General features: G+C 52.7%; 63 protein-coding genes and 1 pseudogene (1 of these 64 only partly in view). 38 read left to right on the forward strand and 26 right to left on the reverse strand.

The genetic code is table 11. The features are described 5' to 3' along the window. The first annotated feature begins 927 nt into the window (after positions 1-927). From ACYVHB_RS20075 to ACYVHB_RS20150, 16 genes are all read left to right on the forward strand, one after another. On the forward strand, positions 928-1509 hold the full coding sequence (locus ACYVHB_RS20075; protein ID WP_461053575.1) for a DUF6597 domain-containing transcriptional factor: 582 nt from the start codon (positions 928-930) through the stop codon (positions 1507-1509). Positions 1510-1512: 3 nt separating this feature from the next. Beyond that, a complete protein-coding gene (locus tag ACYVHB_RS20080; RefSeq protein WP_461053576.1) occupies positions 1513-1743 on the forward strand; it encodes a helix-turn-helix domain-containing protein in 231 nt (76 codons plus the stop codon). Between the two features lie 83 nt (positions 1744-1826). Further along, positions 1827-2171, forward strand: coding sequence for a hypothetical protein (locus tag ACYVHB_RS20085; RefSeq protein ID WP_461053577.1), 345 nt, complete (start codon positions 1827-1829; stop codon positions 2169-2171). A 426-nt stretch (positions 2172-2597) separates the two neighbouring features. Next, positions 2598-5918 carry an ATP-binding protein gene (locus tag ACYVHB_RS20090; RefSeq protein WP_461053578.1) on the forward strand — a complete coding sequence of 1107 codons (3321 nt, stop codon included), beginning with the start codon at positions 2598-2600 and terminating at the stop codon, positions 5916-5918. Between the two features lie 167 nt (positions 5919-6085). Then, positions 6086-6823, forward strand: coding sequence for a hypothetical protein (locus ACYVHB_RS20095; RefSeq protein ID WP_461053579.1), 738 nt, complete (start codon positions 6086-6088; stop codon positions 6821-6823). A 137-nt stretch (positions 6824-6960) separates the two neighbouring features. Beyond that, the gene (locus ACYVHB_RS20100) at positions 6961-7308 is read left to right on the forward strand and encodes a hypothetical protein (protein ID WP_461053580.1); all 348 of its coding nucleotides are present in this window, start codon (positions 6961-6963) and stop codon (positions 7306-7308) included. A gap of 66 nt (positions 7309-7374) precedes the next feature. Beyond that, positions 7375-8082, forward strand: coding sequence for a hypothetical protein (locus ACYVHB_RS20105; RefSeq protein WP_461053581.1), 708 nt, complete (start codon positions 7375-7377; stop codon positions 8080-8082). A 130-nt stretch (positions 8083-8212) separates the two neighbouring features. After that, positions 8213-9508 (forward strand): hypothetical protein, encoded by a 1296-nt coding sequence (locus tag ACYVHB_RS20110; RefSeq protein ID WP_461053582.1) that lies wholly within the window; start codon positions 8213-8215, stop codon positions 9506-9508. 23 nt (positions 9509-9531) lie between these two features. Continuing rightward, positions 9532-11340 carry a T9SS type A sorting domain-containing protein gene (locus ACYVHB_RS20115; RefSeq protein ID WP_461053583.1) on the forward strand — a complete coding sequence of 603 codons (1809 nt, stop codon included), beginning with the start codon at positions 9532-9534 and terminating at the stop codon, positions 11338-11340. Between the two features lie 19 nt (positions 11341-11359). Further along, positions 11360-11920, forward strand: coding sequence for a hypothetical protein (locus tag ACYVHB_RS20120; protein ID WP_461053584.1), 561 nt, complete (start codon positions 11360-11362; stop codon positions 11918-11920). 12 nt (positions 11921-11932) lie between these two features. Beyond that, positions 11933-12349, forward strand: coding sequence for a globin family protein (locus ACYVHB_RS20125; protein WP_461053585.1), 417 nt, complete (start codon positions 11933-11935; stop codon positions 12347-12349). Between the two features lie 168 nt (positions 12350-12517). After that, positions 12518-12943: a GNAT family N-acetyltransferase gene (locus tag ACYVHB_RS20130; protein ID WP_461053895.1), complete on the forward strand. Its 426-nt coding sequence runs from the start codon at positions 12518-12520 to the stop codon at positions 12941-12943. Between the two features lie 657 nt (positions 12944-13600). Next, positions 13601-14137: an META domain-containing protein gene (locus ACYVHB_RS20135; RefSeq protein WP_461053586.1), complete on the forward strand. Its 537-nt coding sequence runs from the start codon at positions 13601-13603 to the stop codon at positions 14135-14137. A gap of 103 nt (positions 14138-14240) precedes the next feature. Beyond that, positions 14241-14819: an RNA polymerase sigma factor gene (locus ACYVHB_RS20140; RefSeq protein WP_461053587.1), complete on the forward strand. Its 579-nt coding sequence runs from the start codon at positions 14241-14243 to the stop codon at positions 14817-14819. Further along, positions 14800-16131, forward strand: a complete 1332-nt coding sequence (locus ACYVHB_RS20145; RefSeq protein ID WP_461053588.1) for a hypothetical protein — start codon at positions 14800-14802, stop codon at positions 16129-16131. Before ACYVHB_RS20140 ends, ACYVHB_RS20145 begins: the two co-directional genes overlap by 20 nt. A gap of 219 nt (positions 16132-16350) precedes the next feature. Then, complete coding sequence (locus tag ACYVHB_RS20150; RefSeq protein ID WP_461053589.1) at positions 16351-16602, forward strand: hypothetical protein; 252 nt, start codon at positions 16351-16353, stop codon at positions 16600-16602. Positions 16603-16905: 303 nt separating this feature from the next. On the opposite strand, the gene ACYVHB_RS20155 is transcribed toward ACYVHB_RS20150, so the two are convergent. Both ACYVHB_RS20155 and ACYVHB_RS20160 read right to left on the reverse strand, forming a co-directional pair. Further along, positions 16906-17568, reverse strand: a complete 663-nt coding sequence (locus ACYVHB_RS20155; RefSeq protein WP_461053590.1) for an NADPH-dependent F420 reductase — start codon at positions 17566-17568, stop codon at positions 16906-16908. Positions 17569-17845: 277 nt separating this feature from the next. Further along, positions 17846-20518 (reverse strand): TonB-dependent receptor, encoded by a 2673-nt coding sequence (locus ACYVHB_RS20160; RefSeq protein WP_461053591.1) that lies wholly within the window; start codon positions 20516-20518, stop codon positions 17846-17848. A 185-nt stretch (positions 20519-20703) separates the two neighbouring features. Here ACYVHB_RS20160 and ACYVHB_RS20165 point away from each other — a divergent pair, with 185 nt between their 5' ends. Both ACYVHB_RS20165 and ACYVHB_RS20170 read left to right on the forward strand, forming a co-directional pair. After that, positions 20704-21879, forward strand: a complete 1176-nt coding sequence (locus ACYVHB_RS20165) for a hypothetical protein (protein WP_461053592.1) — start codon at positions 20704-20706, stop codon at positions 21877-21879. Between the two features lie 334 nt (positions 21880-22213). After that, positions 22214-22567 carry a winged helix-turn-helix transcriptional regulator gene (locus ACYVHB_RS20170; protein WP_461053593.1) on the forward strand — a complete coding sequence of 118 codons (354 nt, stop codon included), beginning with the start codon at positions 22214-22216 and terminating at the stop codon, positions 22565-22567. 31 nt (positions 22568-22598) lie between these two features. On the opposite strand, the gene ACYVHB_RS20175 is transcribed toward ACYVHB_RS20170, so the two are convergent. From ACYVHB_RS20175 to ACYVHB_RS20185, 3 genes are all read right to left on the reverse strand, one after another. Beyond that, positions 22599-23177 carry a DUF6273 domain-containing protein gene (locus tag ACYVHB_RS20175; protein ID WP_461053594.1) on the reverse strand — a complete coding sequence of 193 codons (579 nt, stop codon included), beginning with the start codon at positions 23175-23177 and terminating at the stop codon, positions 22599-22601. Between the two features lie 161 nt (positions 23178-23338). Continuing rightward, positions 23339-23923 (reverse strand): pentapeptide repeat-containing protein, encoded by a 585-nt coding sequence (locus ACYVHB_RS20180; RefSeq protein WP_461053896.1) that lies wholly within the window; start codon positions 23921-23923, stop codon positions 23339-23341. Between the two features lie 176 nt (positions 23924-24099). After that, positions 24100-24306, reverse strand: coding sequence for a helix-turn-helix domain-containing protein (locus ACYVHB_RS20185; protein ID WP_461053595.1), 207 nt, complete (start codon positions 24304-24306; stop codon positions 24100-24102). A gap of 135 nt (positions 24307-24441) precedes the next feature. On the opposite strand from ACYVHB_RS20185, the gene ACYVHB_RS20190 reads away from it, so the two are divergent. Next, the gene (locus ACYVHB_RS20190; protein WP_461053596.1) at positions 24442-25176 is read left to right on the forward strand and encodes a helix-turn-helix transcriptional regulator; all 735 of its coding nucleotides are present in this window, start codon (positions 24442-24444) and stop codon (positions 25174-25176) included. Positions 25177-25181: 5 nt separating this feature from the next. On the opposite strand, the gene ACYVHB_RS20195 is transcribed toward ACYVHB_RS20190, so the two are convergent. Beyond that, complete coding sequence (locus ACYVHB_RS20195) at positions 25182-25553, reverse strand: SnoaL-like domain-containing protein (protein WP_461053597.1); 372 nt, start codon at positions 25551-25553, stop codon at positions 25182-25184. Positions 25554-25637: 84 nt separating this feature from the next. After that, positions 25638-26003 (reverse strand): VOC family protein, encoded by a 366-nt coding sequence (locus ACYVHB_RS20200; protein WP_461053598.1) that lies wholly within the window; start codon positions 26001-26003, stop codon positions 25638-25640. Positions 26004-26105: 102 nt separating this feature from the next. Between ACYVHB_RS20200 and ACYVHB_RS20205 the strand changes: the two genes are divergently transcribed. After that, complete coding sequence (locus ACYVHB_RS20205) at positions 26106-26732, forward strand: MarR family winged helix-turn-helix transcriptional regulator (protein ID WP_461053599.1); 627 nt, start codon at positions 26106-26108, stop codon at positions 26730-26732. Between the two features lie 35 nt (positions 26733-26767). Here the strand turns inward: ACYVHB_RS20205 and ACYVHB_RS20210 are convergent, their stop codons facing one another. From ACYVHB_RS20210 to ACYVHB_RS20225, 4 genes are all read right to left on the reverse strand, one after another. After that, complete coding sequence (locus ACYVHB_RS20210; protein ID WP_461053600.1) at positions 26768-27106, reverse strand: hypothetical protein; 339 nt, start codon at positions 27104-27106, stop codon at positions 26768-26770. Positions 27107-27196: 90 nt separating this feature from the next. Continuing rightward, a complete protein-coding gene (locus tag ACYVHB_RS20215; RefSeq protein ID WP_461053601.1) occupies positions 27197-27556 on the reverse strand; it encodes a DUF6463 family protein in 360 nt (119 codons plus the stop codon). A gap of 229 nt (positions 27557-27785) precedes the next feature. Then, complete coding sequence (locus ACYVHB_RS20220; protein ID WP_461053602.1) at positions 27786-28160, reverse strand: DoxX family protein; 375 nt, start codon at positions 28158-28160, stop codon at positions 27786-27788. A gap of 80 nt (positions 28161-28240) precedes the next feature. Next, a complete protein-coding gene (locus ACYVHB_RS20225; RefSeq protein ID WP_461053603.1) occupies positions 28241-28804 on the reverse strand; it encodes a Crp/Fnr family transcriptional regulator in 564 nt (187 codons plus the stop codon). Between the two features lie 149 nt (positions 28805-28953). Between ACYVHB_RS20225 and ACYVHB_RS20230 the strand changes: the two genes are divergently transcribed. The 4 genes from ACYVHB_RS20230 (at position 28954) to ACYVHB_RS20245 (ending at position 30978) form a co-directional block, all read left to right on the forward strand. Then, a complete protein-coding gene (locus ACYVHB_RS20230) occupies positions 28954-29376 on the forward strand; it encodes a DoxX family protein (protein WP_461053604.1) in 423 nt (140 codons plus the stop codon). 192 nt (positions 29377-29568) lie between these two features. Continuing rightward, positions 29569-29868, forward strand: a complete 300-nt coding sequence (locus ACYVHB_RS20235) for a RidA family protein (protein ID WP_461053897.1) — start codon at positions 29569-29571, stop codon at positions 29866-29868. Between the two features lie 114 nt (positions 29869-29982). Then, a complete protein-coding gene (locus tag ACYVHB_RS20240) occupies positions 29983-30336 on the forward strand; it encodes a VOC family protein (protein ID WP_461053605.1) in 354 nt (117 codons plus the stop codon). An 84-nt stretch (positions 30337-30420) separates the two neighbouring features. Beyond that, positions 30421-30978 (forward strand): GNAT family N-acetyltransferase, encoded by a 558-nt coding sequence (locus tag ACYVHB_RS20245; RefSeq protein WP_461053606.1) that lies wholly within the window; start codon positions 30421-30423, stop codon positions 30976-30978. A gap of 129 nt (positions 30979-31107) precedes the next feature. Here the strand turns inward: ACYVHB_RS20245 and ACYVHB_RS20250 are convergent, their stop codons facing one another. Next, positions 31108-31779 (reverse strand): FAD-dependent oxidoreductase, encoded by a 672-nt coding sequence (locus ACYVHB_RS20250; protein WP_461053607.1) that lies wholly within the window; start codon positions 31777-31779, stop codon positions 31108-31110. Positions 31780-31838: 59 nt separating this feature from the next. Between ACYVHB_RS20250 and ACYVHB_RS20255 the strand changes: the two genes are divergently transcribed. Further along, a protein-coding gene (locus ACYVHB_RS20255) for an IS3 family transposase (protein WP_461053608.1) occupies positions 31839-33034 on the forward strand; the annotation gives its coding sequence in 2 pieces (ribosomal slippage) (positions 31839-32135 and positions 32138-33034; 1194 coding nt in all). A 29-nt stretch (positions 33035-33063) separates the two neighbouring features. Here the strand turns inward: ACYVHB_RS20255 and ACYVHB_RS20260 are convergent. From ACYVHB_RS20260 to ACYVHB_RS20275, 4 genes and pseudogenes are all read right to left on the reverse strand, one after another. After that, a complete protein-coding gene (locus ACYVHB_RS20260; protein WP_461053609.1) occupies positions 33064-33213 on the reverse strand; it encodes a DUF4256 domain-containing protein in 150 nt (49 codons plus the stop codon). Further along, the gene (locus tag ACYVHB_RS20265; protein ID WP_461053610.1) at positions 33182-33604 is read right to left on the reverse strand and encodes a DoxX family protein; all 423 of its coding nucleotides are present in this window, start codon (positions 33602-33604) and stop codon (positions 33182-33184) included. The genes ACYVHB_RS20260 and ACYVHB_RS20265 overlap by 32 nt, the downstream gene beginning before the upstream one ends. A 6-nt stretch (positions 33605-33610) precedes the next feature. Next, positions 33611-34106 (reverse strand): annotated as a pseudogene (locus ACYVHB_RS20270) (SRPBCC family protein). A 6-nt stretch (positions 34107-34112) separates the two neighbouring features. After that, positions 34113-34436 carry an ArsR/SmtB family transcription factor gene (locus tag ACYVHB_RS20275; protein WP_461053611.1) on the reverse strand — a complete coding sequence of 108 codons (324 nt, stop codon included), beginning with the start codon at positions 34434-34436 and terminating at the stop codon, positions 34113-34115. 411 nt (positions 34437-34847) lie between these two features. Between ACYVHB_RS20275 and ACYVHB_RS20280 the strand changes: the two genes are divergently transcribed. The 11 genes from ACYVHB_RS20280 to ACYVHB_RS20330 all read left to right on the forward strand — a co-directional run bounded on the left by ACYVHB_RS20280 (position 34848) and on the right by ACYVHB_RS20330 (position 42910). Continuing rightward, on the forward strand, positions 34848-35189 hold the full coding sequence (locus tag ACYVHB_RS20280) for a YciI family protein (protein WP_461053612.1): 342 nt from the start codon (positions 34848-34850) through the stop codon (positions 35187-35189). Positions 35190-35278: 89 nt separating this feature from the next. Then, a complete protein-coding gene (locus ACYVHB_RS20285) occupies positions 35279-35662 on the forward strand; it encodes a VOC family protein (RefSeq protein ID WP_461053613.1) in 384 nt (127 codons plus the stop codon). A 126-nt stretch (positions 35663-35788) separates the two neighbouring features. After that, on the forward strand, positions 35789-37108 hold the full coding sequence (locus ACYVHB_RS20290; protein ID WP_461053614.1) for an RNA polymerase sigma factor: 1320 nt from the start codon (positions 35789-35791) through the stop codon (positions 37106-37108). 3 nt (positions 37109-37111) lie between these two features. Then, positions 37112-37306, forward strand: coding sequence for a YciI family protein (locus ACYVHB_RS20295; RefSeq protein ID WP_461053615.1), 195 nt, complete (start codon positions 37112-37114; stop codon positions 37304-37306). A 129-nt stretch (positions 37307-37435) separates the two neighbouring features. Beyond that, complete coding sequence (locus ACYVHB_RS20300) at positions 37436-37987, forward strand: GNAT family N-acetyltransferase (RefSeq protein WP_461053616.1); 552 nt, start codon at positions 37436-37438, stop codon at positions 37985-37987. Beyond that, entirely contained in the window at positions 37984-38376 is a 393-nt protein-coding gene (locus ACYVHB_RS20305; protein ID WP_461053617.1) for a hypothetical protein, read from the forward strand. The genes ACYVHB_RS20300 and ACYVHB_RS20305 overlap by 4 nt, the downstream gene beginning before the upstream one ends. A 462-nt stretch (positions 38377-38838) precedes the next feature. Beyond that, on the forward strand, positions 38839-39777 hold the full coding sequence (locus tag ACYVHB_RS20310) for a helix-turn-helix domain-containing protein (RefSeq protein ID WP_461053618.1): 939 nt from the start codon (positions 38839-38841) through the stop codon (positions 39775-39777). A gap of 101 nt (positions 39778-39878) precedes the next feature. Next, entirely contained in the window at positions 39879-40643 is a 765-nt protein-coding gene (locus ACYVHB_RS20315) for an SDR family NAD(P)-dependent oxidoreductase (protein WP_461053619.1), read from the forward strand. Positions 40644-40665: 22 nt separating this feature from the next. Beyond that, complete coding sequence (locus ACYVHB_RS20320) at positions 40666-41019, forward strand: hypothetical protein (protein WP_461053620.1); 354 nt, start codon at positions 40666-40668, stop codon at positions 41017-41019. A gap of 148 nt (positions 41020-41167) precedes the next feature. Further along, the gene (locus ACYVHB_RS20325; protein ID WP_461053621.1) at positions 41168-42085 is read left to right on the forward strand and encodes an NAD(P)/FAD-dependent oxidoreductase; all 918 of its coding nucleotides are present in this window, start codon (positions 41168-41170) and stop codon (positions 42083-42085) included. 159 nt (positions 42086-42244) lie between these two features. Next, positions 42245-42910 (forward strand): hypothetical protein, encoded by a 666-nt coding sequence (locus ACYVHB_RS20330; protein ID WP_461053622.1) that lies wholly within the window; start codon positions 42245-42247, stop codon positions 42908-42910. Here the strand turns inward: ACYVHB_RS20330 and ACYVHB_RS20335 are convergent. The 9 genes from ACYVHB_RS20335 to ACYVHB_RS20375 all read right to left on the reverse strand — a co-directional run bounded on the left by ACYVHB_RS20335 (position 42907) and on the right by ACYVHB_RS20375 (position 53935). Beyond that, the gene (locus ACYVHB_RS20335) at positions 42907-43248 is read right to left on the reverse strand and encodes a DHCW motif cupin fold protein (RefSeq protein WP_461053623.1); all 342 of its coding nucleotides are present in this window, start codon (positions 43246-43248) and stop codon (positions 42907-42909) included. The two genes, ACYVHB_RS20330 and ACYVHB_RS20335, sit on opposite strands and share 4 nt — an antisense overlap. A gap of 23 nt (positions 43249-43271) precedes the next feature. Continuing rightward, a complete protein-coding gene (locus ACYVHB_RS20340) occupies positions 43272-44846 on the reverse strand; it encodes a S41 family peptidase (RefSeq protein WP_461053624.1) in 1575 nt (524 codons plus the stop codon). Positions 44847-44937: 91 nt separating this feature from the next. Beyond that, entirely contained in the window at positions 44938-47295 is a 2358-nt protein-coding gene (locus tag ACYVHB_RS20345; protein ID WP_461053625.1) for an ABC transporter permease, read from the reverse strand. A 47-nt stretch (positions 47296-47342) separates the two neighbouring features. Continuing rightward, on the reverse strand, positions 47343-47744 hold the full coding sequence (locus ACYVHB_RS20350; RefSeq protein WP_461053626.1) for a hypothetical protein: 402 nt from the start codon (positions 47742-47744) through the stop codon (positions 47343-47345). Between the two features lie 196 nt (positions 47745-47940). Then, positions 47941-49257 carry a flavin-containing monooxygenase gene (locus tag ACYVHB_RS20355; RefSeq protein WP_461053627.1) on the reverse strand — a complete coding sequence of 439 codons (1317 nt, stop codon included), beginning with the start codon at positions 49255-49257 and terminating at the stop codon, positions 47941-47943. 81 nt (positions 49258-49338) lie between these two features. Beyond that, complete coding sequence (locus tag ACYVHB_RS20360; RefSeq protein ID WP_461053628.1) at positions 49339-50403, reverse strand: cellulase family glycosylhydrolase; 1065 nt, start codon at positions 50401-50403, stop codon at positions 49339-49341. Next, positions 50403-50828 carry a DUF3471 domain-containing protein gene (locus ACYVHB_RS20365; RefSeq protein WP_461053629.1) on the reverse strand — a complete coding sequence of 142 codons (426 nt, stop codon included), beginning with the start codon at positions 50826-50828 and terminating at the stop codon, positions 50403-50405. The genes ACYVHB_RS20360 and ACYVHB_RS20365 overlap by 1 nt, the downstream gene beginning before the upstream one ends. A gap of 78 nt (positions 50829-50906) precedes the next feature. Next, entirely contained in the window at positions 50907-51161 is a 255-nt protein-coding gene (locus ACYVHB_RS20370) for a hypothetical protein (RefSeq protein ID WP_461053630.1), read from the reverse strand. After that, positions 51101-53935 carry a TonB-dependent receptor gene (locus tag ACYVHB_RS20375; RefSeq protein ID WP_461053631.1) on the reverse strand — a complete coding sequence of 945 codons (2835 nt, stop codon included), beginning with the start codon at positions 53933-53935 and terminating at the stop codon, positions 51101-51103. Before ACYVHB_RS20375 ends, ACYVHB_RS20370 begins: the two co-directional genes overlap by 61 nt. 215 nt (positions 53936-54150) lie before the next feature. On the opposite strand from ACYVHB_RS20375, the gene ACYVHB_RS20380 reads away from it, so the two are divergent. Together ACYVHB_RS20380 and ACYVHB_RS20385 are read left to right on the forward strand one after the other, a co-directional pair. Further along, on the forward strand, positions 54151-54453 hold the full coding sequence (locus tag ACYVHB_RS20380) for a hypothetical protein (RefSeq protein ID WP_461053632.1): 303 nt from the start codon (positions 54151-54153) through the stop codon (positions 54451-54453). Continuing rightward, on the forward strand, positions 54453-55328 hold the full coding sequence (locus tag ACYVHB_RS20385) for an RNA polymerase sigma factor (protein ID WP_461053633.1): 876 nt from the start codon (positions 54453-54455) through the stop codon (positions 55326-55328). Before ACYVHB_RS20380 ends, ACYVHB_RS20385 begins: the two co-directional genes overlap by 1 nt. A gap of 170 nt (positions 55329-55498) precedes the next feature. Here the strand turns inward: ACYVHB_RS20385 and ACYVHB_RS20390 are convergent, their stop codons facing one another. Then, a protein-coding gene (locus tag ACYVHB_RS20390) for a LysR family transcriptional regulator (protein WP_461053634.1) crosses the window boundary here: on the reverse strand, positions 55499-56082 show its 3' portion. It continues 286 nt past the right edge of the window; 584 of the gene's 870 nt are visible here — the last part of the coding sequence; its start codon lies beyond the right edge, outside the window — the gene reads right to left on this strand; the stop codon is at positions 55499-55501.

Here is a 56082-nt window from a genome sequence, read left to right on the forward strand (position 1 = left end):
GCTAAAGAAAGCTATTCTTTGTATTTTTAAAGAGTATGGTTCAACGTACACCATCAATTTCACAAAACTCATTATGAAAAATACTCAAACTAATATCGAACTTAATTCTGCTTGATTACTTAAACTACTCCCATTGATTAAAGGGCATTTATCCACCAAGCTAAATAGGCAGTCGAAAAGGGCAGAGCTGTCATAACAAACAAATGATTATCGACAGACAGTGCTGGTCAGCTTTTTTTAGACACGAAAAAACTAAAAACGCGTTCCTAAGGCTTCTGGTATAGGTTGCGTAACCTAACCTTTATATCACAGACCTTTTTCTTGAGGTACACGTTCCCCTCCTACTTTTACCGGCTGTTTTCGTCCAGTAAAAGTTGTCTTATGAAATTTATTGAGCTCATAATCTACAATCAATGAGTGATTTGCGCCAAGATTCTCCGTCAATAAATTCGTTCAGTAAATCCTCCGATTCCGGCTGAAATAGTCCAAGATGTGGAAAGGAAATGAAGCAGGTTTTTTATTCCCTGGCTTCGACCTCGCAGTGGCGCCCCACTCCGATTCTAACCGACTGTATCGAAATAATTAGTCAATAACAAAGCCGAATCCTTTGACTTTAAACGCGGCTTTTTGCTGTAGTGTACCGACGAGAACACCTCATTAAGTAAGTGAGAACAATTTCTAATGCCCAGAACTCTAAAAAATCGGAACGAACACCAGCGATGTTAAACAACAGGCGAGGTATTTTCAGCAGCGCCTACAAAACGATGTAGAGCCATAGGCCCAACGGCTGGCTTTGAAAAAAGATTGAGCAAGAGTTAGATGGTGGCTAAACTCAATATTTCTTCGATCCGCAACCGATGAATAAAAAACGGATGACCGGTTATGAACTAACTGACTAACATTGAGGCAAAACGGCTGACCATTCTCATGTTTTACCGTAAGATCGCTCCATCCATTCACTTGTCACCCTACGTTGAATGTTACTTCGTATGGGAAAGAAGCGATGTGCTGGCAGAGCCCCTGCGCGTTGAGTCGCCCCCAAACGGCTATGCGTTAATGGTGTTTAACTACGGTGATGCGTACCGCGTTGACAATGGAAAACACAGCAGATTACTGGTTCCGCCCGCGTTTCTGGCGGGACAGGCCACACAAAGCTACGCACTGGAGTTAAGCGGAAAGATCGGCATGGTTGGGATTGTGTTCAAACCGTCGGGACTGGCTTCGCTGTTCGGGTTACCTATGTACGAGTTCACCAATGAGCGAATCAATTTAATCGACGTATTAGGAAACAGACTTCGAATCTTGCACGAGCGGGTCATACAGGCGGGGAATCCGACTACGCGCATTCAACTACTTGACCAATTCGTATATCAGCAACTGATGAAAAAGGGGAATGCGTTTGACCGGACGGATTACGTAGCCAATCTAATCATCGAGCGCAAAGGCGTTATCAACGTCAGCGAGTTAACGAACGAACTGTACGTTTGTCGGCGGCAGTTTGAACGGTAGTTTTTGCAGAAAGTCGGGGTAAGTCCCAAGTATTTTGCCCGCATTCGGCGAGTAAGTTATCTCTGCGCTCAACTCGCTAACCAACGCTGGCAGGTGGCTGACTGGCACGACCTCATCTACCAGTGTGGTTATTACGATCAATCGCATTTTATCCGCGAGTTCACGCAGTTTTTAGGCAAACGACCAACGATCTACATTAAAGACAACCACAAACTGGCCCAGTATCAGTCCTGAGCGAATGTCGCATTTGTACAATAGCACGCCCAAGGGCTCTCATAGCTTTGTCGTCGAGAATCACCTCTTTTTTACTAAAAACGATGAAGCAACGCTTAATCCTGTTGAGCCTGCTGGTGCTGACAATCACAACCAGTTACGCTCAGAAGCTCTGGACTGAGGCCGTCCGGCGCAACACGGTTGATAACCTCAAACGCACCCGCGACGAGCTGACGCGGGAAACTGAACAGCTGACCGATGCGCAGTGGCTTTCGTTGCCATTTTCGGGACACAAGTCCAGGATTTTATGGGCATTCCTAACCAAGGCTTGCACTTCGACAGTGACCACATTTTTGTTTTCTGCTTCGACCGAGCCGACCGCATTACGCACCTGGATATCGACTGGGAGCACGCCAGTTTCTGCAAACAGTTGGGCGCTTCGCAGGTAAGGTTTAAACAAACCAAAAAATAGTACCGGTTGTCGGCCGCAATGTCGATCCTTTCGAAGATGGGAAAATAAAGGCCTCCGTGGCACGGCCGGTAAGGCCAATCAAGTAAAGGTTTTGTTGGCAAGCCACTCGTTACACCAGTTATTTCAGCCTTATTCTGCACTGTTCTACTGGCCCATACGGCCTGAGAAACATTGATTGTTTTGTTGGTTCGGGTAGTGATTCTGTCACTTCGACCAAGCTACTACTGGATGGTTGTGAACCATCTCGTAAAACAGAAGTCATGCCGAGTCGTAGCATGACTCCTGCCCGTGCATACTGGACTGCCGACTTCTCCTTTCACTAAATCGCTCGCGGACTGATGCAAAACCTTGTGATATTTCTATCGGCAGAAGACACTGAACACTATGTTTTACATTGGTAACGATGGCTACACGCTTTTTGCTACTGCTTTGTTTGCTCTGTCGTACAGGAGCCACTCCGTTGCTGGCCCAGACTGGTGTTGCTCAGGAAACGGTAAACCGACACCTTGAACGGGCTGAAAAACTCACCTCCTCCCAGCCTGAACAAGCGTTGACGGCAGCTCAAACGGCCCTGACGCTGGCCCGAAAAAATCACCTGACTTTATCCGAAGGGAAAGCCTATCATCGGCTGGCCCGCATCTACGCCGAACGAAGCGACTACGCCCGTGCGCTTGAGGCAGGCAAGGTAGGCATCGCCATCTTCCATCGGTTGGGCGAGCACAAAGAGAGCTGCAAAATGTATATCGGGATGGGGATCATCAATCGGTATCTCAAATTATACCCTGCCAGTATCGAAGCCAACTTGCAGGCCGAAAAGATAGCGAAAGAGCATGCGTTTACCCCGCAGTTAGCAGCCATTTACGGCAATCTCGGCAACGTTTACTTCGACAAACTGGACAATGACCGGGCGTTACAATACCACCTAAAATCACTTCAAATCCATACGGTTCTTGAAGACAAACAGGGGATGGGCAATACGTACCATAACCTCGCCATGATCTACCGCATTCAAAAGGAGTATGACAAAGCCCTCGACTACTATAACCGATCACTGGCGATTGACCTAAAGAACGATAATCAACTCAACATCACCATTTCGTACAGCGACCTGGCCCGACTTTTTTTGGCAAAGGGTAATTACCGGGACGCCTTGAAATACGCGCAAAAGGCATTGATTATTGCCCAAAAAATTGGGGCCAAAGACCTCGAACAAGGAGCGCTGTCGCTACTGCCACTCATTCATGCTGCGTTAGGAAATCAGGAGCAGGCACTACAGTATCACCAACAGTACGGACACCTTTCGGATAGTTTGCAGTCGGCGGACCTGTCGAAGCAGATTGCGGATATGCAGGCCCGCTACCAGGGCGAACAGAAAGACCGCGAGCTGAGTTTGCAGAACCTTCGCCTGCAAGCCCAGCAAGCGTCACTAAGCCAGCAACGTACGCTGATTGCCGCACTAATCGCCTTCGTGCTTCTGACTGGGCTAATTAGCTATCTGCTTTTTAATCGGTACAAACTCGGGCAACGCAACCTGAAGCTTTCGCTGGAAAATGAACAGTACCGGCTTTCGCAAAGCCTGCAACTCCGGCAGGAGACCGACGAAAGCATTCATTATTTTTCCACATCGCTCTACGGTAAAAACACGGTAGATGAAATCCTGTGGGATGTCGCCAAAAACTGCATTGCGCGCTTAGGCTTTGTCGATTGTGTGATCTACCTGCTCAACGACGAGCAGACGGCCCTGGTCCAAAAAGCCGCCTACGGCAACAAAAATCCGGAGGCCTATTCAATTCTGAACCCGCTGGTGATTCCGCTTGGGGAGGGCATTGTGGGGAGTGTAGCCCGAACGGGTAAGCCGGAAATTGTAACGGATACCACCCAGGACCCGCGCTACGTACTGGACGACGAGCAGCGGTACGCTGAACTTGCCGTACCGCTGCTATTGCAAAATAAGGTGATTGGGGTCATTGACTCGGAACATCCCGAAAAAGGCTTTTTTAAAGAGCATCATCAGGAAGCCCTGCAAACCATTGCCGCTATTTGTAGCAGTAAAATTGCCCAGGCTATAGCCGATGAGGAGACAAAAAAGGCCAGAATCCTGCAACTTGAAGCAGAATACATCAAAAAGCTGGACCAGGTTAAGTCACAGTTTTTTGCCAACATCTCGCACGAGTTCCGCACTCCGCTTCAGTTAATCCTGGCACCGCTCCAGAAAAGGGAAGCCATCAGTCCGGAAGAAACCCACATGATGGAGCGCAACGCCAACCGACTGCTTCGGTTGGTGAACCAACTGCTCGATCTGGCCAAGGCCGAAATGGGTATGCTTACGATGAACCGCCAACGGGGCAACCTGATTAGCTTTCTCCGGCAAACCGCGCAGTACTTCCAGCCGATGGCCGCAAGCAAGCAACTCCAGTATCAGATTGACCTGCCTGATACCGAATGGGTAGCGGAGTACGACCGCGATAAGCTCGAAAAGATTGTGTACAACTTATTGTCCAACGCCATCAAGTTTACCCCGGCGGGTGGAGAAGTAATGGTACGCGCCGACGTAGAAACCGAAACCGGACTTCGGCTGGTCGTCAGCGACTCGGGTATCGGCATTCCCGAATCGCTGCAAACCCGCATCTTCGACCGTTTCTACCAGGTTGATCCCTCGCAAACGCGGACCTTCGAGGGGAGCGGTCTGGGACTGGCCCTGGCCAAAGAACTGGTCGATCTGTACGAAGGCTCGATTAACGTAGCGAGTCAGCCTGGTTTGGGCACCACCTTCGTGGTCTGGTTACCGATGAAAGCCGACGCAGTGCAGAACGCCGACGGGCTGGACGTGTTACTACCCGCCACGCTTGTCGGCCAAACTCTCGGCACCAATGTGACCACTTCCGGCCCGTTGGCGGAGGCCGAGCAGACCGAAGCAGGCGGAGAAGACAAGCCCACGCTGCTGCTGGTCGAAGACCACCCCGAACTAAACGATTACCTCCGTCAGCAACTCGCCGACCGCTTTCGGGTCGTGCAGGCCATGCGGGGCGACGAAGGGCTGCGATTGGCCCGCCGGGTGGTTCCTGACCTGATAATTTCCGATGTAATGATGCCAGTAATGGATGGTTTTTCGATGACCCGCCACCTGAAAGAAGACGACCTGACCAGTCACATTCCGGTGATCCTGCTCACGGCCAAAGACGACGTCGACTCCCGCAAAGAGGGCTTTGAAGGCGGGGCTGAACAGTACTTAGCCAAGCCGTTTGCCCTGGACGAACTGGTGGCCCGCATCAACAGTGTGCTTACCCAGCGCGATGTGTTGCGTAAAAAGTACAGTCGCGAGGTGATGCTGCAACCGACGGGCACACCCATCCGCGACCGGGAAGCCGAGTTTCTGGAGAAAACCATTCGCATCATCGACGAGCACATGGCCGATGAGCAGTTCAGCGTGGAAGCCCTTCAGCGAGAAATGGGCATGAGCCGGATGCAGCTACACCGGAAATTGAAAGCACTCACCGATCAGTCGGCCTCCGATTTTATCCGCCATATCCGACTTCAGCGGGCCGCCGACCTCTTGCAGCAACCCGGCATCCAGATCGCCGAGGCTGCTTACCTGTCGGGCTTCACGCACCTATCGTATTTCTCGAAGTGTTTCAAAGACCAATTCGGTGAGTTACCGTCTGAATTTGTGAAACAAAAGGGCATGAAAATTACAGAATACCAATTGCAACTTACTGATTATTAGTACATTAAAATTGTTCCGTAAGCTCATGTTACATCCGTGCTATTTTTTGGGAAATGCGTGTTAGCCCCGGCCGAAGAGTCGGCCATACCTTTGTTGCCGTAAGGTATTCGCCGAAACACCTGTAAGCAGTAGGCAACTCATTTTTCTCTTTTTTAACCAGTAATAGTATGCAACCCGTAAAAGCAGCGATCGTTTCTTCGCTCTTCCTGATTACCGTTTTCGGATGCGAAGAAAGCTCCATCACACTTCAGGAGCCAACAGCCCGGACCGACCGTGGCTTCACTAACCCTCCTGGGGGAGGTGATTCCTTTCCGGAAGGTAATCCCTCTGACAAAGCCCCCAGTCCGGGTGGGTTACCCTACCCAACGATCACCAAGCAGACGTTCATTCCTGACTACGATCTGTGGGCCCAAACCAAGTGCCACGCCTGGCGGATTGAGTGGCCGAACTACCCGGCGGGTACCGATCCCAACAAAATCCCGACGGTGTTTACGCTATCGAACAGTGCGCTCAACAGTTTCGATTACCTGAACGGCCGACCGGCCATTACAACGTACAAGACCAATTTCAACCTGTATCACAACGCCCAAATAGAAATGTCCGAAACACTGTGGGATGAGCTGATCTACTCGTTTGGGGCCGGTGAAGAGATGGAGAGCATCTGGTTCAACAAGGTTACTATTTCGGTCAAAACGCTCGAACACTGGGTGACTGAGCGGCCAGCCCTTTTCGAATCCAACTGGGTGGATAACAACCAGGAGCCTCCGGTGTACCAGCAGGGGGATGTCTTCCTGTTCAGGCTCTTCGGCGTCACGCCCGCCGACCCGGATCGCTACGGCGGTATCCGCATCGTCTCCATGACACCGCGTATCATCGAGGTGTATCTGGCCGTACCGAATAACTGAGTCGGCCTAACCGCTTCCCCACAACGTAGAAGGCTGTTTTGCCGGAGCAGGGTATCCTGCTCCGGGCTGGGGAAGCTATATCCTGTATTTTTTACTCTTAAACCAATAAACTGTCAAATCACAACACAAACCAAATCATGAAAAAGTCACTTTTTTTCCTTACGCTGGTAAGCTTCCTGACGACGCAAGCCTACGCTGCGCCGACGAGTCCCCGCAAAACCAAAGCTCCGAAAGCTACCCTGGAGCAGCAGTTAGCGAACTACATTTCGTACCCCGACGCGCTCCGACCGACCCAAAAGGCGGGCATTGTGGTGATTCAGTTCCGGGTCAACGCCGAGAACAAACTCTGTCAGTTAGAAGCGTTCAGCCAGAACGAGCAGCTTAATAACAGTCTGATGAAGCAACTCATCGGTAAACGATTGGTCGGCTACGGTAGCGATACCACCGAACGGCACACGGTGCGGCTCCGTTTTCAGCCGGAGTAAGGTACCCGCCGAATCACCTGTAAGCAATCGGCACAACTCTTTTTCTCTTTTTTAACAAACATTACCATGCAACCCGTAAAAGCAGCAGCAGTTTTTTCCTTTCTTCTCATTGCCCTTTGCGCCTGTGAAGAACCGCCGATCACCCGTCAGGAGCCGCAGGCCAAAGGTGCTCGGGGATTCACGCCCCCCAGGCGGGAAAACGACGGGGACATTACGACCAGTCCGGGCGGGCAACCCTACCCGACGATCACCGAGCAAACGTTTATTCCTGAAGATAGTCAGTACGCCCAGCTCAAAACGCTCACCTGGCGGATTGAGTGGCCGAACTACCCGGCGGGTACCGATCCGAACAAGATTCCAACGGTGTTTACGCTATCCAACGGTGCGCTCAACAGTTTCGATTACCTGAACAGCCAATCGGCCTCCAACACGTACAAGACCAACTTCAACCTGTACCACAACGCCAAATTAGAAACAGCCACTACGCTGCTGGACGAACTGCCCCGCGTGTGCTGTCCCGGTAATCAAATGGAAGCCACCTCGTTCAACCAGGCCCATTTCTATAATCCGGTCCAGACCATCCAGCATATAGTGACAGAGCGGCCGGATCTGTTCGAAAGCTACCATGTGGATAACAGCCAGGAGCCTGCGGTATACCAGCAGGGTGATGTGTTCTTCTTCAAGCTGACCGAACAGCATCGCTACGGTGCTATCCGCATCGTCTCCATGACGCCCCGTATCATTGAGGTGTACTTAGCCGTGCCGAACATCTAAACCGGCCCGGTTGCGGCCCCGCTAAGCAGTCACTATGTGTTCCTCAACGGCAGGGCTATAGTCCCTAAACTGGCGAAGCTATGCCCTGCCGTTTCTAACTTTTTAATCAAATACCTTCTTTTTTTTAGCCATGAATAAGTATTTCGCACACCTCTTTCTGAAGGCATATCTTGTGGGCCTTCTATTCAGCTCCCATCAACTACTGGCCCAGCAATGGATGACATCTGGTAACAACCTCTACACGGCGACCAATGTGAAAGTCGGTATCGGCCTCACCGGACCCGCGCGGAGCCTGGAATCGTTTCAGTTAGGAGAAAATTACATCCGCGTCACTTCCTATGGCGGTGCATCCTTCTCCAGCTACGCGGCAGGTCTCGAACTGAAGCGAAGTTTAGGCGCAACCTCTACTACTTGGTCCATCAACAACGAAGACCATTTTCGCATCCGGCACAATGGCGACCTGATGTTTGCCATGGACCCCGACATGGCCCGGCTGGGCATCAACCTCGATAATCCGGTCGTATTCACCATCTACGGGAAAAACGTCACCAGATCGGGTAATTATATGGCGGACGGTGCCCTGCGCCTGCACTCGAAGGTGGGCGACAACACCCACATGCTGACCCTCGACGGCAACCAGATGGAAAGCAGCGATCCGCTGTACCTGAACAACGAGTCGGACAAGGATATTCTGCTGGCCAACGGTGGAGGGCGCGTAAAAGTGGGTACGACGGACAACGAAGCCCGGCTGAGCGTGGCCTCGGAAGGTGATATGCAGCTCAAGCTCATCAACCCCGGTGGTGGTGGTGCCGCCTGGCGGATTGGGGTAGCCAACAGCAACTGGAGTGCCGGGGCGGGTAAATTAGTGTTCTCGAAAACAGCCAGTTCCGACGACGCCACGATGGTGATTACGCCCGGCGGGAACGTGGGCATTGGCCTGACGAACCCTTCTAAAACACTGCAGGTCAACGGCACCACCAGCACCAAAATCCTGGAAATTACCGGCGGGTCGGACCTCGCCGAACACTTCGACATCGAAGCGGGCGAAACGCTGCTGCCGGGCACGGTGGTGAGTATCGACCCCGACAAACCGGGGCAACTACGCGTAGCCCGGCAAGCGTATGACAAAACGGTGGCAGGCATCGTGAGCGGAGCGGGCGACGTGCAATCAGGCATGCTGATGGGGCAGGCTGGAACGCTCGCCAGCGGGCAACATCCCGTTGCCCTGACCGGCCGGGTTTATTGCCGGGTCGATGCACAGTACGGCGCCATCCGGCCGGGTGATTTGCTCACCACCTCGCCCACGACCGGGCACGCCATGAAAGCAACCGACAGCGGGCAGGCGCAGGGGGCCATCCTCGGCAAAGCGATGACGTCGCTGGAAACGGGCGCGGGCTTGGTACTGGTGCTGGTTAGTCTTCAATAAGGTACGCTAAACCAGCAGAAAACATGAAACCAATCAATCTCTTGCTCATAGGACTAATCGGCCTGTTCAGCGTGCCAGTGGTAGCCCAGAAAATAGTGCCGCATTCGTTCCGGCATCAGGCAGATACGTCGGACCGCAATCAACTCCGGTTCCTGACGCAGGTGACGCAGCCGAACACGACCTTTCTTCGGCTGTATTTTACGGGTACACAACTGGGCGAAGGCAGTTATTTAGTGCTGGAGGGTGCTGATGGTGCCCGGCAGGAACTGAAGAAACAGGACCTCGAAAACTGGCACTACAGCTCGGCCTATTTCAATGGCCACTCGGTGAACGTATCGCTGTTTGCCGCTCCCGGCGACCGCAATACGGTCAGCATTAGCGGTGTGAAGGCAAGCGGTGAATCGGCCAATCTGACCAAAAATGCCCGTCAGGCCACGCAAACGCAGCAGACCGCGAGGCAGTCGGCGGCCTCCACCTCGGCGAACCTCACCGAAACGTACCCGTATGCCAAAGCAGTCGGTCGGTTCACCAACGGCTCTGATTCGTACGGCACAGGTTGGATTGCGCCCAACGGGGCCATCGTGACATCCTGGGAAATGTACGATATGTACCTTGGGAATTCTGTGTTTTCCCCAGCTCCTTTCGACGTCATCGAATTCAACGTGCCTCCCTCGGTCAGCGGTACAGTCATGCACCCTTCGCCCCAGGACCAGTACCCCTTGAAAAACCGGAACCTGCCCCGTTGGAGCTTTATGAACTTTAAGGATGAACCCAAGGCCTTTAGTTATGTTCCCAAATACGGCTGGGTTATTTTTGAACCCCTGCCCAATGGAACCGACCTGCGGCCCGGCGAACGCCAGCAGGAATACTTTCGCATTTCAACCAACCCGAGCAATTATATCATCGACGCGAAGGGGGGCGGGAATATTCCGGTAGATATTTTCCATTACGGAAACGTCAATGGGGATAACCTGGAAGGCAGAACCATCTACCGGACCTTGCAGGTAACGCAGACATCGCTGGAGAAGCAAAACGATTATCTTTCAAACCCCAACCGCGACCGGTTTGTACTCTACGACACGCCTGACTTCCTGGGGAGCGACGAGGGCGCGCCCATCACCTACCATGGATCGAACGTGGCGATTGGTGTACATAACGAACAGCCTGGCCAATACCCAACCTTCGGCGTTCCAGGGTGGGGCCTGGGGTTTAGTGACGATGCGTTTCGGAACGAGGTGAGTGACTTCTACGCATCCAATTCTGTCTACGTGGACCCCGAAGGACTGTCCGACCCCGGCACCGGGGAGATTCACAAACCGTTCCGCACCGAAAACAAAGCGGCCAGCGATGCCCCCGCCGGGGCGCAGGTGTACTTCGCCCGGGGCGAGTACCGCGGGCCGTCCACCTTTAACCGGCCCATGACCCTGCGGGCACCGGTGGGTAAGGTCACGATGGGGGTACCTTTTTCGTCAGCTCGCAAAGCGGCTGAGTCATCCATCGCCCGGAACGTAGTGATGGCCGAAGCCTTGGGTGCTCACTCGCGTCTGGAAAGACCGGAAACGGCGGAGAAGGTGCGGGCGTACCCCAACCCGTTCCGGGAGCAGACCGAGATAAAATACCCGTTTGCCGAGGGAGGTCCCGTATCGGTGGACATATTCAACACGGCTGGCGTACCCGTTGCTACGTTCACCCGGAACAACGCAGCATCTGGCCAGAACGGGGTGCAATGGAACGGCACCGACCAAAGCGGGAGACCGGTTCCCACCGGGTTGTATCTGGTGAAAGTGAACAACGGACGTCAGACGTTCACCACCAAAGTGCTTAAACAATAAACCACTTACTATTTCCAAAATGGAAACAATCATGAAAAACTCAGCTACAGCCCTTCTTTTGGGCATCGCATTAGCGGGCACAACATTCGCCCAGGCGCCGTCGCAGGAATCGGCGGGAAAAACAGGCAAGACCCGGGTGGCAGTGGTCGAATTCACCCCCGGCCCCAACGCGCCGGGGATGTCGGTCGAAACCAAGCGGCATCTTCAGGCCGGTACCGCGTTCGCCCTTTACCAAAGCAAGCGGTTTGACGTCGTGGATGTCAGGCACACGAGGGATGCGTCGAAAGCCGATCTGGTAGCGGTGAACGGAGCTTCGACGGACGCTGCGGTGCGGGTCGGCAAGCAACTCAAGGTCAGTTATGTGCTGACGGGGACGGTCGTCGACTACAACACGAAAGGCTCCGCCACGCTCAAAACCCGGCTCGTGGAGGTTGCCACGGGAAAGGTCAGACACGCCGGCGAAACGTCGCAGCAGAGCACCAGCGCCATGACTACCGGCGGTGATGCTGAGATGATGACGAAGGTGCTGAGACCGCTGGCCCAGAAGCTGACGGCCACGCTCGCGGCCGAGACACTTTAAAACACCACAACCATGACGTTTCACCAAATTCAACTCATTAAAGAGTTCTATCAACGGGTAGCCGGTCTACCCGTTGAAACCGTGGGGCAACTCTTCTATGACCGACTGTTCGCCACGGCGCCGGAGGTTAGCCCTTTGTTTAGTCGTACGTCGGTGCCCGAGCAGTCGAAGAAGCTGCTGGCTACGCTCACCTACATTATTACCCGACTCGACCGGCTCGACAGTGTGGTAACTGACGTTGAAGCTCTCGCCCGCCGACACGTACACTACGGCGTTCAGGAATATCATTACGTTCTGGTAGGACAGGCCCTGCTCTGGACGCTGGAACAAGGCTTGGGCGAAGCCTGGACACCTGAGGTGCAGGCAGCCTGGCAGGCTTGCTACACCCTGCTGTCGGAGACCATGATTAATGCCACCGTAATGGCCTGATCGCCCACCCGTTCTTCTCACGGGTCTAAGCAGAAGCGAGGCTACGGTCTCGACTGAATTGCTGGCAGACAGCCCCTTCGGCATTAACTCGTGTGGAGGTAAGCTACGGCAATCAGACATGAATAACTATAATGCGTTATCCTGATGAATGTCGAAATCAGAAGATTGATGCATGGTGAGGTGGATCAGTTTAATGAACTGATCCACCTATTCCGGGACGTTTTAGAAACCGACATGGTAGCGAAAGCTCGGCCCGAACACCTGCAACACCTGTTAGCCCGTCAAGATTTTATGGTTGTTGTCGCCCGGTTTGTCAATCAGGTCGTTGGTGGCCTAACGGCCTACGTCTTACCGCAATATCGTTCGGAAAAGCCGGTGGTTTACCTGTATGATATTGCAGTTAGCGCAACCTATCAGGGGCAGGGCATCGGTACGAAACTGCTAACTCAGTTGATGCAATACTGTCGCAGTCTGGGTGTAGAAGAGCTGTTTGTACAGGCGGATCAGGAAGACGCTCAGGCCATTGACTTCTACCGGGCAACGGGCGGTGTTGCCAGGCAAGTAATTCATTTTGAGTACACACTGAATGAATAACTCAGACTGTCTTGTCCTTAGTATTCAATAGTGCCTGCACAATCAGGTGATTTCAGGACGGGTCACGACCGTTTTCGGTCAATAAATGGGTTGCTAATTCTATTAAATGAACTCGTTATTTTGCGATCAATGAATGGTTTGTATCAGTATGGGCTACTGCTGGAAATCGTTCATAAAAACCTCTGATTCCGGTCCGGGCTGGCCAGGATGTGAATGGGAGTGAAACAGGGCTTTTATTCCCTTTCCAATCGGCTGTACCGAAATAATCAGTCGAGTAAAAAGCCGCGTCCAGCTTCTGCTGACGCGGCTTTTTGATTCAGTTTAGCGTACCCGACCAAATCACCTGATTTGTGGGCTTGTGAGTATCGCCATGTCGGTAAACGACACCCATACCCACAATCCCTCCGTCTATCGACAAAACGATGTCGTTTATCTCAGCCACTTGCCCGTTTAATCTGGTGACCAAGCTTCAAGCCATCCTTAGATCAGTTAGATGCGGTGGTGGGCTACCCTGCGGTTAAAGGGAACGCCTATAAACAAGCTCACTACTCGTGAAAAAGCCGTAGGCAGTTTGCGTCTCAAAATTAATTGGTCATCCCTGTAGCGTTTAACCGATCCGCTTCGTCATGGCATTGAAAACCAAACTTCTTTACGTCCATGAGAACGTTGCAGTTTCCCCGTCAAACAAAAACCTTACTGGCCTACTCGTTGGCCCTTTGCACCCTGTTGACCACGTATGCCTGTCAGGAGCAGTCGGCTACCCCATCGCCGGATTCGTCCACCATCAGCGCGGCTGACTACCGGGCCATGCGGGTCAGCTTCACGGCACTGGAAGGCGACTGGTGGCTGACCACCTACCAGAACGCGTCCCTGCCACAACACCTGCAAAACAAAGCATGGCTTCGGTTAACCAAAGAATCGGCTGATGTGCTACGAATGGGGGGCGTAGGCTTTCCTAATCATTACGGGGGTACCTTCCGCTTGGACGAGGCCAAGGGATTAGTTGTCCTGACCGATCCTATTTTTCAGACGTTGATTGGGGGGTCTGAGGAGCAGATGAAAGCCGAAGGCCGGTTCCTGGATGCCCTGAGCAAAGCCAAAACGTTTGAATTAACCGATAACGGTCAGCTTAAAATCTACACGGGCGAGAAAGGCAACCCGGCTACCGAGGTGCTGGTGTTTACCAAAAAGTAGTCAAGCGCCCCTTCCCACGTGAATAGCCAAACGAATTGATTACCACCTGGGTCTATGGTATTCATAGACCCGTTGGTTTTTTAATATCCCTAACCGACTCGGCATGACGCCGGACACTTCGCCCTTTGAGAGACAACTGATCGAGGAATGCCAGCATGGCAGTGTCAAACATCAGGAAATGCTCTACAAGCATTTCTTTGGTTTTGCGATGGGAATAGTGTTGCGCTATACGACCGCCCGCGACGAAGCGATGAGCATTGTCAACGACAGTTTTATGAAGGTATTCGCCACCATCGACCGTTACGTCTTCGAGACCAGTTTTCGGGGCTGGCTGCGCCGGATTGTAGTCAACACGGCCCTGGACTACTACCGCCGATCCGCCCGATACGAAACAAGTACGGTTCGACTCGATGAGTCCGAGAGTCAGTTGGCCCCAAGCGACGCGGGCATTATCAGCCAGCTCACGGCGGAAGCTATTCTGTCCCTATTGGCCCAGCTTCCGACTCATTACCGAATCGTGTTTAATTTGTACGAACTGGAAGGGTATACGCACGAGGAAATTGCCGGACAACTGGGCCTTTCGGTCAGTTCGTCGCGGGTCTATCTGACCCGCGCCAAAGAGCAGTTGGGCCGCTTGGTAAAACAACATTTTCATCCCATCGATGGACGATTCAGTCAATAAGCAACTGGCCGACCACCTTCGAGAGACACTCGACGGCTACCAGACTCCGTATCAATTAGGAGCCTGGGAACAGTTTGACCGCGCCCGCCAACCGACTAAACGGCGATTGGGAGCCTGGTATCGCTACGTGGCGGCTGCCAGTGTGCTGGGAGGGATGCTGTTGGCTCCCCTTTGGCTGGACGATGCCCCTCTACCGTCGCCAACGACATCCGGCTCGGTAGCAGATCGGGTAACTCAGCCAGGCAAGGCGTCCGCCCTAAACAAGCAATCGCCATTGTTACCAGCGATTATGGATACCGCATCCAGAGGACCGGCTGTAGCCGTGGGCCAGCGTAAGACCCAAACGCGTCCGGTACGTACTGGTTCGTCGTTCAATTTGGTAGTGAATAAAACTACGCCCGATGCGGCACCGCCCGTCGCCCGGTTTATGCCGACGAACAAAACCGAAGACGATAATTTAATGAGAAAATCAGGTTCCGATAGCTTAGGAGTCAGTAGACAATCGGTAACTGTCACGTCAAACAGACCAACAAATTCAGTTGTCAGCGAGTCAGGTCAGCCCCCAGCCGCACCCGTTGTCAGTGGAACAACGGCTACCCAAACGACGCTGATCTCGGTTGCCACGGCCTTAACCATGACCGAAACAGCCGCTCCCGACAAGGAGCGGGAACGACGTCGGGCCGTTACCTGGAGCCTCGCGCTGGCCCCCCAAACGGCTTACATCCCTAACGGGCATTCGTCGCTAACGCTGGGCGGGGGCGTCGTCTCCGACATTGCGCTGAGCCGCCGGTTGAGTGTGTCGACGGGTCTGTCAGTCGCGCAACAGACCGTGGGTATGTCTCCCCCTGTCAATCAGGTCATGACCACATTGGGTCGGCAACTGACGGGGACAAATGCCCGCTTTGTGCTCATCGACTTGCCCCTGAATCTGACTTATCGGGTCGGCAAACGAACAAAGCCCCTCTTCCGGGTTAGTGCAGGGTTGTCATCCCTGGCGTTTCTACGTCAGCAGTACACGGATACGTATCAAATACCCCAAACGCAGGTAACGCAGGTAATTGGCCCGAACGGACGACCACAGACCGTGCTGCAAACGACGCTGATCGAGGCCGTTCAAACCCGGCCGAGGGGCCCTTTCGGGGGCGTCTATTGGGGGCGGCTCCTGAATCTGTCGGTCGGCATTGAGCGGCCCCTGAGCCGACGGACGGTGTTTGCCGTAGAGCCTTATTTGAAGTACCCCATTGGTCCGCTCACTCAGGAGAATTTATCCATCGGATTGGCGGGCGTGAGTGTACGGGTTGGTATTCGTTGATGGCATCTGTATTTCACGTTTATCCGGGAACCGACATGCGCTGATGTAGTCGTTGTTTCGACACCCCTGAGCGGCTTCCGGCGGTCGTTGCCGTGCATCTAAATAGCCGCGTAAAGAAACTTGTCAGATTCACGGTCTTTTCGATAAAAAAGCAAGATTTCTAAGATTCAAGCAGACTGAGGCTGTTTCCTTTGTCCCCAACACCGTCCCGGCTAACCAATGCATCGTGTCAGCAACCTGTTCGGTAACCAGCCCGTTGAGCCAATTCGGAGTCAACATTTGTACCAGACTGATTTTTACGAGATCAAAAGCTGGGTGTTCGACCTGGCCGGTCAGTACCAAACCAGCGAAGTGTACAACGACTGCTTTTACTTGGTACTCGTCAATAATGGGCGTTTGGCCGTGGATTTAGCCACGAAAGCCTACGACCTGCATACGGGGCTTTTTAAAACGGTGATTGATTTGGTATAAACTTGCCGACTAAACCCCTGCTCCCCGAATGAGATGCCGTAGCTACAACCGCTCGAACACCTGCTGCTTGTAATAGCGACCAATCATGGTATTGGGTGCGGTTAAAATTGAGACTTTTTAAGGGTTCTGATTTTCAGCTATTTTTTCGAGACAACAGAACGAAGAAGGCCATGAGACGAAAGGCTTTCCAGCTTCTGACCGCTCAGACGGCCCTGTGAGAACTTAAAGCGCACCGCACCGGCTACCTGGCAATAGTGCCCTGGAGCTATCCAGCCACGCGTTGGCCCGCTCAACGCCCCTACTTTATTGTCGTGGGCCAAATGGCTGGGTAGGAGCCTCCGGTAGAATCGTTGCAGAAAATGTTATATTAACACCCTGTCCGCCATCAATCATTAGATAACGAACTAAATCAGCAAAGCTTTCCAGAGATTTGGCCAAACACAGTGGCCCACAGTCCAGCGGAGTTAAGCCAACCTCAGAGATCAGTTGGGCGACGGTTGTTTTCGCTGCCTGATCGTCTCCGCACAGTAGCCCTGCCACGCGCTGAGCACGTAGAAAATCGGTTGGGTGATTATATGTTTCCTGCGCTACGGTGTTGAATGCTTTGACCACGAGTGTAGTTGGCAGGTCAATTTGAAACCGCTCCGCGTAGGACTGTTCGACCGGTGGAAAATTGTAGTCGGGTGGAATTTCACTGTTATTACAGTCGATTAGAACTTTACCTGCCCAATCGGTCGCGGGGGCCAACTGACTCGGCAGAATGTCCCGCAGGCAATAAAGGAGAACATCACCAAACCGGATCGCATCCGATAGGGTACCGGTTTCTACCGGCACCGTGGCAAGTTGCTCAATTGACCGATGCGTATTCAGATCTCGGGTGCCAAAGAAAACCTGATGGCCTTTGGTGGCCCAAAGTAAGCCTAAAGTGCGGCCCATGTTGCCGCTACCGATAATTCCAATGTTCATGACAGCTTCCTGTTGTGATCTCATCTGTTACTATTCTGCTAAAAAGAATACTAAGAAAATTCAGCAAAATGCTCATGTCTGTTCCATTACCGGAAGGCATAAGCAGTCATTATATCAGCAGATTGCACGGGTCAGCGTAAGCCTTACTCATTCGTTTCGGCTGTTAACGGGTTATCATTGACCCAAGCTCAAAGGGTCTTAAAAGCGATCTTTGTCCGCATTTGAGACCCGTTGTCGCGGCTTTTTGTTTTACGGTCTAACCCTTTCCTGTCATTGTTTAAGGCGTATCGATTTTCTCGACGCCCCCTTTCACATCATCGTTGCTAATGGCTTTGCGGGTTGGCTTGACCGGCTCAGCGCTTTGTTTGCCCAGTCGGTAGCTAAACGTAATCCGGGCACCAGCGTTGTAGTAACTCGTCACCGTGTGCTGGCTGAAAATTGGTGACACTAACTCACTATGTACATCGAAGGGGTGATTGAGGAAATTTTCAGCGGCCAGACCAAGGCTCCCGCGCTTGCTGGCAAACTCTTTCTTAACGCCGAGCATGTAAAAGGTAAAGCCACCCTGGTACCCCTGCAACTGAACCTGCCGGGCCAGCAGCAAGCCAAACCCCTGGATGGTCCATCCTTTTTTGAGTAGCAAACCGCTGAATACCCGGCCGGCCAGCACCCAGCCCGAATTCCTGCTGGTATAAATGGAATTGGCACCTCGGTCGGTCAGATACACGTAGTACACATCCAGTCCGCCACCCAGTTGCCAGGTTGTGAAGAAGGTGCCGTTTCCGGTTAGATTAAGACCATACGCCTGCTCCTGACCAATGTTTTGGTAGCTGGTGCGAATACCGGTGGCCCATCCGGGGGAGCTGGTCGAAGCGACTGCGATCCTGACCGAGTCACGTACCGGCTGGATGGCATGGGTCGTCAACCGGGCAAATAGAGACGCGTTGACGTACAACCGGTTGATGGTCGTGCCCGTACTTAGCTCCACATTGTGCGTTGATTCCGGGCCCACCAGCGGATTGCCCTGAATAATAGTCAGCGGATTGGCCCTATTCAGGTTAGGATTCAAAAACTGAATTCCGGGCCGCTGTAGCCGACGATTATAAGTTAGCTTGATCCGTTTTCCGCTTTTAAGGGCTTTTGAGAGGGCAAAGCTGGGCAGCCAGCTACCGTAATCCGGTACGGGAAACAGGACGAGGGAGCCATCCGCTTCAGCCGCTGTCGGTTGATCGTGCGCACGAATCGCGGTGTGTTCGTACCGAAGGCCCAGATGAAGCGTGTATTGTCTGGGAAACGAAAGCCGGTAGGAGACGTAGCCGGCCAGCACGTTCTGCCGATAGCGTAATCCATTAGAGAGATACAGCGGATTGATCACGAAACTGCTTTGTCCGCTACTGTCCCATTGGTTAACGTAATCGCTGTTTACCCGCCGAAAAATCGCCTTGACGCCCACCTCCAGTACCGGGTCCGCCCCCGCCCGGTGCAAAGCCGGAGCCATTTGGTAGTCAGCCTGTAGGGTTGTTTCCCCATTCAGGCTGGGATTTTCATTCCGGTCGCGACGGCTCACCCGGTTCAGATTGACCGGGCTTAGTTGGTCGACCGTGAACTTATTCGTGCGGTCGTTCCGGCTGTAAAGCGCCAGCAGGCTGAGTTCCCGCCGGGGTTTGAATACGTGCGTGTACACCGTATTGACATCCACACTGCGTGACAAGTCAAGGGTCACGACATTGCGCACGTCAGCGAGGGGGGCAACTTGACCGATACTGAGCGATTGGGTAGTCAGGTGGTCCTGGGTGGCGTAGTTGTTGCGGAGTCCGAAGCGGACGCTGGTCGCCAGCGTGTTGGTTTTGTTCAGGTCGTAATCCCATCCGAAGGTATACTGCCCCGACTGGGCGCGGCTGCGGGTATCCGCCCGCTGATTCGCTATCGTCGGGCCAGTGGTTTGGGTATTGGCAAACGTGCCCCTGATGTTGTAGTTTAGCCAACCCGAACCGCCCAGCGAAAAGGCCATCTTACCCACGCGCAAACTACTGTTCAGACTTAGACTGCCCCCCCGGTTACCCAGTCCGGTATCCAGGCCCAGGGAAAACCCCCGCCCCGTATTTTTCTTCAGGACGATGTTAATGACTCCGGCTGATCCTTCGGCGTCGTACTTAGCTGAAGGGCTGGTGATGACTTCAACGGCTTTGATCTGATCCGCCGGTAGCTGCTTGAGGGCGTCGGCCATACTGCCCGCCACTAAGGCAGACGGTTTATTGTTGATCAGCACCCGCACGTTCTGGCTACCGCGCAGGCTGAGGTTACCCTCCAGATCGACCGTCAGCAGGGGTACTTTCCGCATAATGTCGGTGGCATTGCCGCCCTGCACGGTTACGTCTTTTTCGGCGTTGTACACCAGCCGGTCGTCTTTTTCTTCAACTAAGGATTTCCAGGTAATCACCTCAACCGCCTTCAGTAAGCGCACGTCGGGCCGCAACCACACGCGACTCAGTTGAACGTCCGGTTGTTGGGAGGTTATGCGGAAGGCAATCTGTTTGGTTTGGTAACCAACGAAGGAAATCCGGAGCCAGTATCGACCAATGGCTAAGTTGGAAATGATAAACTGACCCTGGGCGTCCGCTGTGGTACCGCTCGTGAGTTGGCCTCGCTCCGGCGTTAAAACGGCGACCGTCGCAAACGAAACGGGCTGGTGTGTCGCTGAGTCCAGCAGAGCCCCCAGCACCCGGCCGCCCGGACTACTGCTGTCACGCGGGCTGACCAACCGGTCAGGAAGGGCAACCGAATTTCGGTCGGCAACGGTATCGCGGGGCAGCCCCGTAGCCGCTTGCGCGGGGGTTGGCCGGTTCGCCGGCAACAAGGGGCCCGTTGGCGCAACCTGAGCCATCAGCGGGACGGCTGTGAGCAGCAGGCTCGTGACTCCATAAACAAGCAGCAAGGCGTTTTTCATCATCGATTATTGTTTCGACAAAGCTGCGCTGAGTGAGCCAGAACCGGCGGAATTGGGGCGGAAACGTGACGGAATTAGCCAATTCCGGTTAATTTTACCGTTGTTGCAACGGGTGAGGGCGGGTTACTGACCGGACCGGATGGTTCGTGCGCGACTCGTTTCGCCAGCCGATAGATTTATGGTAATGAATGGATGAGTTTGACCGGCGGGTGTTTGCCCACCTGCTGCAGGCGGTGGTGATGACGTGTTTCGACCGTCCGCTGAGCAGCCCGCTTTCTGAACCGGACAGTAAGCACTTAAGCAATGCCATCCTGGAACGTACGGGGCTGGTCATCGGCTGGCGAAGCCTGAAAAACTATACCCAGTTTCTGCTGGCTGGCGCGCCGGGTAAGCTGGAAAACCCATCGGTGGCTACCCTTGATACGTTGGCCCGCTACGTGCTGGGTGCCCCCGCTACGACTGAAACGGAGCGCAAGAAAACCGAGGAGCACTTTCCGTACTGGTTTCGTTACCGCGAACAAGCGGACTTGCCCGCTGACCGCTCGCCTTCGGTAAGCCGACGTAAACCGCAACCGATTCATTGGGGTCTGATTGTTGGGCTGCTGATAGCCGCTGTCATCGGTGGGGTATTCGTGTTTCTAAAGCCAAGCCCAACGCAGCTACGGGAAACGTTTCAAAACTCTGACGAAGCAGACCTGAACCGGCGTGGCTGGTTTGTTCAACGGAAGAATACGCGCTTCTGGAATCGCCGGGCTGAGAAGCCTGGCTACCTGAGCTTGTTTACCCTCTTCGGCGATACCTGGCCCAAAACCGGCGAGACGGTAGGCGTACAGAATCTGTTGCTTCACCGGGTTGAGACTGATTGTTTCCGCGCCGAAGTGCATTTCAAGGACTTCGTACCCGGTGGCAACTGGCAGCAGGCCGGGCTTATCCTGATGGAAGACACGCTGTTTACGGGTAAAAGCATTCGGCTGTCGCTCTCGTACAATAATTATTTTGGCGGGTACGTCAAACCGGGTGAGGTGCTGATTCAGGCCATTGCGTCCTATGGTGAACAGGACACTAATCTGGAAGAGTTCGTGCATCAGCCCTTATTTGCCCTGGCTACTGCCAACGACCGGCGTATCGCCACGACGAATCTGAAACACGTTGCGTTTCGGGTCGAGAAGCAAGGGCGAACGTTCCGAATTCTTTACTCCGCCAGCCCGGTCGACAATTTTTCATTCAAAGAAATAAAGACGTATGAATCGGACATAAACCCGCAATTCATCGGGCTATTTGCCTTGAAAGGATTTGTGGATACAACGGCCGTTATACCCGTTAGGGTTCGTTCTTTCCGTCTGGATGGCCAAGGGTGTGATTAAAGGCGACGATTAACGATAGACTCGTCAAACGTTGTCTTCAATGAAGTGATTCTTAGCGTGGTAGCGCACTTATACGCTATGCACGTTCGACCAACTCAAACTGTGACGACCACTTTACCAAAATGCTGACCAGGTTCTGGAATCGGTAAATCAACTACCGTGAGGTGGTCGATGCCGAAGCGGGGAATGTGCAGGGCTTTCATGGCTATGTACGAAAAATGACAACTCACCACAAATAACAGTCGCTGCTATCAGTGCATCAAGTATGCACTTTTTTGTGCCTTACGTACCCAAACGATACCAAAAACAGGATCAGGCACATAAATTTGTCATTATGGCAAAAAAGACGACGGCGGCTTCCTCCGCGTTACCCCGCTGCTGCCTTGACTACGCCTTTCAGCGCATTGGTGGTAAATACAAAGGTCGAATCATTGCCCTGCTAAGCGGTGATTCGGTACGCTACGGGCAGCTTCGCCGATGCCTGCCCGACATAACGCCCAAGATGCTGACTCAGGCCCTGCGCGAACTGGAAGCCGATCAATTGGTGACGCGTCACGTGTACCTGGAAGTACCGCCCCGTGTCGAGTACTCGCTGACGTCCAGCGGAGCCGGACTGCTGCCGTTCATTGACCTACTCAAACAGTGGGGGGCTGAGCAGATGCTTCTCCAGGGCATTGCATCCATTTGAGGAGACCTCTCGTGCAGGTGAAAACTAAGGTTTAATCTTCCAGCTTCAGCCACAAAGCGGGACGAACACCGCCCCCGTCTCTGGGTCTGCCGTAAACGCCGTTGCCACGGACGTAGACATGTCCATTGGCGCTGATGCTCGCGGCAGTGCGCCCGTAATAACCGGGTGATCGAAGCCGCCACCAGTGAAAATCACTGCCATAGGTTGCTTGTCGGCTTCCGTTGTTTTCGTCGTCTATGTGCCATTTTTGACTGCCTTTATTCAGCAATTTTTCACGGCTATCGCCAAAACACGCGCAAACTTCATCCAGACTAAGCAAAAACAGACTGTCCGTAGTGTCTGTACCTCCTTTTGTATTGAACCACGGGTTGTCGGAATTACGGTTTACTGCGGTAATAATTCTTTCTTTTTCATCCTGGTTAAATGTATCGTAAAATTCATTATTAAGGTATTTTCTTAACTCGCAATCGGCCCATGTTGTCTCGACAAATTTTGTGTGATACCAACGCAGCTCCAGTATACTTTCGGTAATAATCAGCACTTTACCGTCTTCAACGGCAAGTACCCGCCAGTTACACTTGCCGAAGATTATTATATCGTCTTTGACCATTTTTTGTATATCCTTGTATGATTGAAAGAGTTATGTTTCAGGGTTTAATCATAGAGCAAGCTGACTCTATTCTTATACCTATTGGGGTGATCTGGTTTAGACGGATTTCGCGGCACACTAAACCAGACTACCCCACAAATCCGAAAGTCGGCGGATTGCACCTACAGAAAACAAATGTTGGTACGAATGAAGGGAGTAAAGGCAGACAGGTAGTTTATGACGAATAGTTTGGCAGATTCAGGTAGTATGACAATTCGCATGAGTACGGCAGCGGTTAGCTTATCCATCGTCGCGCTGTCAAAGCACATGGGTTTTTTCTTAGCCATATGCGCCGAACGGAATGATACATTCCTGAGTGTTGCTCCTTTAAACGTAACGTCGTTGAGGGTCGTCTCGTCAAACTTGACACAAACAAAGGTTTGCCCTTCTAAGCACAGCCCCCGCAAATCGGAATGCCGAAAGTCAACACCGTTGAAGCGACAATTTTCGAAAATTGTTTTTCTTAGGTCCGTAGCGGCCAGTTTAACATCGGTCAGCGTTACTCCGCTGAATGTTGCTCCGTCCAGCCCCGATGCGCTGAAGTTGGTGTTTACAAGGATGGATTGGTTAAAACTCGCCCCCTTAAGGTCAATACCCGATAAGTTACAGTCAGTCAGGTTAGGTCCGTCAAAATTGGCTTCGCGCAGGTCGCTGCCCGCAAACGAACTGCCCGTTAGGTCTGCACCCGCAAGCTGGAGGCACGTAATGCGCTTCCTGCGAAATTGCCTTTCCGGGCAGTAACACCCGCGAAATCGCTCTCTGGTAGGTTGCTATCGCTAAAATTTGTTAGTAACTCCGGTTCGCCGGAGGGGTTATCAACCGCCTGAAACGTTCGCTCAGTACGTTCATTGGTCGGTTTAGAAGTTGTTGGGGTGGCGGCAGATTAGAAGCTTTCTGAGAAATAATTCAGATCAACCCCCAGAGTTTGCGATAGTCGGGTTAAGGTGACGATGTCTGGTAATGATTCCCCGCGTTCCCATTTGCCAACGGCTTGCGGGCTAACAAAAACTTGCTGCGCCAGTTGCAGTTGAGACAGATTTGCTTTCTTTCGTGTTTCGGCAATCTTGCTACCAATCAGCTTAGTTTCCATAAATAGTAGGTTGCTTTTCGCTTAGCAAAGGTATTGGGAGGTATTTCCAGAATCAGAAAAAGACAACCACTTGTGGTTGTACTGACACTACTTTTAGTTGTTATTGACAGCTATCAGTACGATTTCACTCAGGATATGGACATAGAAACAAAGCGAATTTCGCGGCTAACGGCCATATTGACGCAGTTACAGTCCCGCCGACTCGTAAAAGCGCCCGCACTGGCCGACAAGTTTGGTGTCAGCGTCCGAACAATCTACCGGGACATAAAGACCCTGGAACAGGCCGGTGTTCCCATCGTATTAGAGGACGGGAAAGGCTACAGTTTGATGGATGGTTACCGGATTCCGCCCGTTATGTTTACGGAGTCAGAGGCCAACGCGCTGTTAACGGCGGAGCTGATTATTCAGTCGAGCAAAGACACTTCACTGATCGCGGAGTTTACGGCAGCGGTGGCCAAAATACGGGCCGTTATTCCCAAAAACGTCCGAAATAAGGCAGAGACGCTTGGGCAAAAAATGGCTGTTACGAATACGTACATTGACCGTTCGCCCAAAAGCAAATACCTGTTAGAAATACAAAAAGCCCTGGTTGACTATCTGGTGCTTCAGATTGATTATACCAGTAAAGAGGGCGTAAAAACGCAGCGAAGCCTGGAGCCATTCGCCCTGTATAGCAGTCAAAATAACGACTGGATACTGGTTGCTTTCTGCCGGTTACGCCAGGATTTTCGTTCCTTTTCCCTAACGAGCATTGACCGGTTGCTGACAACAACGGAACATTTCGAACCTCAGAAAATGACGTTTGTCCAATACCGGGAAAGAATTGACGAGAAAGAAAAAAGCCGCTGCCCACTACGGGCAGCGGCTTGAGCGGCTCAGGCAAAATCGTCGAAAAAGAACTGTTCTTTAACAATCTTGCCGTTGCGGACCTCAAAAACACCGATTTGCTCTTTATTCTTTCGCGGCTTGCCCCTCATCGTTACGTCCATGCCCGTCATCATCGAGAAGAAGAACGTGGACACAACTGGTTCGCTCATGTAACTACCGTGCATGGTCTCAACCTGGGAGAAGAAAAGACCTTCTTTTTGTTGGAGGGCTTCGATGCCGGTAACCACCAATGGGAGATTGGTATCGTTTTCAGGCTCAATACTAACCGCATCGGGCGCGTAGAGTTCGTTTTGAATTTGCTCGTACTGATGCTGCTGTATGAGTTCGTAGTACCGTTTTGCGACTTCCTGTGTTGTCATGGTTCAACCGATTTAAATGGATGATGGGCAAAACTAAGTTGGGCAGTTGACAGCAGTATGTCAGGGGTATCGGTCAGCGATGCATTAATCCTGATCTCCTGTTGGCTGGCTACGCGAAAACTCCATCAGATTTCCATCTGGATCGAGGGAATAGAAAGTGCGTTCGCCCCAGGGTTTGTCTTCGGGCGGGCTCTGCACCGGGAAACCATCCCGCTGAAAATCAGCGTACAACTGATCCACTGCTTCGACCTCAAACTCTAAGTGAAACGGCGGCATGATGTCTAACCGCACTAAGTTCAACTCGTTTTTACCCAGTTGAAAAATGGCAATGTGTCCGGGCTGATGCATCACTAACCGGGCTCCCGGAATACGCTGGTAATAGGCCATCGACTGCTCCACATCCTTGACGTGAATCGCAAATTTGTCTAAACTGATTGATACAGGGTTCATATTTGTATCATTTATGATGTTTATAAGGCAAAAGTACAACAGAAATGATTATAAATCAATCCTGTTGTAAAAAAGTCTATATTGCATCATAACTGATGTAGTATGGACAAAACGGTTGACTTAGTGACGCAATGGGCCGCGTTTTCGAGCCGAAATCCGCAGGCTGATTTGGAGGATTTTTACCGCTACCAGCTTATCGAAGCCCAGCAGAGTCGTCAGCAGGGAGCAATAGCGGATGGTATCGTCCCGCCAGAGATCAATCTGCTGCTCATCAAGCTCATCAATCGGATTGATCGACTTTATTTAGCCTACGCCGAAAAAGTCATCGAAGGCACGGGGCTCCGGCATTTTGAGGAATTCTTATTCATGAATGCCATTGCCCATCTGCAACAACCCCGCAAAACTGATGTGATTAACCACACCATTACCGGGCTTTCGTCGGGGCTGCTCATCATTGACCGATTGAAGAAATACGGCTTCGTATCGGAGCGCGATGACGAGACCGACAAACGATCCCGACGGTTGGTGCTGACGGATGCCGGTGCAGCGGTGCTCCAGGATTGTTACGGGCGAACCAGTCAGTTAGGCCGTTTATTTTTTGGCAGCTTGTCGGAGGACGACATGCGGCTTTGTGTTCACTTGCTGACGGGTACTGAACTCAAATTTGCTCAGTTATGGCCCCGTCATAAAAGCAAGTCGTATGCCGCCATTCAGGACGATTACCGGTAATGGTAAACGGTAGGCGGCTATCGAAAGCAACTCCCCTAAAGTTCAGAGAATCCACTGCTTTTCTGGCGCTCGTTTATCAATAGGGCTACACCACCTAAAATCCGATCCAAGCTAAATGTAGGCGCATGGGCTGGATCAGAAACACCTTGGTAGGCCTGACCCGCTGACTGCCCTCTGCGGGCGGCTACCGGAAATCGCTGTGTATCCGTCACCTTTTCTAGCAGCGGGGTACTGACTACCCACCATTCCGTGTCGCTTATGCCCGTATCGGATTGGGTTTGGTTGGCACGAATACGGGAGGTGCCTTCCGCGTGCGTGAGCACCAGCGTCAGTACCGAGTCCATCTCCACGTCAGTCAGGCCTAACTTGTCCAACGGAATGACAGTTGAAACGACGGTGCGGTCGATTGGTTTTGACCATTGCGAAATAATGGATTAGCTGATCCAAAGAGTGAATTATGGGTGTCAACGGCTGTAGCTGGTCAAGTAAATGCTCTGAAGCAACACCAGCCAAAAACCGCTGGTTGGCATCAGTACGACACCAACCAACCAAAGTCCGGTCAACACATATCCGAAGGCACTTGGCAGCACCATTCCTTTCCGGCGCCCAACCCAATCCATCAGGTAGCCGGTCGGCCCCATCAACAGGCCTACAAACGTAAACCAGAAAGCCAGTTGGTGGTCAACCGATTCGCGGGCACTGGCGACCGAACGCGTTGCAATCATCGCGTTGAACTGATGCTTAAACGCCACGACGCCCGTAACAACATGCAGGACGCCGGTCAGCATGAAGATCAAGCCGGTATAGCGGTAAAATCGGTTCATAGTTTTGCTGTTTTATTACGATCCGGTAGCGGCCTCATCCGTAATCAGAACACTCACTATTGAGTTATCTGATAAACTGCTCAAACGGACAACACAAACGAAGACTGATTTACGATGGACAGTTCAGGGTGGTTGATAAGTGACGTGGCGTTGCGTTCGTCCTGGCCGGTCAGGCACAGCACGAAAACAGGCGGTTATCCGCCTGGCTCGACGCATCAAAGTTTGACCGTTAGGCGGTCAACTCAATCCAGCGACTGTAGGCCACCAGTACACAAAGTACAAAAAAGACGCCATTCAGCCCGACCGTTTTCGGCTCCCCACGCCGGTAATGAATGATGGCGGCTGGTATCATAATTAACCCGAGACACAGCGCAGAAAGCGGAGTCAATACCGGTAGTTGGTTGAGCAGGAGCGGCAAGATCAGACCGGTGGCTCCGGCCAATTCAGAAATACCAATGAATCGGATCAATGACAACGGCAGGTGTTCAACCCCCGTCATTCCCATTGCCACGAGTGTTTGTTCACTGCGCGTGGATTTCATCAGGCCCGAATAGAAAAAAGCCAGGGCCAGAAGACCTTGAATAACCCATAAGACGACGTTCATGAGCAGGTGCTGATTAGTTGCTTTTGAATGTCCAAAGTTGGCCTGCTGCCGGTTTTCGTCCTTTGACAATTGTCAAAAAGTTACACCTGCGCCCGAATTCGGCTCAACGTTTCGGGCGTGACACCTAAATATGACGCAATCATACCGAGCGGAACACGCTGCACCAGTGTAGGGTTGGTTGCCATTAATCGCTGGTAGCGCTCCAGGGCCGTGGCCATGTGCAGCTCATCGAACCGTTGTTGCACCAGCAGCAACCCGTGGCTGACCAACAATCGGCCTAAGCGCTCCATATCGTGATGCCTGGCATAGAGTTCTTCCAGCGACCGGTACGGCACCGACCAGACAACCGACGGCTCCAGTAACTGCACGATGCGCCGGTCGGGTTGCCGACTCAGAAAACTCACGATGGAACCGGCAAACTGCTGTTCGGCACTGAGCCAGTCCGTTACGTCGCGGCCGTCCTTATAGTAGTGCGTCCGGGCCAGGCCCGTTTCGATAAAATAGATGGATTCGCTGATGATATCGGCCTGTACCAGCATATGCCCCTTGTTCAGCGTTAACCGGTTGGCGATAGCAGATAGGGCACGCTGGCTTTTGTCAGACAGAGGAGTAAATTGACAGAGCGCATTAATGAACGGGTTCATTACGGACTGATTTCAAATTGTACATGTAATTAACGTGATGAAAAGTAAGGGCATACCCGTTAAACCCGAATGTAAAAAAAATAGTGTTCAAGGTGTCCAATTTCGAGCGACTCAGTCATTACTGGGGTGCAAACCAACCACTATGTCCCATGAACCTCTTGGTATCTCCTCAGACCCGTACCCCGTCAAAAGCACGACTTATTGGATATTGGATCATCACAGCGTTAATCACCTTTGAATTAGTGTATGGCGCACTTTGGGATTTTGATCTGCTCAACAAAGGGTATGTAGATACTATTCTGAGGCATCTTGGCTACCCACTCTATTTAGGAGCAATTCTGGGTGCCTGCAAGCTGGCTGCGGCTGTGGTTATCTTTATGCCTGGATTGCTGCTGATGAAAGAATGGGCGTACGCGGGCGTTGTTATTCTATTCACCGGAGGATTTGTGTCGCATTTACTGGTGGGGGACGGCCCTGGCCAGTTCATTTGGTCGCTGCTGTTCGGCGTCTTGGCCATCGGCTCCTGGTCACTCAGACCCGAGAACCGGCGGATAGTAATGAAAGCCACTTAATGCTACTTTTACGTTGCTTATGGTACGAAAATTAGTCGTTACAACGCTGATCTTAGGATTCGTTTACGGGAAGACGTTTAGTCAGCAGGTCCCACCAATTGTTCAGTTTTCAAACCCAACTGTACTGGCGACCCCGAAGGGCTACTCCCAATTGGTTGAGGTTGATTTGGGAACAGCCAGAATGGTACTCATATCGGGTCAGGTAGCGCTGGCAATGTCGTTGGCAAAGATGATCCCAAACTTCAGTTTGAGCAGATATTTCGTAATCTCTGGGCGGCTGTAGCGTCAGTTCACGGAGCAATGGACAACGTAGTCAAGCTAACGTATTACCTCCGTGATATAAGGCACTTACCAGCCGTCCGGGAGACTCGGGATAAGTACGTTAATGTACAGCATCCCCCAACAAGTACCGCTGTTGAAGTCAGCAACTTGTTTAGAGCCGACTTTTTAGGCGAAGTAGAGGCTACCGTTGTTATACCTAAGGGTAAGTGATGGTATCGTATGCTCTATGAGTGAGCCGGATGGCTATCAAGATTACCGGTTTTACAGTTATTAAGCTGGTTTGTAGCTTTAGCAGAAGACCTTGTTAATAAATGAGAGCCTATTATGGTAAAGAGAATCGTGACGAATATAGGGGCTGGAAAGTCCAACATAGACATAGCTAAGGCGTTTTACGGGCGAATTTTAGGTTTGACGATTGCAATGGATCTGGGATGGATTATAACCTTCGAAGCTCATGCGAGTACCACGCCACAAATCAGTATAGCTATAGAAGGTGGATCGGGGACTGCCGTACCGGATATTACGATAGAAGTATATGACCTTGAGGACGTTTACCAACGAGTAGTTCATGCCAATCTTCCCATTGAATATGGTCCGACGAAAGAAACTTGGGGCGTCAAACGCTTCTTTATCAGAGACCCTTTTGGCCGCTTGCTTAATATTCTTGTTCATTGTTAAATGAGGCAGGGTTCCGATTTGCTTGCCCTCGTTCTCTAATTCAATCTGAGACACAGCCATAAAAAGAGGCAATTAGATCGTTTTATGATTAATAGTTCGAAAGGTCCAGTAAGCATTATTATTCGTAACGAAACAGCGGCTGATTACGCCTTAACCGAAGCACTGGCGCTGGCCGCATTTGCACCCGACGTACGCGTCGCTGAATTGGTTCGCAGATTGCGTATGTCCGAAGCCTTGATTTCCGAACTCAATCTGGTTGCCGAAGTGGATGGCGTGCTGGTCGGCCACCTGATGTTTAGCCGAGCCACGATTAGCTCAGGGCACACGGCCGCGCTGCTGTCACCATTGGGCGTGCTGCCCAGTTTTCAGCGACGTAAGGTGGGAACATCACTCGTTGAGTACGCACTAAACTGGTTAAGAAAATCCGATTTCCCGGTGGTTGTGGTGGAAGGCGTTCCGGCTTACTATCCTCGTTTTGGCTTTACGTCGTCTCATGCCATGGGTATAGAACCACCTTTTCCCTTGCCCGAATCCGTTTGGCAAGCCTACCGCTTACCAGCCTATCAGGAAGCGGTAAAGGGAACGGTTCACTACCCAGAGCCATTTGATTTTCTCCATTCTGAGGAAGAGACAACGCCATAAATACAACTAACTCATGCTGGACGAACGGGTTACGCTACGGGCTTATAGTCATCCGTATCCGCCTGTTTCAGCAAGGGAGCAGAAACGAAATAGTAAAGCCGAGGTACGATACCATCAAACCTGACTACCTTACTGCGCTGGAAAAGGGGCAACCTCGATGGTCTGATTGGTCAGCGAGTCGTCATTGATAAGCTTACGCCTGACGAAAGGCAGCAACGATAGAAACCGCAATAGCGCTGGTCTGATGACCGCTAAAACACCATTTCTCAGAGAAATCTGGGCAAACGTAAGGGCATTGGCGCGTTGAATGTGTTTCGATCCCTGGCGTTGCGCTGATTCATAGTCCGCCAGCACCTGGTGAATACGGGTCATATCCGGCTCCTCAACGATGGTTTGCAACCGCCCGGCCAACCACCATACGCCTACCATACCCACCATCATCCCCGCTCCGGCGGATGGCCCCATCGGATGAGCCGCATCACCGGCCAACACTACCTGGCCAACGTGATAGTGGCTGGATTGGCCCTGACCCAGCCGGAAGCTACTGGCCCATAACAAGCGGTGGTGAGTAATCTGCGGAAAGTACGTTTTGATCAGGCGGTCAACATAGGCGGGTTCAACGGCGGCCTGCCGATCTTCATCCCGGTTGATCCGGTAGATAATACGCCATTTGCCGGGGTGAAAGTTGAACAGGCCAACGGGCCGCTTTGGATCGAGTTCGATCCAGGAAACGGTGGCCTGCTCACCGGGCACATTCGCTTCTACATCAGCCACGGCGGAATAGATTATGATGTTCCCCAAAAACTGGACAGCAAGGATAACTTGAAACAATTTACCTTGCAACTACGAAATGTTCAACAATGGCAATACCCATCCGACGCATCCACGATGCTCATTTCAAGACCAAAGTGGTCTTGGAAGCTCTCAAGGGAACCAAAACCCTGGCTCAACTGAGCAGCGAATTTGGTATTCACGCCCAGATGATCACCGACTGGAAACGGCAGGTTTTAGAGGGAGTTCCTGCTCTCTTCGAATCTGGCTCCAACAAGCCAACCCTTTCGCTCGAACAGCGCGAACAGATCGAGTCTCCGCTGTTTCAACAGATTGGGCAATTAAAGGTGGAGAACGACTACCTCAAAAAAAAATTACGGATGAGTTGAACCGTGATCGGCACTGGCTCATTGAGCCAGAACACGCCCAACTTAGTATTGCTCGCCAGTGCCAATTGCTGGGTTTAGCCCGGTCGAGTTATTACTATCAGCCACTGGGCGAGTCAGCGGAGAACCTGGCCTTGATGGAACGGATTGATAAGTTGTTCACCGATCGGCCAGGGATGGGGGTGCGTCGGATGCATCAAGAGATTAGCACTGTAGATAATCCAGTCAATATCAAGCGAGTACATCGACTCATGCGGCTAATGGGCCTGGAGACAGTATACCAGAAACCCAACATGTCCAAGCCCGCCGAAGGCCATCAAATTTACCCGTACTTATTACGCGGAGTGGTGATTAATCAGCCCAATCAAGTCTGGTCCACTGACATCACCTACATCCCCATGGCGACCGGGTTTCTGTATCTGTGTGTAGTGATTGACTGGCATACGCGCTTCATCTTAGGGTGGCGATTGAGCAATACGCTGTTGACTGATTTCTGCATCGACGCACTGGATGATGCCTTTGGGCAGTGGGGACAGCCGCTGATTTTCAATACGGATCAGGGCAGTCAGTTTACCTCGAAGGATTTTCTAAAGCCCTTGCAGGATCGGCAAATTGCCGTCAGCATGGACTCCAAAGGGCGGGCTTTAGATAATATTTTTGTGGAACGGTTCTGGCCGGTCCGCCGGTGCGGTACCTTGAAATACGAACATGTGTATTTGCGGGGCTACGCGGACGGATTATCTTTGTGGAAGGGGTTGGATAAGTACTTTCGCTTCTATAATTACGAGCGTAAGCACCAGTCATTAGGCTACCAGACACCTGCTCAATGGTATGTCAACGAACCAAGTGGGAAAGGGGAAAGTACAATTTTCGATCTAGCTTCCCTAAGCTTGAATTAGCTCGAAGGCTGTCCAACTAATTGGGAACACTATAACCACAGCTTTTGGGAGTTAGCTTCCAATTTAGCCAGCACGGCAGCCCATTGAAGTCCTTCGTGGCGTTGCCTGTTTTTCTCGAAACGGACGTTTAATGCACTGAGTAGTTCTTCACGCTGCTGGGGAGAGAGTTCCTTTTTCATGCGGCTCTTGTTGAGGAAATGAGATTATTTTTCGATTTGCAGGTCTGAAATACCACGACACCCCAATCAAACCAAGCAATACCAGCGAGGGCAGTAACTCGGTCACCGAATCACCCGATGCGATATGTGATGCTGCCGCACCCGACATGACAAAGAAGAAGCCGGCGTAAGCCCATTCTTTGACCAGCGTAAAGCGTGGCAGTAGAACCACAATCACTCCGAGTATTTTCCAGGCACCAATGATGTCCAAAAAATACAATGGGTAGCCTAAATGGACAATAATGTTCGTGTACCCTTTGGTATGAATCAGTTGCGCCAGGCCTTGCGCCATCATGCCCAAAGCTAATATACCCGTGGCAACCCAGTATGTGATTTTGTTCCGCGTAGTCATAAGAGATTAGTTTAAACTGCTTATTACGTGTTGCAATCGGTTGTGAGCCATGTTCAGCCCTTGTGCGAAGGGTAGCCGTACCATTTGGTCTCTGAGCGCGACCGTTCTATACACGATGTGCATAGTGAGTCTGCTGGTGTCGTCAGTGAGGGGTTCAAATTCCAGAAATTCAAGCTGAACGGAATATTGGATCGCACGGGCGGCCCCGCGCCGACGCGGGGGAATTATCCATTTCAAATGTCCGGGTGATTTTCTGGTTCGGGTTAAACTCGTGGATCACCCCATTGAACCCATGTTTGTTTCCATTGGGATCGGTTGTTTCAAAGTGCCAGCTACCGTGCTTTTTGTTTTCCAGTTTCAGCACTTTCGTTCCCATCCATTGCTCAACAATGTCTGGCTCCACATAGGCCTTGAAGAGTAATTCCACCGGCAGATCAAACTCCCTGGTAATCACTAATTCCTGTTTGCCGTCTTCGGCATAAATTTTTGTTTTCGGCTCCATAGTGGTTTATTTTTTGGGTTGGTGCTGTTTCATGATCGTTTCCAGTTTGTTAAACCGGTCATCCCACATCTGGCGGAAGGGTTCAATAAAGTCGGCTATCTCCTTCATGTTCTGTGCGTTTAAGTGATAGTAAATTTCCCTGCCGTTTTGCTCCTGTTCGAGCAGTTCGCATTCGGTGAGTATTTGCAGGTGCTTTGACACGGTCGGTCTGGCGGAGTCAAAGTTGGCGGCTATGGCTCCGGCGGTCATGGATTGGGAGGCTACCAACAGCAGGATAGCCCTTCGGGTCGGGTCGGCGATGGCCTGGAAAACGTCTCGTCTTAAATTCATCGTGTAGTCATTTGACTACAAATATATGTGTAGCTATTCGACTACGCAAATTTTTGCGATTTTTTTACTGTCGGCTTACTAACAAGCTTACCTCACCAAGATTAGGCATAACGTGCCGTGTCCGCAGGCTGATTACCTTGTGGCGACAGAAAACAAAAAACTAACAGGATGTCCAATTTCGGGAGACTCAGTCATTGTTGGGTCGAACACTAACTTGCCAATCAACCATGGAACAGCGAATCAATCCTTACCAGGCTAATTACCCGGCCATGAAAACACTCTTTGGCATCGGAGCGTACTTAGCCAATTCACCCGTCGAACGTTCAGTGCTGGATTATTGTGTTTTCGGGTGTCCCATATCAACATGCATCTCATTACAGACCCCGTGAACACCAGAACTTTTTATTTACCATGAGCGAATTCATTTTATTATTCCGTCAACCCACCGATGTGGTCCCCAGTGCCATGTCGCCTACGGAGTTGGAAGCTATAACGAAACGCTGGCAGGCGTGGGTAGGTGACATTACGGCCCAGGGAAAATTAGCCAGTAACGGCACCCGACTGGCAACGGAGGGCAAAGTGCTGCGGGCCGATGGCCTGATTACCGATGGCCCGTTTGTCGAAGTCAAGGAGCGGCTGGGTAGTTTTTTGGTAGTCAGGGCCGACAGCTTGGACGAAGCGACGGCCTTAGCGCATGGATGCCCGGTTTTAGCCATGGGTGGCAGCGTCGAAATCCGACCTCTGCTTGGGTAATAAGACACAAGTTACACGATAACTAATTCAGGGGTTGAAAACAGGATTCAACGTCTACTAATCAGCAACCTATTCTACAATACAAAATTATGTTTACCAAAATCATGTATGTCAATGTGATCGTAAGCGATCAGGACAATGCCCTTGCGTTTTATACCCGGCTTGGGTTCGAAAAAAGAATCGATTACCCCGGGCCAGACGGTCGATTTTTAACCCTGGGCTTTGCCGGTCAGGATGTCGAATTAATGGTGCTGAAGGGAGAGATTGCCTCCTCAACGGATGTAGCCGAAACGACTCCTGCTCTACACCCAGGATTTCTTTTCATTGAGTCAACTAATCTGAGAGAAGAATGCCGCGTATTGGCTGCTGAGGGCATACCGTTTGAAACGGAAGCGGAGGACTATCCGTATGGGGTTCGTGCGACAGTGCTGGACCCGGATGGAAACCGGGTTGAGTTACGACAGCGTAAGTGAAGCCTTGGCTGTTATCGCTCTGCCTGGGCGAATTGCTGGGTAAGGAAGCATCAATATTCGTTTTTAGCTTGGATAGCAGGCTTCTCTGAAAGCGCTCACGAACCAACGTAAACAAAGTCAAGCCATATGGAAAAGGCGCATGAATCGCTCAAGTCCCTGTTTCAGCAGGAGTTTGTCCGGCTGGTGGCCGTCATTAGTAAGCGGTTTGGTTTGCAGCATATCGAACTGGCCGAGGACATCGTGAGCGAAACGTTTCTGCTGGCTGCTGAAACCTGGGGCGTTCGGGGCTTGCCCGCTAATCCAGCGGCCTGGCTCTACACCGTAGCCAAACAGAAAACGCTCTATCAGTTCAGACGACGTAAACTGCTGGACGACAAAATCATGCCCGAACTAACGGCCCGTCGTGGACTCGACGGGCATACCACCGACGAGGAGTGGGACGAGGTGAGCTTCTCGGCGCAAACGATTCGGGATAGTCAACTGCAAATGCTGTTTGCCGTCTGTACGCCCCTGATTGCCGACGAAGCCCAGATCGGCTTAGCCTTACGTATTCTCTGCGGTTTCGGCATCGACGAGATTGCCGAAGCTTTTTTGACCAACAAAGAAACCATTAGCAAACGATTGTTTCGGGCGAAAGAAAAACTGCGGGCTGCCAACGTACCGATGGCCTTACCCGACGAAGGTGAACTCGTCCGCCGGTTAGACCGGGTGCTACACGTCATCTACCTGCTTTTCAACGAGGGGTATTACTCAAAGACCCAAAACCAAACGCTCCAGAAAGAGGTGTGTCTGGAAGCAATGCGTTTAGGGGTCATGCTCACCGAGTACGAACCAACCAATCAGCCCAAAATCAACGCGTTGATGGCCCTGATGTGTTTCCATGCCTCGCGCTTTGAGGCCCGGCGTGGCGACGCCCGGTCGGATCGACGCTCGGCCGGTCGGCGTTCCGATGAAGGGTCCGGGCAAGCTGGTGATGGTGTGCTACTTCTTTACGAACAGCAAAACGAAGCATTGTGGGATACGGCTTTAATTCGGCAGGGCTTCGCTTATTTAGAACGATCCTTGCAGGGCGACGAATTGAGTACCTATCATCTGGAAGCCCGGATCGCTTCCTGGCATTGTGTGAAAGAAGATACGCCGGAAAAATGGGCTGCTATTCTGGCCCTATACGATCAGCTTCTACGCGTCAACAATTCGCCCAGTGTTGCCCTTAACCGGACGTATGCGCTTTACAAAGCCGAGGGACGGACTGCTGCACTGGTGGCCGCCGAAACGCTCAAACTGAAAATGAACCACTTGTATTTTATGCTGCTCGGCGAGCTATACCGGGAAATAGACTCTGTGCGGGCAACGGCCCATTTCCATCAGGCGTATGCCTTAGCGAAGACTTCGACGGACCGGCAGACTATCAGGCAGAAATTAAATGCATTAGTTCTCCTCACGTGACGGATGAAACAAACATTTTTGGTTATCTACCGACCGGGTCTGGCCTGGAAAACCGGACAACCCGCTTCGGCTCAACCACCGCCTGAGCACGGTCGCTATCTGCTCGATCTTTATAAGCAGGGCTATCTGCGTTCAGCCGGTCCGTTCAGCGATGATATGGGCGCAGCGTTGGTGCTGGAAGCCCCCGACGCAGCTTAGGCGAGGGCACTTGTCAATGCCGACTCCGCCATTGTGCAGGCAGTCTTCACCTACAAAATCCACCCCTGGGCGGTGGTGCCCTGGTAGCATTACCTGAGCCGACCCGAAACGCATTAACGGCAGAAACCCATGATCAAAGCGTTGTATTCCGACTCGATCATCCTCCACTTGGTTGATGAAGACAATCTGGCCGATGTATGCGTCCTGTTTCAGGGCTACCCTGATTCCCGCGAAATGTTGCAGGAGCTTTTACGAAATTATCTGCCCCAATATGAGAGCGGTAGACGAACCAACTACGGCTTTTACGTCCTACTGGATAATCAACTGGCTGGCATGACCCTGTTGAACGTGGATAGCAAGCCCGACGAGTGGAATGGTTCGACGGGGGCCGATATGTTTACCCACATGCGGGGCAGGGGCATCACTCCCCGTAGTAAGCCTCATCTATTCTACTTAGCCTTCGAGTTACTTGGACTCAACCGCGTGGCCACTGGCTGTTTGATCTCGAACGAATCCTCAAAACGCTCTATCGAAAAAACGGCTGGTTTCCAGTTTGAAGGCATCTCACGCGAGTCGGGCGTCAATGAACAGGGTGAGTTTGAGGATGAATGCATCTACGCCATTCTTAGACGGGACTGGCTCCGGCTATACGATCCGGCCCAGATTCAGGTAATTCAGTGAGTACATACGAAAACCCTATAACCCTAACCCGACTCCTCGTTTTCCATGCCATCGTGACGTTCGCGGCCGGTGTTGTGCTAATTGTGGCACCCGGCGTTATTCCGGGCTTTATGGGCATTCAGGTAGACCACCCGGCTAACCTGCTGGGGGCGGCTGAGGTGGGTTTAGCCGTCCTGTCTTATTGCAGCCGTAAATTAAGCGACAGGCAGGCTCTACAGGTCGTTTACCTGACGTTTATCGTGTTTCATTCCCTCACGGCTCTGCTCGAAGTGTACACTCTCACCCAGGGGGGCAGTACCAAGATCTGGGGCAATGTGGCGTTGCGAATCGTGGTCACCGGTTTGTTTATCTACTACGAGGGGCAAATCAGGCCAACACAATCGCCATGAAACTAATTGTATTTAGGGCTACCGGTGGCAGCGGCAAACAAGTCGTTGAACAGGCGTTACAGGCTGGCCATCAGGTAACTGTCTTAACCGGGTATAGGTTGTCAGTTTTCTACCCAAAATTGACAACCTATACCCGGTTAAGACAGGTTAAATGTTTTTCCATTAACCTGTACACTTTTGTTGGCACTTAATAAGGCGGGCCTGAGAGTAATTGAAATGCGCTTGTGTTGGCCGGGCGGCTGCCTAAACCACACCCTTCTAATCGTACCTGAGAGGAATTGAAATGTGACTAAGCTGTTAATCGTCTCCTTTACGTATTCCTCTTCTAATCGTACCTGATGACCGTGCTTGTCGCAGGTGGGCTTTTTCATCGACGCAGACGCGGGGTTTCAGGGCATGGCAATCCAGCTAACCTGTTTGGGAACGAACCCCTATCTTTGAATTTCACAAATCAGGTCTCCCATGAAAACTATTTCGCTGGATGAGTTCTACCAACAGATGACGACGATGTCGGGCACCGACCTAAACACGCTCTTGCCCAGCGGTATTCAGCAAGAGGTTGGCCATTTCAACGTGTTCAACCTGGAAGAACTGCTTAAAAACAGCCGCGAGAAGCCCCCAATGCCTTACGACCGCCGGGCCTATTACAAAATAAGCCTGATCCGGGGGCGCAACCGGGCCGAGTATGCCGATAAGGTGATTGAGATGGAGAAGAATACGCTGCTTTTTGCCACGCCTAAAGTGCCGTATCACTGGGTACCGCAGGACCTCAATCAGTCCGGGCAGTTCTGCATCTTCACCGACGAGTTTCTGGTTCAGACCAAAAGCGGAGTCGTGCTGGACGATTTGCCAATCTTCAAAGCGGGCGGGTACCCGGTTTTTGAGGCATCGGATGCTGACTTCGCGGAGATCAAAGCGGTTTTCGACAAAATGCAGCGGGAAATCACCTCTAACTACGCGTACAAGTATGATTTACTGCGCAACTACGTCCTGGAACTGATCCACTACGGTCAGAAATTGCAACCCGCCACGGCCCTGCATCCGGGCCATACGGCCTCGGCGCGGGTAACCTCGTTGTTTATCGAACTGCTGGAACGGCAGTTTCCCATCGGCACCCCGCAGCAAAAACTCCACCTGCGGACGGCTAAGGACTACGCCGACCGGCTGGCCATTCACGTCAACCACCTCAACAAAGTATTGAAAGAAAATACGGGCCGCACCACTACCGAAGTTATTGGCGGGCGGGTGATTCAGGAAGCTAAGGTGCTCCTGAAACAAACCGACTGGAACGTCTCCGAAATTGCCTGGTGCTTAGGGTTTGATGAGGTGGCCTACTTCTCGAACTTCTTCAAACGGCAAACCTCGTTTTCGCCGGTCGCTTTTCGGACGCTGCCCGCCTGATTTGAATTTTATAAACAATGGATTGCTATTTATAAGCGTCGTTCTGCCCGCGCCCGCCACCTTTGTGCTGTCATAATTCAGCGACAAAACAGATGCAGTCAATGGCAACAACCCCAAAAATTGCTTTAGTAACCGGCGGGAGTCGGGGCTTAGGCAAAAACATGGCCCTGAGTCTGGCCAAAAAAGGAATCAACGTGATTCTAACGTATAACAGTAAACAGGACGAAGCGGCATCTACGGTCGCCGAGATCGAAGCCCTTGGTCAGCAGGCCACAGCCCTGCAACTGAACACCGCCGACGCAGCGGGTTTCGATGCTTTTTATGCGCAGGTAGCCAGCACGTTGCAGACCACCTTTGCCACGGACCGCTTCGATTTTCTGATCAACAATGCCGGTACGGGTCTGTACGCGCCGTTTGTCGATACGACCGAAGCGCAGTTCGATCAAATGGTGGCGATTCATCTGAAGGGTGTTTATTTTCTGACCCAGAAGGCGTTGCCGTTGCTCCGTGACGGTGGCCGGATCATCAACATTTCCTCCGGACTGGCGCGTTTTTCTTACGTGGGTTCATCAGCGTATGCGGCTATGAAAGGCGCGGTGGAGGTTTTCAGCCGCTATTTAGCTAAGGAATTGGGGGAGCGCAGCATTGCCGTCAACGTGGTAGCTCCCGGTGCCATCGAAACAGATTTCGGCGGAGGCATGGTGCGGGACAACAAGCAACTAAACGACCGCATAGCCTCCGAAACGGCCCTGGGCCGGGTGGGGCTGCCCGACGATATCGGGGGCGTAGTGGCGTTCCTGTGTTCCGACGAAGCCCGGTGGGTCAACGGTCAGCGGATTGAAGTATCAGGAGGTATTCACTTGTAAGTCGTTGTCAAACAGCGCGAACATGATACTGAAAATCGTCAGCGGACTGCTCATTCTCGGCACAGCGGTCATGAGCATCCGGCATGGGTGGGGCGGTTTGACGGGCAATCCCCGACCGGAGGCCGTTCAGCTAATGACCGGAATCGGCATCGGTAAATCCATCCATTTCGGGCTGAGCGTACTCTCGGTACTGGTTGGGGGGCTGGTGCTATTTCCCCGGACGTTTTTTGTGGGCAATCTGCTGAGTGCGCTGCTCTTTGTGGTGATTATCGCGTTTGCCCTCAACAGTGGAAACCTCCGGGCGGCCCTCATCGAAGTGCCTTTCCTGCTGGTCCCGCTGCTGCTGCTCTGGCTGGGCCATCCGTTTAATCGGTGAACGTGTTGCCGGTGTTGGTCGATGTTGGTTAACGGAACAAGTTGCTGTCGGCCAGACTATTTTTCGGTATCCAGCAACTTTTTGTAGCGTAGGAGGGGTTATAATTGCAACAACGTTGCAATTATAACCCCTCCTTTTAGTTAAGCTTATGGCTACTCAAGTAACGCATGATGCCATTATTGTCGGTGGCAGTGTCGCCGGGCTGAGCGCAGCTTTGGTGCTGGGCCGTTCCCTGCGCCGGGTGCTGGTTGTTGACGGCGGAAAGCCATGCAACCGGCAAACCCCGCATTCGCACAGCTTCATGACCCGCGATGGCGAAACGCCCGCCCAGCTCACGGTCATTGCCCGCCAACAGGCGCTGGCTTACCCGACCGTGTCGTTCATGAACGGCAACGTCGTTACGCTCACCAAAAACGAGGTCGGTTTCAGTCTGAGCACCGACCAGGGCGAATCTTTTCGGGCGCGGAAGGTGCTGCTGGCCACGGGTGTCGAAGACATGATGCCTCCGCTGCCCGGTTTTGCCGAGTGCTGGGGCCGGTCGGTGCTGCACTGCCCGTACTGCCACGGCTACGAAGTGCAGCACCAGCCGCTGGGCGTGCTGGCCCACCCTGACCACGTGATGATGCAGGTGCCGCTCATCCGGCACTGGAGCAAAAATCTTACCCTGTTCACCAATGGCACCGTTTCGCTAACCACCGAGCAACGCGACACAATTCAGCGGCTGAACGTACCCATTGTGGAGACGCCGATTCAGCGCATCCGGCACGAAAACGGAATGATGACCGCGTTTGCGTTTGCCGATGGCAGCGCGTTGGCCCTGACGGCCCTTTTTGCCGCCGTTCCTTTCCGGCAGCATTCCGATCTGGCGCAGCAGGTGGGCTGCACCTTCACCGAGACCGGGCTGATTGGGGTGAGTCTGTTCGGCGAAACCAGCGTACCGGGTCTGTTTGCGGCTGGGGATAACAGTTCGCCCCTGCGTCAGTTGGCCATTGCCAGCGCCAATGGCGGAACCGCCGGGGCCGGGTTGAATCGGGAACTGATCAACGACGACACAGCAACGGCCTGAACTGCGGTTACCTCCGTAAAAACGCTTGTCAGGCCGTCTTCAGGCTGAACACGACCGGCGTACCGTTGCTGGTTTTTGATAATTGTCAAATGGATTGGCGACGCACGGGCCGTACTTTGTGAACGGTGCTGGCCCTACTGTGCTGTTTGCTTTCGTCCTATGTCAACTGTCTTTTTTCGTCGCTCCGTTGCGCTTTTCTGGTTCTGGCTCTATCCGGCGGCTGTGCTGCTCTTCATCCATCGTCACTTCGCGCTGAATCAGCAACCGGCGCTCGGCTGGTTTATGGTGCTGGCTCCGGCCCTGACCATGTATATAGCCGTAGGCACGGGGGCGGGCGTGTTTCGGTTGTGGTATTTCACGACGAGCTATTCCCCACGCGGGGTTATGCTAACCATTGGCCTGTTGTATTCCGCCGTACTCAACCCGTTTGCGCTGGCACTTTTGGCGTACCTGCCCGACAACCCGATTGTCTTTCTGGCGGGTGTTAGCGTGGGTGGGGCCGTGTTGGGTACGTTTGTCGACGTGTTTCTGCTGTATACGGGCCTGCTCTATGTGAAGTCGAAACACTACCCGCCGGGCAGTAACGCCATCCGGCACGCACTTTCATACGGACCGGCTTTTTTTAGTTTGGTGGGCCTGGTCATTGGCCTCGGTCTGCTAGTTGGCCGACATCGCCTGACGGCCGACCCTACGGCATTGCTCTCCACACTGGCGTTGGTTGTGCCGTCTTGTGCGCTGCCTTTCCTCTTGTTTCTGGCCATTCAGCGGAGACGTGCGGTGCGGCACCGGCGGGTCAGGAAATTATCAGCTACGCCACTGAGTTAATTCTGGAGAAAGTCGCCGTCGATGATGAGCAGTTTAACGCCGGTTTTTGACGAGGAACGATGCGAACTGAGATTGTCGGAAACAACATACGCCATTCCCGGCGTGAGAACGACAGTGCCGCCCGCTTCGAGTTCGCTGCTAAACTCACCTTCTAAGCAATGAACGATATGCCCTTTCTGGCACCAGTGATCGGCCAGATAATCCGGCGAATACTCGACCAGCCGAATCCGGAGTCCACCAAGTTGAACCGTCTGCCAGTAGGCAGTTCCCGTCACGCCTTTATATGCTATACGCTCAATAAGCGTCCAGTCAATGGTCTGAAAGGGTATAGTACTCATTGGATGAATTTTTGCGCTTAGTTTCAGCGATACGGAGCCGCTACCTGGTAAAAATGACTGCTCAGGTAGTTGTACGTCAATGCACAATGCTCGACAATCGCACCGTTACGATCAAGCACAATAAGAACTGTCTTTCCTTTTCCGCCACTCTGGCTCAGGTGTAATCGAACGTATTGTTTGTCTTTAAGGGTAATATGATGAGCAACGGTCAGTCGGTGCGTAGTGCGTTTGGCAAATGGCCACCGCTTTCTCCGTTTAAGGGATGGCTGTACGTTTACGTAGAACCGGTCCTTTACATTTTGTTGATAAAATGTAGAATCAGCAACTTGTTCCGCGCTGATCCGCGCCTGCACGCCGTCTGGTTCATAGACGCCTGTCAACGAATAACAATTGCGGGCAAAAGGAGCTAACAGGGTGGCATCCTCCTCGACTAAGCCCGTTGAGTATGGGGTAATGTCACCAACTGCTTTTACCCTAAGCAGGCTATCCGTAAAGAAATTCAATGCAATTTGTTCGTAGCAAATCGTTTGTCGGGTAAGCGGTGTTTGATTGGTCTCTAAATACCTGATTGCCTCCTCTAAAACAGGATCATTGCCCTGCAACATATCTTTCCGGTGGTGCAAAGCCATAATATCAGCCGGAACGCCTTTACCCTCAAAATTAATTCGCTTAGCGCTGACAGTCTGTCCGTTAGACAAGGAAATTTCCCATCCATTCGGTAGTTTCTTGCCTAACATGGGTGAGAAAATTCCGTTGGTGTTCTCGCCGATCAGCCTTACGTAGGGAAATTGGTTGAGGTATAAAGCACAATGGTCACCCGCACTGATTGTGGCCCCACTGGTTAGCAGTAGGGTTGGTTTAACAAGCTGTTTTTCACCTTGTGGCGGTACGTAGTAGGCGCCCCAGGGGGTGTACTCATGGCGTCGTTTGCTAATTCGGGTACGACCGTAGCCAACCAATCGCTTAACCTGAGTCAGCCGTCCGACCAACGCATACAAAAACTCGGGAGACCCTCCTCCATTAATGCGAATGTCCAAAATCAACCCCTTCACATCCGAGAAATCAGCAATCATTTCGTCCAGTTGCTTCGTAAACCGGGACAACGACATGCCGCCAAAACCGTTGATCTGAAGATAGCCATACTCGTTTGAGCGGCAGTAACCACCAATCTGATACGGTGCGCTCTGAAATGGAGTGAATGCGCCGAAGCCTGCTTTGCTCAAATTGGCCAGCGTCACCTGATGAAACTGCCTTTGTAATTCTTTGGTAGGAAACTCCTGGTAAAAGCGGGCGTATTTAGCGCTGGCGGGTAAATCGCCGGTGGGCGAAACAACGACATGGCCATCTTTCAGGGGAGCTACCATGTCGTTGAAGATGGCCAATAGCTGCTCATCCGTCGTTTGCGGATTGACCATCGGCCTGAACCGTTGGTACTGCTGTTTCCAGTCGACTCCCCGGCCGTCGAAGTGGGCATAATGACGATTGAACAAATGCCAGAATGCTTCAAAGTTTCGCTCAGGATCGTTTTTGGGAGACGCCTGACTAACGGTGGTCATGAGCCAAAGAGCAAACAACGGTAGCAGCGCGTAGTACTTCATGGTTGATCCATTAACCGGTTCGTTGTAGCAAGGTAAACTACGGAATCTACAACATCAGATAGTTGGGCGAATCTTTCCTGAAAGCGGTAAATTAGTCCGCCTGCAAGCTTTTGATCGGGTTTATCAACGCGGCTTTTATGCTCTGCGCCCCAACCGTGAGCAGCGCTACCAGAATAGCCAGCACACCGGCTAATGGAAATACCCACCACTCGATGTTGATTCGGTAAGCAAAGTCCGTTAACCACTGATTCATGGCGTACCAGCCAATCGGGGTAGCGATCAGGAGCGCAATCAGCACCAGTTTCAGGTACTCGCCGGATAGCAGCGCCACGATGCTGGCAACGCTCGCGCCCAGTACTTTTCGGACGCCGATTTCTTTGGTCCGCTGCTCGGCGGTGTAAGCGGCCAGACCGAACAAGCCCAGACAGGCAATAAGAATGGCAACGAACGAAAAGTAGTTGAAGAGCTGGGCCGTTCGCTGTTCGGCGCGGTAAAGCCGGTCGAAGCTCTCGTCTAAGAACTGATACTCAAACGGATAGTCCGGATTAACCGACTTCCAGACTTTCTTAGTCGATGCTACCACCGACTCGGCCGCGCCCGCGCTCACCTTTACGTACACCCGGTTGCGCCAGTTGGGCGACACGAACAGCACCATGGGTGCAATGGTTTCGTGCAGTGACCGGAAATGAAAGTTTTTGGCAACTCCAATGATGGGACCCGTTACGTCGTGCAATGTCAGCCGCTTGCCGACCGGATTTTGCAAACCCATCTGCCGCACCGCTTCTTCGTTGAGGATAAACGCGTTGGAGTCGGTCTTCATCGCCTGCGAAAAACCCCGCCCGGCTACCATCGGGATGGCGAACATCTGGGTAAAATTGCGGTCAACCGAAATCTGGTTCAGGATGATGTTTACGTTGGGCGCTTTGCCTTCCCACTCACCGCCCGACGACGAACTGCCGACGTCGTTTAAGTCGTTGCTGGCGGAGGTGACACTGGCTACCCCCGGCTGACGGGCCAGTTCGTCGCGGAAGGCTTCGTACTGAGCACCGACAGCGCCCCGCATGGAAAAACTAAGGATGTTTTCTTTGTTGTAGCCCACGTTCTTACTGCGGATGTAGTGCAGTTGCCGGGATACAATCAGGGTGCTGGCGATCATCAGAATGGACAGGGTAAACTGCACCACTACCAATCCTTTCCGCAGGGCGATACCGGCGCTGCCCGCCTTGAAAACACCTTTGAGCACCTTAACGGGCTGTAGGGAAGATAGCATCAGGGCCGGGTAGCTGCCCGCCAGTAAGCCCGTTGCCAGGGTCACCAGCAGCAACGTCAGTAGGGTTCGTCCGGTTAGCAGACTAATCGTTAACTGCTTGCCGGTCAGGTCATTGTACAAAGGGAGCAGCAGCGCCACGATGGCCAATGCGATGAGCAGGGCCATACCGACCAGCAGAAATGATTCGCTCAGAAACTGGCCGATCAGTTGCTCCCGGTAAGCACCGGCCACCTTTCGCAAGCCCACCTCCTTGGCTCGTTTAGCCGAGCGGGCGGTGGCTAAGTTCGTGTAGTTGATGCAGGCCAGCAGTAAAATGAAGGCGGCAACAATCGAGAAAATATACACGTACTGCACGTTGCCGTGGGCTTCGCCATTGCCCTGCACCGTACTGTCTAAGTAGATGGTCGGCAGGGCCTGAAGAAGCAGCGTACCTTCGTTTTCGGGATCGCGTCGCTTGAGAAACTGACCCAGTTGCTGACCGACAGCCGTTACCGACGCGCCGGGGTTGAGGGTTACGTAGGTGATGTAGTTGTAGTCGTTCCAGTTGTTGTCCAGATCCACACCCCGTTCTTTGAGGTACACAAACGGCATCAGAAAGTCGAACGACAGGTGCGAATTAGCCGGTACGTCGCGCAGAATACCCGTGACGGTCACGTCGTCTTTGCTGTTGACGCGGATGATCTTACCCACCGGGTTCTCCGTACCGAAATACTTAGCCGCCAGACTCTCCGACAGAATAATCGAGTTGGGGTTGCTGAGGGCGGTCCGAACGTCTCCTTTCGTTAGCGGAAACGTGAACATCTGCAAAAAAGAGGGGTCGGCTAATGCTCCCTTTTTTTCATCGAATGCACTGTTTCGGTAGGCCAGCAGCGTCCGGCCCATTGATGAGAAGCGGGCAGCTTTGTCAATACCGGCGATATCACGTTGCAGGCTGGCGGCTAAGGGTGCGGGCGTAGTGGCGTAACGTTTGGTCTCATTCGACATGTTCCACTGGGCTACTACCCGGTGAATCTGGCTGGCGTTGGTATGAAAACTGTCGAAGCTAAGCTCGTCCTGTACCCAGAGCAGTAATAATATACTGGCACTCATGCCCACAGCCAGGCCAAACAGATTAATTAACGTGAAGACCTTGTTTCTCTTCAGGTTACGGAACGTGATCGTGGCGTAATTGCGTAGCATGGTTTCTCAGCTATGTTGGGTAGACGTTCAGAAAGAGACTCATCAAATCAGGGCATGGTTATCGTCCGTTCGGTGGTTTGCTGAGGAGCCGTCGTGGCTAAGCTAACCTGTTTGATCAGGCTGCCGGTCGCCGACCTGATCTCCAGTTCGTATGTCCCGTCGGCGAGCTGATCTACGTTAAGTTCCAGAGCCAGTTTCGTTTGTTTTCTAACCATTTGCTGGGTAAATAGCTCACTGCTTTTGCCCACCTGACGCAGGATGATACTGATGGGCTGAGCGGTGGTTTTCTCGACCACGAGCCGGATTTTGTTGGATTTGGTGACGTAAACGCTGGCCTCGAAGGAAGCTGGTTTAGCGGGTCCAACTGGGTTAGCAAATAGGCTGGTGCCCGTCAGAAGAAGAAAGGCGAAGAAGGCATTAGCGAGAACGGACGTTGACTTGACAGACATGATCGGAACGAGTTGTGTTTGTGAATGATTTGTTCTCTTTACGAATGCCAACAAGTGTGCCAACTCAATAACTACTTGATTATCAATAATTAATTATCTGTTCAGGGCAATTAGAGTGTACGGTAACGGACACGGCCTGTCCACTACCGTACGAAGCGGACAGTACTATATTGGGTTATTCTTTAGTTGTCAGTAATTACGCCCGCATCGCTTTCATCTCCCGTTCGATGCTCTGCTTGTAGGGGTAAAAATCGACTTGCAGCGTGTGCCGGGCCGAGTGGTTGTAGCGACGGCGGTTTTTAGCGGCTTCGTCGTCGATGGAACGCAGCATGGTAAGCTGGTTGGGCAGGCGGCACTCGCCCCGGATGAGTTTAGTGATCCAGATGGCCTGGGTTTCGGCGAGGGGCATAATGGCCCCCAATGGCTGCACTAACCCCACAAAATACAAACCCGAAAAATCGGGATGCACTACCCGTCGGTACAGTTGCAGGTCGTTGGTTTGCTCGACGTTGAAAAAACCGTCGTTGAAAAACGGGAAGGTGACTTTGTAGCCCGTGGCATACACAATCATATCGAAGGGATCGCGGGTACTATCGGTGAAAACGACATCGTGCCCCTCGAAGTGGTCGATGTTGGGTTTGAAGCGAATCAGGCCCCGCCCGGCCATGTTCAGCAAGTCCTGCGACACCGTGGGGTGCTCGCTCAGCAGGGGGCGGTTGGGTTTGGGTACGCCGTAGTTCTCCTGTTTGCCGTGGGCCAGCCGCAGTGACAGGTTTAACATGAACCGCTGCAGCCGCATCGGCAGTTTAGCCATGCCCGGACTGACCAGCGAATCGAACGGCATACCCATGAGCCAGTTGGGCATGATATAGGCACCGCTGCGGGTCGAAATGGTCACCCGGCCGGTATGCTGCCGGGCCGCTTCGCAGGCAATATCCACCGCCGAATTACCGATACCGACCACTAACAGCGATTTACCCCTGATCTGCTCGGGCTCTTTATAATCGTGGGAATGAATGGCCTCACCGGCGAACGTACCGGGAAACGGCGGATCGGGCAGGCGCGGATTCCAGTGGTGCCCATTGGCCACAATCAGGTGCTGGTAAGTACGCACCTGATGCGAATCCCGCGACTGGATGCTGACCTGATACGTGCCCGGTTGGTCATCGTCCGGTCGGGTCACGTCGGTCACCTCGGTATTAAACGTGATTTTATCGCGAAACCCAAAATGGTCGACGTAGTCATCGAAGTAGCGGATAATCTGACTGTGGTGGGGAAACATCGGGTAGTCCGTCGGCATCGGGTAATCGCTGTAGGCCATCACCACGCGGTTGGTGTTGATGTGCAGCGACCGATAGGCCGACGACATGCCGTTGTCGTTGTTGTAGCGCCAGTTGCCGCCAATGCCGGAGCCGCGTTCGAAACAATCGAAGTCGATGCCGTGCTGGTGAAGCGTTTTGGCGACCGCAATGCCCGATGCCCCCGCTCCAATGATGCAAACCGATGGATTCATAGATTAGTGGAGAATGAATAATGTACAATGAATAATGGTCAATGTACGATGGATAATTGACCATTATTCATTGTACATTACTCATTTAACAATGCCTTTAATGAACGACACTTCGGCCGGGCTGTAGGCGGTGCCGTCGGGCCGGAATATATCGTGGAACCACACGGGCGGCTCCTCGCCCGACGGTATTTTCTTGTACCAGCTATAAATGGTGTTGGTCTTACCCTTCACCAATCCCCAGTTTATTGCGCCCACGGTATACTGTTTGAACACGGGCAGACAGCCCTCAAACGTGCTGCTCTGACCCCGCGATAGGTATTCAGTACACAGCACCGGTCGGCTATAGTCGCGCTGTAGCTGCTCAATCTGCGCTTTCAGGCTCGTGGGCGACAGGTAGCTGTGAAACGTAATGATGTCCGAATTGGCAAACATAACCTCGTTCGATAGGGGGTGCGAATGCCACCAGCCCGCCGTGAGGGGCTGGCCCGGATTAGCCGCCCGCGCCCACTCGAACGACTTTCTGAGCAGCGGCACCACCGCATCCATGTAGCCGGAGTTGCTCGGTTCGTTGAACACGTCCCAGACCAAGACGCGTGGGTCATTGGCATAGGTGCTAACGACGCCTTTCACGTAGGCCTCCAGCCCGCCCCACGTCCGCGAATCGAACAGTCGTTCCGTGCCGGGTGCCCGTGCCCATCCCGAATTGTGAACACCCGGTTTGGGATCGGGTTGCTTGCCCAATTTGGGGTCGTCGTTCCAGCAGGAGTCGAACAGCACGAACATAACTTTAATGTGGTGCCTGTCGGCGATGGTCAGAAACTGGTCGATGCGCTGCTTGAAACCCACGCTGTCGGCCTCCCAAACCAGGTTATGCAGAAATACCCGCACGATGTTCATGCCCAGCCCTTCGGCCAGCGCCAGCTCGCGGTTGATGGTGGCGGGGTCGAAGGTTTCCGCCTGCCACATCTCCAGCTCGTTGACAGCCGTGGAGGGCACGAAGTTGCAGCCTACTAACCAGCCCTGTTTGGCGTACCAGGTGTTTGCCCGCTCCGCCGACCACCGGCCGGTTTGGGCCTGACCAGCGAATGAAATCAGCAGCAGCCAGCCAATCATCAGACGGCTACGGATGTACGGAGTCTGTCGCATCAGTCCGCCCGAATGCCTTCAAACGTCTGCCCCTGTACAATCAGCACAACTTTGCTGACTTTTCCGGCGGGGTTACGACCAAACTGCACCGAACCATACACATCTGAACCGCCATTGGGATCAGGTACAGTAAAGGCATCGGGGGTATTGTCAGCAGGAATCAGACCCGACTGACCCAGCCCAACGGCTTCGCCCACTAACTTGCCACGTTCGACCGTGACGATGATCTGTTTAATGTCCCCAGTGGCGACGGTGTAGTTACCCACGTATTGTTTCAACTGATTCGTGTCAGGAGTGGCAACTCCCGAGGTCGTCGTCGTGGTAGTTGCTCCTGGAGTGGCAGTTGTCGAAGCAGTTTGGGCGTTAACAGAACCGGCCATGAGCAGGCAACCGATGAAGAAAGGGGCAATGAGCAAGCGTTTCATACGTGATTGTTTAGTTAATTGTTAATTGATAATCAAGGTAATATTGTTCATTCAACACGCTTCATAGTACATCTTTTATCAGTTCGACAACTGGTCGAAGGTAAGCGAAATGTAGTACATACCGCTGATGCTGGGGTAGCCCCAGGCCTGCGTATAGAGCTTGCCGGTCAGGTTGGAGCCGACCACTTTCACGACCGATTTCAGCGCGGGCAGCCGTTTGCTTATCTGCGCGTCGAGAGTGCTGTAGGCCGGAATAATCTGGGCACGGTTGCTCAGAACGGCCGCGCTGCGGAAGGTGGTCTGAAACTCGAAGGCCTGCTGATGCCGGAACACCGCGTTGAACCCCCAGCCCGACCGCCGGAAGTTGCGGTTGCCCAGCGCACATTGTACCGGTATTCGGGCGTGTTGAAGCTGGTCAGGTAGCCCACGGGCAGCTCGTCGGTGTTGGTCAGCGCATTATGAGCCAGATTGCCGCCGATTTGAAAATTACCCGGCAGCAGATAATCTAAACCCACGGCCCAACCTACGTTTTGCAGCAATACCGGCGAGTTCACCGGGAAACTATATACCGTGCGGGTGGTGCTGCTGAGCAGCGATAGGGGATACCTCGACTGGTTTTCCGTCCGGTCCTGCACCACAATCTGGCCCGTCTCCAGATTCAGAAAGCGGTTGTAATAAACATAGGCATCCACAAACAACCGATTGGCGATCAGGCTTTTGTAGCCAACTTCATACGTCTCTACCCGCTCCGGGTCGTAGCCCGCGCCGGTAAATGGTTTGAGTTGGGTAGCCGCCTGCGCCGGAGCCTGCCCCGCCTGCAACGCCCCGCCAAACGCCTGCAGGGATTCGAGGGTGTGTACCGGGTTGGTATCGAACTTGAAGCGTTGTTTCAGAAACGGCAGTCCGCCAATCAACTGCGCATTGGGCGTGTTCAACTGGATGTACTGCGACTGGGTCGTGGGGAAGCGAAACGCCCGTTGATACGACACCCGGAAATTATGCGTTTTGTCCACCGTCACCACCGCCGACAGACGCGGGCTGATCTGGGGTTTGAAGTTCTGATTTTTATCGTAGCGCAACGAACCGGTCAGTTTCAGCACACGAGCCAGCGTTTTGGCCACCTGAACGTACCCACCAAACTCATTGATGTTGAATTCGTTGCCGTCATCGTCGAGGGCAAACAGCGTCTTGCTCGAATTCAGCGCGTACTGCCGATAATTGCCGCCCACGATCAGTTCGACAGTGGCGGGGTCAACGAGCCGGTTGAAATTGTACATAAATTCGGCGTGGTATAGGTTCGTTTTATCTAAGAATTTAGCCCCTACTTTCGGTGGATCGCTGCTGAAATCGCCGGGAATGGCCCGTGCCGCCACGCCGTTCAGTGCCGCATCGAACGCGGGCGTACCCGGCACGAGCCGTCCCTGATCGGCCACTGCCCGCGCCTGATTGAGCCAGGTGCTTTGTTGCCCCGACGCAAATGCCTGAGCCGCCGACAACGCTGCCGCCTGCGATTGTCCACCGCCCAGCGCGGTCAGGTACGTAGTGGCGAAACCCGTGAGTGCGGTGTTGGCGTAGGTGCCGAAAAACTGCGGAAACCAGGCCGACGCCGAGCCTTTCCAGGCTTCATTGATTCCGGCCGCCAGCGTCCTAATGGCGTAGGCATCGCCCGACCGTTCCTGGGTGGTGTAGGCCCGTACGAAGAAATTGGACCCGCGCAGTTCGGCCTTGTACTGCCCCAGTGTAAAGCCCTTGAGATAATAGCGGTCAATACCCCCGTTTACGGTCGTACCGGTGCCCCGGTTAGCCTGTAAAATGGCCTCTACGTTGTCGTTCAGGCGGTAATGTAAGGAGCCGTTCAATTTCAGATTCTCCGTGTTGTAGCTAATCAGATCGCCCTCCCGGTAGCCGGTGCGGGCCACCTGCGCGTTGGGAATCAGCGTGTTGAATAATTGCTGGAGCATTTGACCCGTCAGTTGAGGTAGCGTCAGGCCGTTGAAGACGGGCGTGGTCGCAATGGCTCCCAAAAAGGGCGACGTGCCGCCCGCCCCCGTGCCCGGCTGGCTGTTACCGAACAGGCTGCTGTACAGATTGGCTGTTGCATCGCCGTCGCCGTACACGTTCACGCCATCGTACCCCTGATTTTGGGGAGTACCCGTCAGCAGCGTGGTGCCGTTGGAAAAACTCTGGTCGCGGTAGTCGGTAGCCTGCCAGTCGCGGGCTTTGATGTAGGAGGCATTGAGCTTAAAGGCCCACTTGTTATTGAAGGCTTTGGCGTAGCGAATCGCCCCATCGAAAAAAGGCGTCGTGGCTGCGGCCGGCGTTCCGGTTGTCCGATTGCTGGCGTTCATCACTCCGGTTTTGACGTTGGCGCTCAAGCCCTGGTACAGAAACGGGCTTTGGGAAGTCATCAGAATGATTCCATTGACGGCGTTTGGACCGTACAGCGCCGAGGAAGCCCCCGGCAGGAGTTCGACGCTTTCGAGGTCCAGTTCCGACGTACCGGCGATGTTGCCGACCGAAAAATTCAGCCCCGGTGCCTGATTGTCCATGCCGTCGGTGAGCTGCACTACCCGCACGTTGCCGCTTCCCGACCCGAACCCCCGTACCTGAGCGGCTTTGAAGGTTAGGCTGATGGTGGTTAAATAAACCCCTTTGATGTTGGCCAGCGCGTCGTAGAAATTGGCCGAGGGGGTGTTCCGGATCGCCCGCACGTCCATCTTCTCAATCGACACCGGCGATTGCAGAATGCTTTCTTCGACCCGCGAGGCCGACACCACCAATTCCTGACCCAGCGTAATCTGTTTGTCCAAGGCCAGGTTCAGGTTGGCCCGGCTCCCGGTAATGATGATGGGCTGCGCTTTGTAGCCGATAGACGAGACAACGAGCGTAAATGGCGTCGGCACCGCCGTCGTAAGCGCAAACCTGCCCTGCCCGTCTGTAATGGTCCCCGCCACCCGTCCGACGATGGCCAGATTGACACCGGTCAAGGCTTTATTCGTGCCCGCATCCGTTACGGAACCGGCCAAACGTACCTGCCCCAGCACCGGGCGGGTCAGCACCGTACCCAACGCTATGCTCAGGAGGATTAAGGAAAAGGTAGTGCGCATAGCAATGACGAATTGGCCGGTTTCTCTTCCAGTGACGTACCCAACCGGATCATCTGTACTGGATTAGTGAAAAAATTACCGGACAAAAGTCAATGTCGGCGCACCCGTTTCATTTGACATTTGTCAAATTCGCCTGAAAACTACTTTTTGGAGCTGAACTGTCACACCACTCCTTCTTTACTATCTAACGGGTATCACCAAACACAATTGATTGTATGGATACCAAAAATCAGGTAATCGAACTGGTTGTTTACCGGCTCAACACCGACCCGTCTGCGCACCGGGCAATCCTTATCGAACAAACCAATCAGGGGCTGGCCCAACTGGCGGGCTACCAGTCGCGGAAGGTGTATCAGGCCACCGACGACCCGCACCTGCTGGTCGATTATGTAGCCTGGGATACGCTGGAAAATGCTCTCGACGCGGCCGCCAACATGAGTAAAGTCCCGGAACTGGTCAACTTTATGAAGCTCATCGACAGCGTCGTGATGATGAAACACTTCACCGAATTCGTCTGATGGAAAATCCCTTCTCCGAACACTACAATCCGGGAACCGACCGGGAATTAGCCGATGCTGCCCTGAACGGGTCGAAGGGAGCACTGGAGGCACTCATAAAGCGGCATCAGCACTACATCTATAATGTGGCGGCTAAATTGGTGCTCAGTCCGTTCGACGCCGAGGATATTACGCAGGAGGTGCTGATTAAGGTGATCACAAAACTGGCTCAGTTCAGGGGGGAGAGCGATTTTAGAACCTGGCTCTACCGCATCACCTTCAACCATTTTCTGCAGATGAAAAAATACTGGTTGGAAGAAACCATTACTACCTTCGACCAGTACGGTGGGCAATTAGACAACATTGCCGATGAGGAACTTACGGCTCAGGAAAAAGCGGAACGCCGTGAATTTATTGAAGACGCAAAATTGAGTTGCATGAACGGAATGTTGCTGTGCCTGAACCGGCAGCAGCGACTGGTTTATGTGCTGGGCGAATTGTTTGGGATGGACCACACCCTCGGTGCTCAGTTGATAGGCATAAGCCGCGACAATTTCCGGCAACAACTGTCGAGGGCACGAAAAGACCTTTATCAGTTTATGCAGAACCGTTGCGGATTGCTCAACACAGCGAATCCCTGCCGTTGCGCTAAGAAAACGAACGGGTTCATTAAAGCAGGCTGGGTTGACAAACGAAGTCTGAAATTCAATACGGCTTATTTGTCCAGCATCAATCAGGTAGCTCCTGAAAAATCCACCAGTCTCGATACTGCACTGGAAATAGACTACGCCGAACTCTTCCGTAATCAGCCTTTTCAGCAGAAAGAACACGCTGAAAAGTTACTTTCTGCCTTTTTAACTAATAGTAAGGTTAACGATATTTTCGGCCTCGGTTAAGTAGGCAGCGCTACCTGATTCAGTTGGCCTAACTTCTTTTTTCTGGTTCATAGTACGTTATATACTTGCGTTTGTGACTATACGTTGGTGAAGCTCGGAATCTCGCGCACAGCAGATCAAAGAAGAAACCGGCGTAGACCCCGTTTGATGGCCGAAAACAGCAACGCCGGTCAACGCATGGTCTCGATGGCTGTTAGTGCATTATGCAACATGGGGCTGTGGTCGTGTTTGCGCCACAACATAAACAGCGAAGTCTGGTCGGGTAGGGGCAGAAAACGGACGCCCGTTGGTGAGCCGCTCGCGTAGGAAAGCGGCATGACCGACAAACCCAGCCCCTGCGCGACTAAGCTGAGGATGGTAGCCCCGAACTCGGACTCTACAACAACTTTAGGCTGGAAACCGTACTGCCCGAAGATGTTGCGCAGCGTGGTGGCATACTGCGTGGGCCTGGCGAGGGAAGGCAGTATAAACGCAGCCTCTTTCACTAAGCCCAATCCATTAACCGCAGCGTTCTGCATGGGATGACCAGTTGGAACAACCAGCGCAAACGACTCCGTGGATACTTTGGAAAAGGCAAGTAGCTGACTGACGGCGGGTTCGCGCCGGAAGCCGAGATCAATCTGATGACTCAGCAGGATTTGCTCCACATCAATCGTGTTTACTTCCAGTAGCTCAACCTGAAGTTCCGGGTACGTTTTTGTCAGCACTAATAGCAAACCGGGCAGTACGGAATGGGTAATGGACCCCGGATGAC

This window comes from Spirosoma arcticum, assembly GCF_054779955.1.

Coding starts and splice junctions, on each gene's coding strand:
- ACYVHB_RS20345 (WP_461053625.1), bottom strand. CDS start 47,295: ATGCTACGCAATTACGCCACGATCACGTTCCGTAACCTGAAGAGAAAC.
- ACYVHB_RS20110 (WP_461053582.1), top strand. CDS start 8,213: ATGAATAAGTATTTCGCACACCTCTTTCTGAAGGCATATCTTGTGGGC.
- ACYVHB_RS20085 (WP_461053577.1), top strand. CDS start 1,827: ATGAAGCAACGCTTAATCCTGTTGAGCCTGCTGGTGCTGACAATCACA.
- ACYVHB_RS20315 (WP_461053619.1), top strand. CDS start 39,879: ATGGCAACAACCCCAAAAATTGCTTTAGTAACCGGCGGGAGTCGGGGC.
- ACYVHB_RS20285 (WP_461053613.1), top strand. CDS start 35,279: ATGTTTACCAAAATCATGTATGTCAATGTGATCGTAAGCGATCAGGAC.
- ACYVHB_RS20275 (WP_461053611.1), bottom strand. CDS start 34,436: ATGAATTTAAGACGAGACGTTTTCCAGGCCATCGCCGACCCGACCCGA.
- ACYVHB_RS20200 (WP_461053598.1), bottom strand. CDS start 26,003: ATGAACCCTGTATCAATCAGTTTAGACAAATTTGCGATTCACGTCAAG.
- ACYVHB_RS20320 (WP_461053620.1), top strand. CDS start 40,666: ATGATACTGAAAATCGTCAGCGGACTGCTCATTCTCGGCACAGCGGTC.
- ACYVHB_RS20090 (WP_461053578.1), top strand. CDS start 2,598: ATGGCTACACGCTTTTTGCTACTGCTTTGTTTGCTCTGTCGTACAGGA.
- ACYVHB_RS20115 (WP_461053583.1), top strand. CDS start 9,532: ATGAAACCAATCAATCTCTTGCTCATAGGACTAATCGGCCTGTTCAGC.
- ACYVHB_RS20350 (WP_461053626.1), bottom strand. CDS start 47,744: ATGTCTGTCAAGTCAACGTCCGTTCTCGCTAATGCCTTCTTCGCCTTT.
- ACYVHB_RS20155 (WP_461053590.1), bottom strand. CDS start 17,568: ATGAACATTGGAATTATCGGTAGCGGCAACATGGGCCGCACTTTAGGC.
- ACYVHB_RS20170 (WP_461053593.1), top strand. CDS start 22,214: ATGGCAAAAAAGACGACGGCGGCTTCCTCCGCGTTACCCCGCTGCTGC.
- ACYVHB_RS20175 (WP_461053594.1), bottom strand. CDS start 23,177: ATGGTCAAAGACGATATAATAATCTTCGGCAAGTGTAACTGGCGGGTA.
- ACYVHB_RS20375 (WP_461053631.1), bottom strand. CDS start 53,935: ATGCGCACTACCTTTTCCTTAATCCTCCTGAGCATAGCGTTGGGTACG.
- ACYVHB_RS20290 (WP_461053614.1), top strand. CDS start 35,789: ATGGAAAAGGCGCATGAATCGCTCAAGTCCCTGTTTCAGCAGGAGTTT.
- ACYVHB_RS20240 (WP_461053605.1), top strand. CDS start 29,983: ATGGTAAAGAGAATCGTGACGAATATAGGGGCTGGAAAGTCCAACATA.
- ACYVHB_RS20365 (WP_461053629.1), bottom strand. CDS start 50,828: ATGAAACGCTTGCTCATTGCCCCTTTCTTCATCGGTTGCCTGCTCATG.
- ACYVHB_RS20385 (WP_461053633.1), top strand. CDS start 54,453: ATGGAAAATCCCTTCTCCGAACACTACAATCCGGGAACCGACCGGGAA.
- ACYVHB_RS20120 (WP_461053584.1), top strand. CDS start 11,360: ATGGAAACAATCATGAAAAACTCAGCTACAGCCCTTCTTTTGGGCATC.
- ACYVHB_RS20340 (WP_461053624.1), bottom strand. CDS start 44,846: ATGAAGTACTACGCGCTGCTACCGTTGTTTGCTCTTTGGCTCATGACC.
- ACYVHB_RS20125 (WP_461053585.1), top strand. CDS start 11,933: ATGACGTTTCACCAAATTCAACTCATTAAAGAGTTCTATCAACGGGTA.
- ACYVHB_RS20355 (WP_461053627.1), bottom strand. CDS start 49,257: ATGAATCCATCGGTTTGCATCATTGGAGCGGGGGCATCGGGCATTGCG.
- ACYVHB_RS20100 (WP_461053580.1), top strand. CDS start 6,961: ATGAAAAAGTCACTTTTTTTCCTTACGCTGGTAAGCTTCCTGACGACG.
- ACYVHB_RS20360 (WP_461053628.1), bottom strand. CDS start 50,403: ATGCGACAGACTCCGTACATCCGTAGCCGTCTGATGATTGGCTGGCTG.
- ACYVHB_RS20300 (WP_461053616.1), top strand. CDS start 37,436: ATGATCAAAGCGTTGTATTCCGACTCGATCATCCTCCACTTGGTTGAT.
- ACYVHB_RS20325 (WP_461053621.1), top strand. CDS start 41,168: ATGGCTACTCAAGTAACGCATGATGCCATTATTGTCGGTGGCAGTGTC.
- ACYVHB_RS20220 (WP_461053602.1), bottom strand. CDS start 28,160: ATGAACGTCGTCTTATGGGTTATTCAAGGTCTTCTGGCCCTGGCTTTT.
- ACYVHB_RS20160 (WP_461053591.1), bottom strand. CDS start 20,518: ATGATGAAAAACGCCTTGCTGCTTGTTTATGGAGTCACGAGCCTGCTG.
- ACYVHB_RS20330 (WP_461053622.1), top strand. CDS start 42,245: ATGTCAACTGTCTTTTTTCGTCGCTCCGTTGCGCTTTTCTGGTTCTGG.
- ACYVHB_RS20310 (WP_461053618.1), top strand. CDS start 38,839: ATGAAAACTATTTCGCTGGATGAGTTCTACCAACAGATGACGACGATG.
- ACYVHB_RS20245 (WP_461053606.1), top strand. CDS start 30,421: ATGATTAATAGTTCGAAAGGTCCAGTAAGCATTATTATTCGTAACGAA.
- ACYVHB_RS20295 (WP_461053615.1), top strand. CDS start 37,112: ATGAAACAAACATTTTTGGTTATCTACCGACCGGGTCTGGCCTGGAAA.
- ACYVHB_RS20075 (WP_461053575.1), top strand. CDS start 928: ATGTTTTACCGTAAGATCGCTCCATCCATTCACTTGTCACCCTACGTT.
- ACYVHB_RS20230 (WP_461053604.1), top strand. CDS start 28,954: ATGAACCTCTTGGTATCTCCTCAGACCCGTACCCCGTCAAAAGCACGA.
- ACYVHB_RS20145 (WP_461053588.1), top strand. CDS start 14,800: ATGGACGATTCAGTCAATAAGCAACTGGCCGACCACCTTCGAGAGACA.
- ACYVHB_RS20135 (WP_461053586.1), top strand. CDS start 13,601: ATGAGAACGTTGCAGTTTCCCCGTCAAACAAAAACCTTACTGGCCTAC.
- ACYVHB_RS20140 (WP_461053587.1), top strand. CDS start 14,241: ATGACGCCGGACACTTCGCCCTTTGAGAGACAACTGATCGAGGAATGC.
- ACYVHB_RS20095 (WP_461053579.1), top strand. CDS start 6,086: ATGCAACCCGTAAAAGCAGCGATCGTTTCTTCGCTCTTCCTGATTACC.
- ACYVHB_RS20105 (WP_461053581.1), top strand. CDS start 7,375: ATGCAACCCGTAAAAGCAGCAGCAGTTTTTTCCTTTCTTCTCATTGCC.
- ACYVHB_RS20260 (WP_461053609.1), bottom strand. CDS start 33,213: ATGAAAAAGGAACTCTCTCCCCAGCAGCGTGAAGAACTACTCAGTGCA.
- ACYVHB_RS20280 (WP_461053612.1), top strand. CDS start 34,848: ATGAGCGAATTCATTTTATTATTCCGTCAACCCACCGATGTGGTCCCC.
- ACYVHB_RS20335 (WP_461053623.1), bottom strand. CDS start 43,248: ATGAGTACTATACCCTTTCAGACCATTGACTGGACGCTTATTGAGCGT.
- ACYVHB_RS20265 (WP_461053610.1), bottom strand. CDS start 33,604: ATGACTACGCGGAACAAAATCACATACTGGGTTGCCACGGGTATATTA.
- ACYVHB_RS20190 (WP_461053596.1), top strand. CDS start 24,442: ATGGACATAGAAACAAAGCGAATTTCGCGGCTAACGGCCATATTGACG.
- ACYVHB_RS20225 (WP_461053603.1), bottom strand. CDS start 28,804: ATGAACCCGTTCATTAATGCGCTCTGTCAATTTACTCCTCTGTCTGAC.
- ACYVHB_RS20150 (WP_461053589.1), top strand. CDS start 16,351: ATGCATCGTGTCAGCAACCTGTTCGGTAACCAGCCCGTTGAGCCAATT.
- ACYVHB_RS20130 (WP_461053895.1), top strand. CDS start 12,518: ATGCATGGTGAGGTGGATCAGTTTAATGAACTGATCCACCTATTCCGG.
- ACYVHB_RS20380 (WP_461053632.1), top strand. CDS start 54,151: ATGGATACCAAAAATCAGGTAATCGAACTGGTTGTTTACCGGCTCAAC.
- ACYVHB_RS20165 (WP_461053592.1), top strand. CDS start 20,704: ATGGATGAGTTTGACCGGCGGGTGTTTGCCCACCTGCTGCAGGCGGTG.
- ACYVHB_RS20205 (WP_461053599.1), top strand. CDS start 26,106: ATGGACAAAACGGTTGACTTAGTGACGCAATGGGCCGCGTTTTCGAGC.
- ACYVHB_RS20215 (WP_461053601.1), bottom strand. CDS start 27,556: ATGAACCGATTTTACCGCTATACCGGCTTGATCTTCATGCTGACCGGC.
- ACYVHB_RS20185 (WP_461053595.1), bottom strand. CDS start 24,306: ATGGAAACTAAGCTGATTGGTAGCAAGATTGCCGAAACACGAAAGAAA.
- ACYVHB_RS20195 (WP_461053597.1), bottom strand. CDS start 25,553: ATGACAACACAGGAAGTCGCAAAACGGTACTACGAACTCATACAGCAG.